At 66.7% G+C, this 45559-nt stretch carries 42 protein-coding genes and 1 pseudogene; 21 read left to right on the plus strand and 22 right to left on the minus strand.

The features are described 5' to 3' along the window. Nucleotides 1-56: 56 nt before the first annotated feature. From CWS39_RS22695 to mca, 4 genes are read right to left on the minus strand one after another with little or no spacing between them, the layout of a single operon-like run. Nucleotides 57-455 carry an SgcJ/EcaC family oxidoreductase gene (locus tag CWS39_RS22695; RefSeq protein ID WP_102145160.1) on the minus strand — a complete coding sequence of 133 codons (399 nt, stop codon included), beginning with the start codon at nt 453-455 and terminating at the stop codon, nt 57-59. 10 nt (nt 456-465) lie between these two features. Further along, nucleotides 466-2457, minus strand: a complete 1992-nt coding sequence (locus CWS39_RS22700) for a thioredoxin domain-containing protein (RefSeq protein ID WP_102145161.1) — start codon at nt 2455-2457, stop codon at nt 466-468. Continuing rightward, on the minus strand, nt 2441-2704 hold the full coding sequence (locus tag CWS39_RS22705; RefSeq protein WP_102145162.1) for a hypothetical protein: 264 nt from the start codon (nt 2702-2704) through the stop codon (nt 2441-2443). Before CWS39_RS22705 ends, CWS39_RS22700 begins: the two co-directional genes overlap by 17 nt. Continuing rightward, nucleotides 2701-3567 carry a mycothiol conjugate amidase Mca gene (gene mca / locus CWS39_RS22710; protein WP_102145163.1) on the minus strand — a complete coding sequence of 289 codons (867 nt, stop codon included), beginning with the start codon at nt 3565-3567 and terminating at the stop codon, nt 2701-2703. The genes CWS39_RS22705 and mca overlap by 4 nt, the downstream gene beginning before the upstream one ends. A gap of 75 nt (nt 3568-3642) precedes the next feature. Between mca and CWS39_RS22715 the strand changes: the two genes are divergently transcribed. The 3 genes from CWS39_RS22715 (at nt 3643) to CWS39_RS22725 (ending at nt 5475) form a co-directional block, all read left to right on the plus strand. Further along, nucleotides 3643-4065: a DUF4307 domain-containing protein gene (locus CWS39_RS22715; protein WP_102145164.1), complete on the plus strand. Its 423-nt coding sequence runs from the start codon at nt 3643-3645 to the stop codon at nt 4063-4065. Between the two features lie 216 nt (nt 4066-4281). Then, complete coding sequence (greA, locus tag CWS39_RS22720) at nt 4282-4776, plus strand: transcription elongation factor GreA (protein WP_102145165.1); 495 nt, start codon at nt 4282-4284, stop codon at nt 4774-4776. A 36-nt stretch (nt 4777-4812) separates the two neighbouring features. Beyond that, nucleotides 4813-5475, plus strand: a complete 663-nt coding sequence (locus CWS39_RS22725; protein ID WP_102145166.1) for a GOLPH3/VPS74 family protein — start codon at nt 4813-4815, stop codon at nt 5473-5475. A gap of 25 nt (nt 5476-5500) precedes the next feature. Here the strand turns inward: CWS39_RS22725 and CWS39_RS22730 are convergent, their stop codons facing one another. Then, complete coding sequence (locus CWS39_RS22730; RefSeq protein ID WP_102145167.1) at nt 5501-6649, minus strand: cystathionine gamma-synthase; 1149 nt, start codon at nt 6647-6649, stop codon at nt 5501-5503. Between the two features lie 33 nt (nt 6650-6682). Between CWS39_RS22730 and CWS39_RS22735 the strand changes: the two genes are divergently transcribed. Beyond that, complete coding sequence (locus CWS39_RS22735) at nt 6683-7849, plus strand: acyl-CoA dehydrogenase family protein (protein ID WP_102145168.1); 1167 nt, start codon at nt 6683-6685, stop codon at nt 7847-7849. A gap of 6 nt (nt 7850-7855) precedes the next feature. Here the strand turns inward: CWS39_RS22735 and CWS39_RS22740 are convergent, their stop codons facing one another. The 4 genes from CWS39_RS22740 to CWS39_RS22755 form a co-directional block, all read right to left on the minus strand. Beyond that, nucleotides 7856-8455, minus strand: coding sequence for an RDD family protein (locus CWS39_RS22740; protein WP_102145169.1), 600 nt, complete (start codon nt 8453-8455; stop codon nt 7856-7858). Between the two features lie 10 nt (nt 8456-8465). Further along, nucleotides 8466-9083: an RDD family protein gene (locus CWS39_RS22745; RefSeq protein ID WP_102145170.1), complete on the minus strand. Its 618-nt coding sequence runs from the start codon at nt 9081-9083 to the stop codon at nt 8466-8468. A gap of 123 nt (nt 9084-9206) precedes the next feature. Then, on the minus strand, nt 9207-10601 hold the full coding sequence (locus CWS39_RS22750; protein WP_102145171.1) for a cystathionine beta-synthase: 1395 nt from the start codon (nt 10599-10601) through the stop codon (nt 9207-9209). Between the two features lie 29 nt (nt 10602-10630). Continuing rightward, complete coding sequence (locus CWS39_RS22755) at nt 10631-11692, minus strand: alpha/beta hydrolase (RefSeq protein ID WP_102145197.1); 1062 nt, start codon at nt 11690-11692, stop codon at nt 10631-10633. Between the two features lie 216 nt (nt 11693-11908). Between CWS39_RS22755 and CWS39_RS22760 the strand changes: the two genes are divergently transcribed. Beyond that, entirely contained in the window at nt 11909-12865 is a 957-nt protein-coding gene (locus tag CWS39_RS22760; protein ID WP_102145172.1) for an SGNH/GDSL hydrolase family protein, read from the plus strand. 77 nt (nt 12866-12942) lie between these two features. Further along, nucleotides 12943-14160 (plus strand): acetyl-CoA C-acetyltransferase, encoded by a 1218-nt coding sequence (locus tag CWS39_RS22765; RefSeq protein ID WP_102145173.1) that lies wholly within the window; start codon nt 12943-12945, stop codon nt 14158-14160. A 67-nt stretch (nt 14161-14227) separates the two neighbouring features. Here CWS39_RS22765 and CWS39_RS22770 read toward each other — a convergent pair whose 3' ends face one another. Further along, nucleotides 14228-15076 carry a hypothetical protein gene (locus tag CWS39_RS22770; RefSeq protein WP_102145174.1) on the minus strand — a complete coding sequence of 283 codons (849 nt, stop codon included), beginning with the start codon at nt 15074-15076 and terminating at the stop codon, nt 14228-14230. 140 nt (nt 15077-15216) lie between these two features. Next, complete coding sequence (locus CWS39_RS22775) at nt 15217-16056, minus strand: Bax inhibitor-1/YccA family protein (protein WP_102145198.1); 840 nt, start codon at nt 16054-16056, stop codon at nt 15217-15219. A gap of 150 nt (nt 16057-16206) precedes the next feature. Between CWS39_RS22775 and CWS39_RS22780 the strand changes: the two genes are divergently transcribed. The 3 genes from CWS39_RS22780 to CWS39_RS22790 are packed head-to-tail and all read left to right on the plus strand — an operon-like array spanning nt 16207 to nt 19721. Continuing rightward, a complete protein-coding gene (locus CWS39_RS22780; RefSeq protein WP_102145175.1) occupies nt 16207-17247 on the plus strand; it encodes an enoyl-CoA hydratase/isomerase family protein in 1041 nt (346 codons plus the stop codon). Continuing rightward, nucleotides 17244-18023: an enoyl-CoA hydratase gene (locus CWS39_RS22785; RefSeq protein WP_102145176.1), complete on the plus strand. Its 780-nt coding sequence runs from the start codon at nt 17244-17246 to the stop codon at nt 18021-18023. Before CWS39_RS22780 ends, CWS39_RS22785 begins: the two co-directional genes overlap by 4 nt. A 9-nt stretch (nt 18024-18032) precedes the next feature. Then, nucleotides 18033-19721, plus strand: a complete 1689-nt coding sequence (locus CWS39_RS22790) for an alpha/beta hydrolase (RefSeq protein WP_102145177.1) — start codon at nt 18033-18035, stop codon at nt 19719-19721. Here the strand turns inward: CWS39_RS22790 and CWS39_RS22795 are convergent. Next, entirely contained in the window at nt 19718-20107 is a 390-nt protein-coding gene (locus CWS39_RS22795) for a rhodanese-like domain-containing protein (RefSeq protein WP_102145178.1), read from the minus strand. The two genes, CWS39_RS22790 and CWS39_RS22795, sit on opposite strands and share 4 nt — an antisense overlap. A gap of 1 nt (nt 20108) precedes the next feature. Then, the gene (locus tag CWS39_RS22800; protein ID WP_102145179.1) at nt 20109-20642 is read right to left on the minus strand and encodes a cysteine dioxygenase; all 534 of its coding nucleotides are present in this window, start codon (nt 20640-20642) and stop codon (nt 20109-20111) included. A 110-nt stretch (nt 20643-20752) separates the two neighbouring features. Here CWS39_RS22800 and lpqV point away from each other — a divergent pair, with 110 nt between their 5' ends. Next, nucleotides 20753-21172 carry a lipoprotein LpqV gene (lpqV, locus tag CWS39_RS22805; protein ID WP_102145180.1) on the plus strand — a complete coding sequence of 140 codons (420 nt, stop codon included), beginning with the start codon at nt 20753-20755 and terminating at the stop codon, nt 21170-21172. A 142-nt stretch (nt 21173-21314) separates the two neighbouring features. On the opposite strand, the gene CWS39_RS22810 is transcribed toward lpqV, so the two are convergent. Next, the gene (locus tag CWS39_RS22810) at nt 21315-23012 is read right to left on the minus strand and encodes a SulP family inorganic anion transporter (protein ID WP_233213638.1); all 1698 of its coding nucleotides are present in this window, start codon (nt 23010-23012) and stop codon (nt 21315-21317) included. Nucleotides 23013-23061: 49 nt separating this feature from the next. On the opposite strand from CWS39_RS22810, the gene CWS39_RS22815 reads away from it, so the two are divergent. Beyond that, nucleotides 23062-24693, plus strand: coding sequence for a SulP family inorganic anion transporter (locus tag CWS39_RS22815; RefSeq protein WP_233213639.1), 1632 nt, complete (start codon nt 23062-23064; stop codon nt 24691-24693). Nucleotides 24694-24697: 4 nt separating this feature from the next. Beyond that, the gene (locus CWS39_RS22820) at nt 24698-25708 is read left to right on the plus strand and encodes a patatin-like phospholipase family protein (protein ID WP_102145183.1); all 1011 of its coding nucleotides are present in this window, start codon (nt 24698-24700) and stop codon (nt 25706-25708) included. Between the two features lies 1 nt (nt 25709). Here CWS39_RS22820 and CWS39_RS22825 read toward each other — a convergent pair whose 3' ends face one another. The 3 genes from CWS39_RS22825 to CWS39_RS22835 form a co-directional block, all read right to left on the minus strand. Beyond that, nucleotides 25710-26567 (minus strand): patatin-like phospholipase family protein, encoded by an 858-nt coding sequence (locus CWS39_RS22825; RefSeq protein WP_102145199.1) that lies wholly within the window; start codon nt 26565-26567, stop codon nt 25710-25712. Nucleotides 26568-26590: 23 nt separating this feature from the next. Continuing rightward, entirely contained in the window at nt 26591-27442 is an 852-nt protein-coding gene (locus CWS39_RS22830) for a class II glutamine amidotransferase (RefSeq protein ID WP_102145184.1), read from the minus strand. A 106-nt stretch (nt 27443-27548) separates the two neighbouring features. Next, nucleotides 27549-28613, minus strand: a complete 1065-nt coding sequence (locus CWS39_RS22835; RefSeq protein ID WP_199178264.1) for an NAD(P)H-dependent amine dehydrogenase family protein — start codon at nt 28611-28613, stop codon at nt 27549-27551. 98 nt (nt 28614-28711) lie between these two features. Between CWS39_RS22835 and CWS39_RS22840 the strand changes: the two genes are divergently transcribed. Together CWS39_RS22840 and CWS39_RS22845 are read left to right on the plus strand one after the other, a co-directional pair. Then, a complete protein-coding gene (locus CWS39_RS22840) occupies nt 28712-30211 on the plus strand; it encodes a serine/threonine-protein kinase (RefSeq protein ID WP_102145185.1) in 1500 nt (499 codons plus the stop codon). Between the two features lie 74 nt (nt 30212-30285). Beyond that, entirely contained in the window at nt 30286-31476 is a 1191-nt protein-coding gene (locus tag CWS39_RS22845; protein WP_102145186.1) for a lipid-transfer protein, read from the plus strand. Between the two features lie 71 nt (nt 31477-31547). Here the strand turns inward: CWS39_RS22845 and CWS39_RS22850 are convergent, their stop codons facing one another. Beyond that, complete coding sequence (locus CWS39_RS22850) at nt 31548-33179, minus strand: fatty acid--CoA ligase (protein ID WP_199178265.1); 1632 nt, start codon at nt 33177-33179, stop codon at nt 31548-31550. Between the two features lie 103 nt (nt 33180-33282). Here CWS39_RS22850 and CWS39_RS22855 point away from each other — a divergent pair, with 103 nt between their 5' ends. Next, entirely contained in the window at nt 33283-33591 is a 309-nt protein-coding gene (locus CWS39_RS22855; protein ID WP_102145187.1) for a hypothetical protein, read from the plus strand. Between the two features lie 41 nt (nt 33592-33632). Here the strand turns inward: CWS39_RS22855 and CWS39_RS22860 are convergent, their stop codons facing one another. After that, the gene (locus tag CWS39_RS22860; protein ID WP_233213640.1) at nt 33633-34616 is read right to left on the minus strand and encodes a YncE family protein; all 984 of its coding nucleotides are present in this window, start codon (nt 34614-34616) and stop codon (nt 33633-33635) included. 518 nt (nt 34617-35134) lie between these two features. On the opposite strand from CWS39_RS22860, the gene CWS39_RS29770 reads away from it, so the two are divergent. The 4 genes from CWS39_RS29770 to CWS39_RS22880 all read left to right on the plus strand — a co-directional run bounded on the left by CWS39_RS29770 (nt 35135) and on the right by CWS39_RS22880 (nt 39048). Then, the gene (locus CWS39_RS29770; RefSeq protein WP_233213641.1) at nt 35135-35401 is read left to right on the plus strand and encodes a PucR family transcriptional regulator; all 267 of its coding nucleotides are present in this window, start codon (nt 35135-35137) and stop codon (nt 35399-35401) included. A 109-nt stretch (nt 35402-35510) separates the two neighbouring features. Then, a complete protein-coding gene (locus tag CWS39_RS22870) occupies nt 35511-37331 on the plus strand; it encodes an amino acid permease (protein ID WP_102145189.1) in 1821 nt (606 codons plus the stop codon). Then, nucleotides 37328-38215, plus strand: coding sequence for a universal stress protein (locus CWS39_RS22875; protein WP_102145190.1), 888 nt, complete (start codon nt 37328-37330; stop codon nt 38213-38215). The genes CWS39_RS22870 and CWS39_RS22875 overlap by 4 nt, the downstream gene beginning before the upstream one ends. A gap of 131 nt (nt 38216-38346) precedes the next feature. Continuing rightward, nucleotides 38347-39048, plus strand: a complete 702-nt coding sequence (locus CWS39_RS22880; protein WP_102145191.1) for a cutinase family protein — start codon at nt 38347-38349, stop codon at nt 39046-39048. A 37-nt stretch (nt 39049-39085) separates the two neighbouring features. Here the strand turns inward: CWS39_RS22880 and CWS39_RS22885 are convergent, their stop codons facing one another. Then, complete coding sequence (locus CWS39_RS22885) at nt 39086-39964, minus strand: peptidoglycan recognition protein family protein (protein ID WP_102145192.1); 879 nt, start codon at nt 39962-39964, stop codon at nt 39086-39088. A 266-nt stretch (nt 39965-40230) separates the two neighbouring features. Here CWS39_RS22885 and CWS39_RS22890 point away from each other — a divergent pair, with 266 nt between their 5' ends. Together CWS39_RS22890 and CWS39_RS22895 are read left to right on the plus strand one after the other, a co-directional pair. Beyond that, on the plus strand, nt 40231-40794 hold the full coding sequence (locus CWS39_RS22890) for a DUF3060 domain-containing protein (protein ID WP_102145193.1): 564 nt from the start codon (nt 40231-40233) through the stop codon (nt 40792-40794). A 347-nt stretch (nt 40795-41141) separates the two neighbouring features. Further along, nucleotides 41142-41603, plus strand: a pseudogene (locus tag CWS39_RS22895) (RDD family protein); the annotation flags it as partial. Here the strand turns inward: CWS39_RS22895 and CWS39_RS22900 are convergent. Together CWS39_RS22900 and CWS39_RS22905 are read right to left on the minus strand one after the other, a co-directional pair. Further along, nucleotides 41493-43412: a hypothetical protein gene (locus CWS39_RS22900; protein WP_142386910.1), complete on the minus strand. Its 1920-nt coding sequence runs from the start codon at nt 43410-43412 to the stop codon at nt 41493-41495. The pseudogene CWS39_RS22895 and the gene CWS39_RS22900 overlap by 111 nt on opposite strands. A gap of 302 nt (nt 43413-43714) precedes the next feature. Beyond that, nucleotides 43715-44470, minus strand: coding sequence for a GIY-YIG nuclease family protein (locus CWS39_RS22905; RefSeq protein ID WP_102145195.1), 756 nt, complete (start codon nt 44468-44470; stop codon nt 43715-43717). Nucleotides 44471-45559 lie beyond the last annotated feature (1089 nt).

The following is a 45559-nucleotide window of genomic DNA, read 5'->3' on the forward strand; positions in this document are numbered from 1 at the left end:
TCAAGCCCCACATTTCGCAACAGCCCGCTCAGCGCGACTCAGCGCGCCCAAATCGTCTAGAGCTGGGTGACGTTCTCCGGGCCCCAGTAGGCCTTCATCGACGCGATCTTGCCCTCGTCGTCGAACGTCATCACGCTGATGATCTCGATGCGCATCCGGCCCGCGTCGCCGAGGTCGATGGTGAGCGCCCAGAAGTAGGCCGCTTCGTTGCCGAGCGCCCGCAACGTCACGACTTCGGTTTGGGCCTTGGCGTTTTCGATCGCGTTGTAGAAACCGCGTATCGCCGTGCGGCCGATGTGCACCTCTCCCCCGACGGGATCCTCGACGGTGGCGTCGTCGGCGTAGAGGTCGGCGACGCCGTCCGCGTCGCCCTTGGCGACCAGCTCGAGGTAGCGGTTGACGGTCTGGGTGATCTGCTCAGCCACGGGCCTCCGTGGCTGATCGAACGAATGCATGGCCGCGAGGCTACACGGCCGCGCCCAGCGCGTCGGCGAGTTCCCCGACGGTGGTGACGGGCAGATCGCACACCTTGCCACGGCAGACGTAGGCCGCGTCGGCACCGCCGACGCGGTCACGGTCGGCCAGCAGCGGCGACGAGTTCACCGCGCCGCCGACGACGATGGCGCCGCCGGGCGCCAATCGGCGCGCGGCGGCCAGCAGCTGCGAGTCGGCGGGATCGCAGGCCACCGCGATCTGAAGGGGTCCGCGCACCGCGGCCTCGGCGACGGCCAGCCAATGTCCGCCCGAGCGTGGCACCTTGGCGAGGATCGGCGTCGCAGTCGCCAGCGTGGCGTCGGCGGTAGCGGCGTAGCGTTCGCTGCCGGTCAGGTGCGCGGCAATCTGCAGGGCCTCCGCGATCAGCGATGCCCCCGACGGGGTGGCGCCGTCGAGCGGATCGGCGGGCCGCATCATCAGCCGCTCGGCGTCGTCGGCGGTGTCGAACCACCTGCCGGGGCGGTCGGGGTCGGCGAAGTGATCCAGCGCGATGTCGATCAGCCCGGTGGTCGGCGACAGCCAGGACGCCTCGCCGGTGAGCTGGTACAGCGTCAACAGGCCGGTGGCCAACGCCGCGTGGTCCTCCAGGATGGCGGCGCTGTCGCCGACGCGACCGCCGAGGCTGGCGCGGCGCAACCGCCCGTCGACGAGATGAAGATCCAGAAGCCGGCGGGCGCAACCCGTTGCGGCAGCCAGCAATTCGGGCGCATCCAACGCGACGCTGGCCTCGGCCAACGCCGTGATGGCCAAGCCGTTCCAGGCGGTGATGACCTTGTCGTCACGGCCCGGCTGGGGCCGTCTCAGCCGGGCGGCCAGCAGCGTCGTGCGCACCCGCTCGAACCGCTCAGCATCGGAAGGATCGGCCAGGAGTTGGAGCACCGAGCTGCCGTGCTCGAAGGTGCCGCTATCGGTGACATTGAAAACCGAAGCGGCCCAACGCCCGTCGTCGTCGCCCAGCACCTCACGCAGCTGCGCGGGCGTCCAGACGTAGGTCAGGCCCTCGCGGCCGTCGGCGTCGGCGTCCAGCGAGGACGTGAACATGCCGTCGGCGCCCAAGTCAGAGATGAGGAACCGGGCCGTCTCCCCAGCCACCTTGCGCGCCAACGGGTTCGACGTCCGTCGCGCCCAGTGCGCGTACACCCGCAGCAGCAGCGCATTGTCGTAGAGCATCTTCTCGAAGTGCGGCACCACCCACGACGCGTCGACGCTGTAGCGGGCGAATCCGCCGGCCAGCTGGTCGTAGATCCCGCCGCGGGCCATCGCCGTGCAGGTGCGCTCCACCGCTTCCAACGGAAGCACGTCGCCGGTGCGTTCGTGAGCGCGCAGCAGTGCCTCGAGCAACGCCGACGGCGGGAATTTCGGTGCACCGCCGAACCCGCCGCGTTCGACGTCCTCGTCGCGCAGCACGGTTGCCACGGCGTGATCGCATAACGCCGCCACCACCGGCGGCCCGCCGCCGGGCAGGCCCGAGGCCATCGACTGCAGTTCGGCGGCGATCTTGTCGGACGCCGCCTCGACTTCGGAACGGCGGCTACGCCAGGTCTCGGAGACGGCCTCGAGCAGCTGCAGGAAGTTCGATTTCGGGTAGTACGTGCCGCAGAAGAACGGCCGCCCGTCGGGAGTCAGGAAGCAGGTCATCGGCCAACCGCCCTGCCCGGTCAGCGCGACGGTGGCGGTCATGTAGACGGCGTCGATGTCGGGCCGCTCCTCGCGGTCGACCTTGATGCAGACGAAGCGGTCGTTCATCAACGCGGCGACGTCGTCGTCCTCGAACGACTCGTGGGCCATCACGTGGCACCAGTGGCAGGCGGCGTATCCGATCGACAACAGAATCGGCACGTCGCGCTGCGCCGCCTCGGCCAGCGCCTCGGGCGTCCACTGCCGCCAGTGCACCGGATTGTCGGCGTGCTGGCGCAGATACGGGCTGGTGGCCCCGCCGAGGGTGTTACCCGCCGGGCTCATTCTTGGGTCTCGTGTCATCGGGCTCGACCGTGCCCTCGTCGACGGCCTGATCGGGCTCGGGATGGTCGCGGTCGAAGGATTCCGGCAGGTTGCGCAGATGCCGGTTCATCGACCAGACCAGCAGGAACGTGCCGATGAGCAGCAGCACCACGATGACCAGCCCGAACGGGCTGGCCTTGCCGAAGTCCGGCCCGCGGCGTTGGTCCTCGGCCAGCAGGGTGACGGCGAGCATCAGAGCATCGGTCATGGCTCGATCCCCGCGAACAGGTCGGTTTCGGGTAGGGACACCGGAACCCGCGAACGGGCCAGTTCGAATTCCTCGGTGGGCCACAACCGTTGCTGCCACTCGATCGGCGCGTGGAAGAAATCGCCCGTCGGGTCGATCTGGGTGGCGTGGGCACGCAGCGCATCGTCACGCTGGGCGAAGTACTTGGCGCATTCGATGCGGGTGGTCACCCGTTTGGCGAACACGTCGTGCTCGGGATCCCAATGCTTGAGCCACTTTTCGAACGGACCCTGCTGGCCGTGCTTGGCGAACTCGTCCTGCAGCAGTTGCATCCGCTGGCGCAGGAAGCCGTGGTTGTAGTACAGCTTCGAGACCGCCCACGGCTCGCCGGCGTCGGGGAACATCCGGTAATCAGCGGCGGCTTCGTAGGCCGCGACCGACACCTGATGGCAGCGGATGTGGTCGGGGTGCGGGTAGCCGCCGTTCTCGTCGTAGGTGGTCATCACGTGCGGTTTGAATTCGCGGACCACCTTCACCAGCGCCTCGGTCGGCTGCTCCAGCGGCACCACCGCGAAGCAGCCCTCGGGCAGCGGCGGCGGCGGATCGCCCTCCGGCAGCCCGGAGTCCACGAAGCCCAGCCAGTGATGCTCGACGCCGAGGATCTCGGCGGCCTTGGCCATCTCGTCGCGGCGGATCTCGGCCATCCGGCCGTGGACCTCGGGCAGGTCCATGGCCGGATTGAGGATGTCGCCGCGTTCGCCGCCGGTCAGCGTCACGACCAGCACCCGCACGCCTTCGTCGGCGTAACGGGCCATAGTGGCGGCGCCCTTGCTGGACTCGTCGTCCGGGTGGGCATGCACCGCCATCAACCGCAGTTCACTCATTTCGTCTTATCCAACTACGGGGTCGCCTTACCTATGCCTTGCCGGGTGTTGTCCCGCTCTATAGTTCCAGTCCTGATGATCGAGCGCCCCGCCGCCCGCTACGGGCAACAACGACTGTCGCGGCGAACCCGCCGCTGGATCGTCGTCGGGCTGGCCGTCCTGGCGGCCGCGGCGGGCCTGACCATCGCGATCGTCGGCGCGCAGAGGCTGGGCAGCAGCGAAGTCGAGGGCGAACTCGGCGCGTACCGGCTCATCGACGACGAAACCGTAGAGGTGACGATCAGCGTCACGCGCGACGACCCGTCGCGGCCCGCGGTGTGCATCGTGCGGGCCCGCTCCATCGACGGCGGCGAAACCGGGCGTCGGGAGGTGCTGGTGCCGCCGTCGTCGCAGGCCACGGTGCAGGTGACGACGATCGTCAAATCCACCCGCCCGCCGGTTGTCGGCGACGTCTACGGCTGCGGCACCGACGTGCCGTCGTACCTGGTGGCGCCCTAACGCACAGCAAACGGCGGGCTGCCGTCGCGTAAAAACCCGCTGGCTGCGCGGTGGTAGCATGGTGCGATACACGGTTCCTGCTGGGACCGTGTATTGCTGCATTAGCGCGCGAATAGGCGCCTCGTTTGCGGCAATACATGCAACCCAGTTCCCCAGCAGCGACGGCATGAGACTTCTTACGCGAAAAGCGCGAGACGACGACAGGAGCGCGACGACATGACCGACACACAGGTCACCTGGCTGACCCAGGAGGCATACGACCGGCTGAAGGCAGAACTCGATCAGCTGATCGCCAACCGACCGGTCATCGCCGCCGAGATCAACGACCGCCGCGAAGAGGGCGACCTGCGCGAGAACGGCGGCTACCACGCCGCCCGCGAGGAGCAGGGCCAGCAGGAGGCCCGCATCCGCCAGCTGCAGGAGCTGCTGAACAACGCCAAGGTGGGCGAGGCGCCCAAGCAGTCCGGCGTCGCGCTGCCCGGCTCGGTCGTCACGGTCTACTACAACGACAACAAGAAGGACACCGAGACGTTCCTGATCGCCACCCGCCAGGAGGGCGTGTCCGACGGCAAGCTCGAGGTGTACTCGCCGAACTCCCCGCTGGGCGGCGCGCTGATCGACGCCAAGGAAGGCGAGACCCGCACGTACACGGTGCCCAACGGCAACACCGTCAAGGTGACGCTGGTCAAGGCCGAGCCCTACCACTCCTGACGCGGGCGGGTTTTGGCGCGGGTTACAGTCCCGCGTATGGCGCAGATCGCCGAGGACCTGTTTCTGCTGTTGCTGGACAACGCATCCGCACAGCCCGGTCTGGATCGACCACGCCGCGAGCGGGTGCTGACCGCGGCCGTGCTGCTGGACCTCGCGCACGCATGCCGGATTCGGCCCGCGATGGCGGGGGAACCGATTGAGGCGGGGATGCTGGTGGCGCTGGCGGCGCCCGGACCGATGGATCCCGTCGTCGAGCCGGCGTTTCAACTGCTGCTGCGACGTCCGCTGAAGCCGGAGACGGCCCTGGCCAAGCTGCGCAAGCACACCCAGGACAATTTGATCTCCTACCTCGAGGCGACGGGTCAGATTCGACGTGTTCGCTTGCAGTCCAAGCGTTTCAGCCGTCCATATGCCTGGCCGCTGACCAACCGGGACCGGGTGAGTGCGGCCCGCTCGGCGTTGCTGTCGGCGTTGTTCGACGGGCAGTCCCCGACGCCACCGACAGCGGCGATCATCTCGCTGCTGCATGCCGTCGACGGGCTGGGTGCGCTGCTGAGCCTCAACGATCGCGGCTGGCGATATGTGCACGCCCGCGCGACCGAAATCTCCACCGGCAGTTGGGTTGACGAGGAATCGATGGCGCTGCCGGAGATGAACCTTGCGATGACGACGGCGGTGGTGCGGTCAGCGCTGATGTGACCTTTGACCGCCAAGCAGTGAGACGTCAAGAGCCTAGCGCTTGGTCAAGGTCGGCCAGCAGGTCGGCGACGTCTTCGATGCCCACCGACAGCCGCACCAGATCATCGGGCACCTCCAGCTGCGAGCCCGCCGTCGACGCGTGCGTCATCGCACCGGGATGCTCGATCAACGACTCGACCCCGCCCAGCGACTCGGCGAGAATGAAAACCTTTGTGCGGGCGCATAAATCGCGTGCGGCTTGGATCCCGCCCCGCAGCCGCACCGAGACCATCCCACCGAACCCGCTCATCTGCTTGGCGGCGACGTCATGGCCGGGATGGCTGGGCAGCCCGGGGTAGAGCACCTTCTCGATCGCCGGATGCCCGTCGAGAAACTCCGCGACCAGCGCGGCGTTCTCGCTGTGCCGCTGCATGCGCAGCACCAGCGTCTTGAGCCCACGCATGGTCAGATACGCGTCGAACGGCCCCGGCACCGCGCCGGCGCCGTTCTGCAGGAAGCCGAACTTGGCGTCGAGTTCCTCGTCGTTGGTCAGCAGCGCGCCGCCCACCACATCGGAATGCCCGCCGATGTACTTCGTCGTCGAATGCAGCACGATGTCGGCACCCAACAGGAGCGGCTGCTGCAACGCCGGGGAAGCAAACGTGTTGTCCACCAACACCTTCGAGTTCGACGTCGCCGCGATCTGGGCGATCGCACCGATATCGGCGATTGACAGCAGCGGGTTGGTCGGCGTCTCCACCCAGATCAGCCTGGTGCGCGACGTGATCGCCACCCGCACAGCGTCGAGGTCCGACAGCGCCACGGGCGTGTAGCTGATCCCCCACTGCGTGAAGACCTTGTCGACGAGCCGGAAGGTGCCGCCGTAGGCGTCGTCGGGGATCACCACGTGGTCGCCGGGCCGCAGTATCGCGCGCAGCGCGCAGTCGGTGGCCGCCATTCCGGAGGAGAACGCCCGCCCGAACGCCGCCTCCTCCACCGCGGCCAGCGACGCCTCCAGCGCGGCGCGCGTGGGGTTGCCGGTGCGGGCGTACTCGTAGCCGCCCCGCAATCCGCCGACGCCGTCCTGGGCGAACGTCGAGCTGGCATAGATGGGGGCGTTGACGGCGCCGGTGCCCGGATCCGGCCGGAAACCGGCGTGGATGGCCTTGGTCGCCAGGCCTTTGTAGTCACTCATCCGGATCAGCGTAGCCAGGTGTAGACATAGGGCATGTCCACGCGTATCGAAGACCTGCTCGACCTCGACACCCTGCTGACGCCGGAGGACATTGAACTGCGCCAGACGGTGCGGCGATTCGGTGAGCAGCGGCTGCGCCCGCATGTCGCGGACTGGTTCGAGGCCGGCGAAGTTCCGGTTCGCGAGCTGGCGTCCGATCTCGGCAAGCTGGGGCTTTTGGGCATGCATCTGAAGGGGTACGGCTGCGGCGGCTCGACCGCCACCGCCTACGGGCTGGTGTGCCAGGAGCTCGAGGCCGTGGACAGCGGGCTGCGCAGCCTGGTGTCGGTGCAGGGCTCGCTGGCGATGTTCGCGATCTACAAGCACGGCAGCGAGGAGCAGCGCACGCAGTGGCTACCGGCGATGGCCACCGGCGACGTGATCGGCTGCTTCGGGCTGACCGAACCGGATTTCGGGTCGAACCCGGCGGGGATGCGCACGACGGCACGCCGCGACGGCTCCGACTGGAGTCTCAACGGCTCCAAGATGTGGATCACCAACGGCTCGGTCGCCGACATCGCCATCGTGTGGGCGCGGGCCGAAGAAGGGATTCTCGGCTTCGTAGTGCCTACCGACACGACGGGCTTCACCGGCCGGGAGATGAAGCACAAACTGTCGCTGCGGGCGTCGAACACCTCCGAATTGCACCTCGACGACGTCCGCCTGCCCGCCGACGCACAGCTGCCCGGCGCGCGGGGGTTGTCCGGACCGCTGAGCTGCTTGTCCGAAGCGCGGTTCGGGATTGTGTTCGGCGCTGTCGGCGCGGCCCGCGACTGCCTGCAGACCACACTGGACTATGTCGGGGTGCGCGAGGTGTTCGACAAGCCGCTGGCCGGATATCAGCTGACGCAAGCCAAGATCGCCGACATGGCCGTCGAACTGAGTAAGGCGCAGTTGCTGGCTTTGCATCTGGGCCGGCTCAAGGACGACGGACGCATCCGCCCCGAACAGGTCAGCGTCGGCAAGCTCAACAACGTGCGAGAGTCGCTCAAGATCGCCCGGGAGTGCCGAACGCTATTGGGCGCCAACGGGATCACGCTGGAGTACCCGGTGCTGCGGCACGCCAACAACCTGGAGTCGGTGCTGACCTACGAGGGCACCTCCGAGGTGCACCAGTTGGTGATCGGTGAAGCGCTGACGGGCGTCAGCGCTTTCCGCTGAGCCTCGTCACTGCTGCGGCGGCGGCGCCAGCGGCACACAGACCGTCGACATGATCTTGTCGGCCAGCGTCTGGCGCTTGGCGTCCCACAGCGGGAACAGGAAGCCGATGTAGCAGATGATCGCGTCGATGATGTGAGCCAGCTGCCGCACAATCGACAACCCGAAACCAATTGGTTGCCAGGTTCTTTCACTGACCACCTGGAACTTCATCACGGACTTGCCGATGCTCTGCCCGGTGGTGCCCTGCCGATAGCCCCAGTTCCACACCCAGTAGGCCAGCACCAGCAGGTAGGACAACACGTAGGCGATGATGCCGATGGCCGAGAAGTTCGACGTGCAATAGACGCCGTAGTCGTACTCCCCGCCGTTGGTCAGGCATTGATTGTCGGCGGTGCCGAACGCGATGCCCATGCCGATACCGGCGATGACCGCCGCGGGCAGGATGTCGACGATGTATCCGCCGACGCGGGTAATCCACGGCGTGTACGCCTCTTTCGGCAGCACCGGCGCGGGCGGTGGATAGCCCGGGAAACCCGGCGGCGGTGGTGGGTACCCGCCCGGTGGAGGCGGCGGCGGGTACCCGCCCTGCGGGGGTTGATCGGTCACGACGACCTCCCTACAGCGGCACGCAGACGGTGGTCACGATCTTGTCCACCAGAGTCTGACGCTTGGCATCCCACAGCGGGAACAGCACGGCGATGAGCCAGACGATGCCGAAGAACAGGCCAGCCACCATGTAGAGCAGCTGACGCACTACCGACGGGCCGAATCCAATTGGCTGCCCGGTCTTTTCGCTAATGATCTTGCACTTCATGACCGACTTGCCGATGCTCGAGCCGGTGGTGCCCTGTCGGTAGCCGTAGTTCCAGATCAGGTAGGCCAGCGCGATCGCCATACAGATGTAGAACGACACCAGGCCCAGAGTGGACGCGCCTTCGGCGCAGAACTCACCGAGGTCGTAGCCCGATGTGTCTGCGACGCAGACCGTTTCACGTGTGCCGGCGAGCATCCCCCAGCCGATGGCCTCGAGAATGAACACCGGGATCATGTCGATGAGGAACGCCAACACGCGGGTGAGCCACGGGGTGTAGGCCTCTGTCGGCAGCGCCTGGGGCGCCTGAGCGGGCGGGAATCCCGCGGCCTGCCCTGACGGCGGAGGTGGATACGCACCGCCCTGCGGCGGTGGTGGCGGCGGATAACCGCCGGGAGGAGGCGGGGGCGGTTGATCGGTCATGGACGCCTTCCAGTGATGAAGTTAGCTGGGAACGAGCGTGCTTACCCTACCTGAGAAGTCGCTGTCAGCAGGGGATCTCGCCCGAAGTCGTCCGCCGCCAGGCGCCAGGAATTCCGCCGCCGATTACCGGCGGGTGTTGCCCTCCGACAGGAATCCGAGCAGATCATGGCGGGTGATCACGCCGATCGGCTTACCGTCCTCGACGACCATCACCGCGTCGGATTCGCGCAACGCCTTCGCCGCGGTGCTCACCAGCTCGCCGGCGCCGATCAGCGGAAGCGGCGGGCTCATGTGCTGCGCGACGGCGTCGGCCAGCTTTGCCCTGCCCTCGAATACGGCTGAGAGCAACTCGCGTTCGGACACGCTGCCGGCCACCTCACCGGCCATCACCGGCGGCTCGGCACCGACCACCGGCATCTGCGATACGCCGTACTCACGCAGGATGCCGATCGCGTCGCGCACGGTCTCCGACGGATGGGTGTGCACCAGGTCCGGAAGCGCACCGGACTTGCCGCGCAACACATCCCCGACCGTCGACTCCTCGACGGAGCCGTCCAGCCTGCTGCGCAGGAAGCCGTACGACGACATCCACGCGTCGTTGAAAACCTTTGAGAGATAACCGCGTCCGCCGTCGGGCAGCAGCACCACCACCAACGCGTCGGGGCCGGCTTCGAGGGCCACCTTGTTCGCCGCCACCACGGCCATCCCGCATGATCCGCCGACCAGCAGCGCCTCCTCGCGGGCCAGCCGCCGGGTCATCTCGAACGAGTCGGCATCGGAGACCGCGATGATTTCATCGGGCACGGTCGGGTCGTACGCGGACGGCCAGAAGTCTTCGCCGACGCCCTCGACCAGATACGGCCGTCCGGTGCCGCCGGAGTACACCGATCCTTCGGGGTCGGCGCCGATGACGCGGACACGCCCGCCGGAGACCTCTTTGAGGTAGCGGCCCGCGCCGGTGATGGTGCCGCCGGTGCCGACGCCGGCCACGAAATGCGTCACCTTGCCGTCGGTGTCGTTCCAGATCTCCGGGCCGGTCGTCTCGTAGTGGCTGGCCGGTCCCATCGGGTTGGAGTACTGGTCGGGCTTCCATGCGCCGTCGATCTCGGTGACCAGCCGGTTGGAGACGCTGTAGTAGCTGTCCGGGTGGTCGGGGGGCACCGCCGTCGGGCACACCACGACGTCAGCGCCGTAGGCGCGCAACACATTTTGCTTGTCCTCGCTGACCTTGTCCGGGCAGACGAAGATGCATTTGTAGCCGCGCTGCTGCGCCACCAGGGCCAGCCCGACGCCGGTGTTGCCGGAGGTGGGTTCGACGATGGTGCCGCCGGGGCGCAGCTCACCGCTGGCTTCTGCGGCGTCGATCATCTTGACCGCGATGCGGTCCTTGGCGCTGCCGCCCGGGTTGAGGTATTCGATCTTGGCGGCGACGGTGCCCGCGCCGTCGGGAACAACCGAGTTCAGCTGCACCAGAGGGGTGTTGCCGATGAGCTCACTGACGTGCCGGGCGATCCGCATGTATCCATGGTCTCAGGCCCACAAAACGCCTACCAGGTGGCCTCGCGGATGTACTCGCCGATCTGCCGCAGCGAGCGCGTCGCCTCGGGCACCGCGGCGCCGGCGATCTGGAAGACGTGCATCTGACCCGGCCACACCCGCAGCTCGACGGGCACGCCCGCGGCGGCGAGCATGTGGGCTGCCTTGCGGGCGTCGCTCACCAGCGCCTCGGAGCCGGAGACGTGGATCAGAGTCCGCGGCAACCCAGGCTCGACGTGGTCCAGCGGCTCGTAGACCTCTTCGGCTTCGCCGTTGACGGTGGTGCGCTCGGCCGCCTCCTGCACCAGCTCCACCAGGGCGTCGAAGGCCTTGGGCGGGAACATCGCGTCGGTGCGGATGTTCGGGTGGTTCGCCCGGGTCTCGTTGTCGATTTCGAACAGCGGGGACATGGTGACGACGGCCGCGGGCGTCTCACCCGCGTAGCCCTCGTACTGCAGCCGCTGGGCCAACGCGAGCGCCAAGTATCCGCCCGCCGAATCGCCGGCCAGCACGATCTGGTCGGGGTCGTAGCCCTTCAGCCGCAGCCACTGGTAGGCGTCGTAGCAGTCGTCGAGCGCGGTACCGACCGAGTGCTTGGGGATCATCCGGTAGTTGACGACGAGCACGGGGCTGTCGGCGAACTTCGACAGGGTGTCGACGAGCCGGCCGTGGGTGTGAACACCACACGTGAGGAACGCCCCGCCGTGCATGTAGAGCACAACGCTGCGCTTGCCATCCGCAGGCAACACGCCAGCGGCGCGGACCAGCTGCGCAGTGCAGTTCGGCAACGCGATGGTGGCCCGGACACTTCCCGGAGTGGGCCGTAAAAGGCGGGCCGCAAAGTCCACCAGACCCCACGGCCAGGGCAGCCGGGGAGCGTAGCTGCCAATAGCCAGAGTTGGCCGAATTGTCAATAGCGCAGCTAATGAGGCAACCCTGGCCGCGACGCTGGGACCGTCCTCGACGACCTCTACGGGCGCGCCGTCACTGACCGGAAATCTGCGTGATTTATGCCCTCTAGCTGCGCTGATACCAGCACGAGGTGATCTTGACACCTTGCTCGGTGCGGTCATCGCCACCACTTCCTACGCCGTTGTAGTACCTGGGTGTGCCGGGTCGTTCAGCCAACCCGGGTAACTTAGCTTGACACTCTTAGCTCGTACAACAATCAATGAATCTGATTCGATACCGGACTGCCTCTCAGAGATACCGGAGTTGATACCGCACCGTGACCGCTGAATCGGCTTCGCCACGCTGAGAGGCCCCAAACTCGCACATAAAATGGCGGCGTGGGCTCACGCAGTCGCGCTCCCCGCGTCCGCACCATCGCTTTGGCGGCCGCGGCCACGCTCGCCTCGACAGGCTCCGCCTACGTCGGGGCCCGCAACCTGCTGAGCGGCCAAGCCGACCAGGCCCGTCGCGTCATCCCGAAAGCCTGGGACATCCCACCTCGCGCCGACGGCGTCTACAGCCCAGGTGGTGGCCCAGTGGAGCGGTGGTATCGCGGCGTGCCGTTCGACCTGCATCTGATGATCTTCGGCGACTCGACCGCCACGGGCTACGGCTGCCGAACTGCCGACGAGGTGCCCGGGGTGTTGATCGCGCGCGGGCTGGCCGAGCACTCCGGTAAGCGAATTCGGTTGAGCACCAAGGCCATTGTCGGCGCGACGTCGAAAGGTTTGTCGGGCCAGGTCGACGCGATGTTCGTCGCGGGCCCGCCGCCGGATGCAGCGGTGATCATGGTCGGCGCCAACGACATCACCAAACCCAACGGCATCGGGCCGTCGGCGCGCCGGCTGGGCCGAGCGGTGCGACGGCTTCGGGACGCCGGCGCCGTCGTCGTCGTCGGGACGTGCCCCGATTTCGGCGTGATCACCGCAATCCCGCAGCCCTTGCGCTGGGTGGCGCGCAGCCGAGGTCTGCGGCTGGCGCGCGCCCAGGCGGCGGCCGTGCGTGCGGCGGGCGGGGTGCCGGTGCCGCTGGCGGATCTGGTGTCGCGGGAATTCCTCAAGGCGCCGGAGATCCTGTTCTCCGACGACATGTTTCACCCGTCGGCGGCCGGATACGCATTGGCGGCCGAGCAGCTGCTGCCCGCGTTGTGCAATGCGCTGGGCGAGTGCCACGGCGACGACGAGACCGAGTCGCCGTTCACATCGCGCATCCCCGACACGTCGTCGCTGCTGGACCGGGTCGGCTTGAGCCGGCTGTGGCGGCGCTCGACTGGGGTCCCCGCACCTGTGGTGTAGGGGAGGGTCCCCGCGCCCGTCGTCGCGCCCGCCAGCTAGGTTCGTTCCTAGATTTTTCGCAAGCCCTAGGAGCCGTCATGCCTGAAGCCGTCATCGTCTCGACCGCGCGTTCGCCTATCGGCCGCGCCGCCAAGGGGTCGCTGGTCGACATGCGGCCCGACGACCTGGCCGCGCAGATGGTGCGCGCCGCGCTGGACAAGGTGCCCGCGCTGGATCCCCGCGAGATCGACGACCTGATGATGGGTTGCGGGCAGCCCGGCGGCGAGGCGGGTTTCAACATCGGCCGGGCCGTGGCAGTCGAGCTGGGTTACGACTTCTTGCCCGGCACCACCGTCAACCGGTACTGCTCGTCGTCGCTGCAGACCACCCGGATGGCGTTCCACGCGATCAAGGCCGGCGAAGGCAGCGCGTTCATTTCCGCTGGCGTGGAGACGGTTTCGCGGTTCGGCAAGGGCACCTCAGATGGCATGCCCGACACCAAGAATCCGAAGTTCGCCGACGCGATGGCGCGCTCGGATCAGGCGGCGGCCGGCGCCGACGAATGGCACGACCCGCGCGAGGACGGCCTGCTGCCCGATGTGTACATCGCGATGGGCCAGACCGCCGAGAACGTCGCACTGCTCACCGGCATCAGCCGTGAGGACCAGGACCACTGGGGGGTGCGGTCGCAGAACCGTGCCGAGGAGGCCATCAACAGCGGCTTCTTCGAGCGGGAGATCTCGCCGGTGACCCTGCCCGACGGGTCGGTGGTGTCGAAGGACGACGGCCCGCGGCCGGGGACCACCTACGAGAAGATCAGCCAGCTCAAGCCGGTGTTCCGGCCGAACGGCACGGTGACGGCGGGCAATGCCTGCCCGCTGAACGACGGCGCCGCGGCGGTGATCGTGATGAGCGATGAGAAGGCCAAGGCGCTGGGGCTGACGCCGTTGGCGCGCATTGTCGCGACAGGCGTTTCCGGGCTGTCGCCGGAGATCATGGGCCTGGGGCCGATCGAGGCGACGCGCAAGGCGCTGGCCAATGCCGGCATGTCGATCGGCGATATCGACCTGTTCGAGATCAACGAGGCGTTCGCGGTGCAGGTGCTGGGCTCGGCGCGCGAGCTGGGCATCGACGAGGATCGGTTGAATGTGTCCGGCGGCGCGATCGCGCTGGGTCACCCGTTCGGCATGACGGGTGCGCGGATCACGGCCACGCTGCTGAACAATCTGCAGACCCACGACAAGACGTTCGGGCTCGAGACCATGTGTGTGGGCGGCGGCCAGGGCATGGCGATGATCGTGGAACGACTGGCGTAGCCAGCGTTCCACAATCATCAGTCGCCGAGACTGCGTACAGATCGCGAATTTTCGAAAAATCGCGATCTCACCGCAGTCTCGAGGCCCATGCGCGTTCCACGCGGGCAAGAATTGCAGGTTCTCGGTCGCGGCCGACGACTCGAATCATCTTCCATCGGAGAAAGTTCAGGTCCTCGTATCGAGTGATGTCGTAGTCGTATCGGGGCTTGTCGACCCGATGGTGATCTCCCTCGTACTCGACGCCCACTTTTATGTCCGCCCAACCCATATCAATGCGGTACTTGCGCCGTCCGTCGGGACTCCACACCGGGATTTGCGTTTGCGGGCGTGGATAACCTGCGCGAATTAGCAAGAGCCGCAACCATGTTTCCTTCGGAGACTCCGCGCCGGCGTCGTAGAGGTCAAGCCCAGCCCGCAATTGGCGCAAACCGCGCGCGCCGGGATGACGCTCCGCGACCGCCAAAACATCATCGATCTTGAAGCCGGTGGCATTGCCCAACGCGTCGAGGCGAGCGACCGCCTCGTCGAGACGACCCCGGCGACCAATGTCGAATGCCGTGCGCTCGACGGTAGTGACCGGCAGGCTAGCGACCAAGCAACGCTCTTCTGTGTAAAGCGTCCAGTCGTGAGTCCGCAATCCGCGCGGGGCCCGGGCGTTTGACCACACCAGTTCGATCGGCAGCAGGTCGTCCACCCATTGCGCGCCGTGCATCGCCGACGCTGTCAATCCCGCGATCACGCCTTGTCTGCGCGACCATAGCCAGCCTGCGTGGGCGCGGGTCCCGAGCGTCAGTGCTACGTCTTCGGCTATGTAGACGTCAGGAAACAATGCCCGGAAATGGGCCCGCAGTTGATGTTTCTTCAGCAGTCCGTTCGCGATCGCTACACTGCCGATGAACGGTTGGTGATCCCCCACCGATCCAGCATCGCCGACCCCAGCCCCCCGACACTGCACTGAGATCGCGAGCTGTGGATAAATCGCGATCTGTACGCAGTCTCGGCGAAAAAGTCAACGAAAAAGCCCGGGCCGTGGCCCGGGCTTTTTCGTTGCTGCGGCTATTCGCTCTGGAAGTAACTGAGCAGTCGCAGGATTTCGATGTACAGCCAGACCAGCGTCACGGTCAGGCCCAGGGCAACGCCCCACGCGGCCTTCTCCGGAGCGCCGGCGCGGATCATCTGGTCGGCGGCGTCGAAGTCGATCAGGAACGAGAACGCCGCCAGGCCGATGCACACCAGCGAGAAGATGATCGCCAGCGCGCCACCGCTACGCAGGCCCAGGCCCTCACCGCCGCCGACGCCGAACATCGCCAGCACGAAGTTGCCGAGCATCAGCACGAGCACGCCGAACAGGCCCGCGACGATCATGCGGGTGAACTTCGGCGTCACGCGGATGGCGCCGGTCTTGTAGACGACGAGCATGCCGAAGAACACGCCGATCGTGCCGAGCACCGCCTGGCTGATCAACGCTCCGGCGTTGGCGCCCGACACCACGACGTTGGCCAGGATGAACGAGAACGCTCCGAGGAACAGGCCCTCGAGCGCGGCGTAGCTGAGCACAATCGCCGGGTTGTCCTGCTTCCGGCCGAACGTGGCGATCAACACCAAAGCCAAGCCACCGAGCGCGCCCACCAGGGTGAACGGCATCGCCAGCGACAGGTTTTGAGCGACCAGGAAGTACGACGCCACCGCAACGGCAGACAGCACGGCCAGCGTGATGCCGGTCTTGGTGACGACGTCGTCGATCGTCATCGGCCGGGCGACGCCGGTCTGCTCGGGAGTTACATATGGCTGAGCATGAACTTGCTGGGCACCGTAGCCGGCGGCTCCGGTACCAAATGTTGCGTATCCGCCCTGCTTTGGCAGGGAGCGAAATACCGGGTTGCTGGTCTCGCGCACCGTCGGATCCTCTCCATGTGCTGTTGCTCGCCCACTGACGAACAATTTCTCAACGAACAGCATCGCTGACGTAGTTCCCGCCAGCGCATATCGAGGCAAAACATTACCTGGCGAGCACCGCAGACGGGCGACGTTCTACATTGCATACCCGTGACCGAAAAAAACGAGGACATCCTAGTAACTGTCGAGAACGGCGTCGGCCTCGTGACCCTGAACAGGCCGAAGGCGATCAATTCGCTGACCCACGGCATGGTCACCGCGCTGGCGGAGGCACTCACCGAGTGGGAGCGCGACGAGCGCGTCCACACCGTCTTGCTGCGCGGCGCGGGTGAGCGCGGCCTGTGCGCGGGCGGTGACATCGTCGCGATCTACCACAGCGCGCAGGCCGACGGGTCCGAAGCGCGCCAGTTCTGGTACGACGAGTACCTGCTCAACGCCGAGATCGCCCGCTACCCCAAGCCGTATGTGGCATTGATGGACGGCATCGTGATGGGCGGCGGCGTCGGCGTCGGCGCGCACGCCCGCGAGCGCATCGTCACCGACACCACCAAGATGGCCATGCCCGAAGTCGGTATCGGATTTATCCCCGACGTCGGCGGCACCTATCTGCTCGCACGCGCGCCCGGCTTGCTCGGCCTGCACGCCGCGCTGACCGGCGCCCCGTTCGACGGCGCCGACGCCATCGCCATGGGATTCGCCGACCACTACGTCCCCCACGAGAAGCTGGGCGAGCTCACCGACGCCATTGTCGCCGACGGGCTCGACGCGGCGCTGGCCAAGTACGCCGTCGAGCCGCCCGCCAGTCAGCTTGCGGCGCAACGAGATTGGATCGACGAATGTTACGCCGGCGACACCGTCGCCGACATCGTCGCCGCCCTGCGCGGACGCGACCAAAAGCCGGCCAACGAGGCCGCCGACCTCATCGCCACCCGCTCGCCCATCGCGGTGTGCGTCGCATTGGAGGCCGTGCGCCGCGCCGCCAAGCTCGACACGCTGGAAGACGCACTGCGCCAGGAGTATCGGACGTCGTGCGCGGCGCTGCGCTCCCCTGACCTCGTCGAGGGCATCCGGGCGCAGGTGATCGACAAGGACCGCAACCCGAAATGGTCGCCGGCATCGCTGGCGGACGTCACCCCCGCCGACGTGGATGCCTACTTCGCGCCGGCCGACCGCGAATTGGAGCTGCCATGACCCAGAACTACGAGACCATCCTCGTCACGCGCGACGAGCGCGTCGCCACCATCACCCTGAACCGGCCCAAGGCGCTCAACGCGCTTAACAGCCAGGTGATGAACGAAGTCACCACCGCCGCAGCCGAATTCGACGCGGACCCAGGTGTCGGCGCGATCATCATCACCGGCAACGAGAAGGCGTTCGCCGCGGGCGCCGACATCAAGGAGATGGCGAGCCTGCGCTTCGCCGACGTCTTCGCGGCCGATTTCTTCGCCCAGTGGTCGAAATTCGCCGCCACCCGCACCCCCACGATCGCCGCGGTCGCCGGATATGCCCTCGGTGGTGGCTGCGAGCTGGCGATGATGTGCGATCTGCTGATCGCCGCCGACACCGCGAAATTCGGCCAGCCCGAGATCAAGCTCGGCGTGCTGCCCGGCATGGGCGGTTCCCAGCGGCTGACCCGCGCCATCGGCAAGGCGAAGGCGATGGATCTGATCCTGACCGGACGCAACATGGACGCCGAGGAAGCCGAACGCGCCGGCCTGGTGTCCCGCGTCGTACCCGCCGACAAGCTGCTCGACGAGGCCAACGCGGTCGCCAAGACCATTGCCGGCATGTCGCTGTCGGCGTCGCGGATGGCCAAGGAGGCCGTCAACCGTGCGTTCGAAACCACGCTCGCCGAGGGTCTGCTCTACGAGCGCAGGCTGTTCCACTCGGCGTTCGCCACCGACGACCAGACCGAGGGCATGAACGCCTTCACTGAGAAACGGCCACCGAACTTCACCCACCGCTAAAGTTCTTCCGTGACCGGCGCCCTCGAAACAACCGAAGAAGTACCGCCCGAAACAACGCCCGCCGCCGAAGCGTGGTGGGTGCGGCATTACACCTTCTTCGGCACCGCCGTCGGTCTGGTGTTCCTCTGGTTCTCGCTGACGCCGTCGCTGCTGCCGCGCGGGCCGCTGTTCCAGGGACTGGTCAGCGGGGCAGCCGGCGCGATCGGCTACGGCCTCGGCGTCTTCGGCGTCTGGCTGGTGCGTTACATGCGGTCCAAGGACACCAGCCCGCCCGCGCCGCGGTGGGCGTGGCTCGCGCTCGTCGTGGTGGGCATTCTCGGCACCATCGGCATGATCGTCTGGTTCCACGTCTGGCAGGACGACGTCCGCGACCTCATGGGCGTGCCGCGGCTGGGGTTCTGGGACCATCCGCTCACCGCGGTGCTGTCGATCGTCGTGCTGTTCGTGCTCGTCGAAATCGGACAGGCGGTCGGCAAGCTGGTGCGATATTTGACCCGTCAGCTCAATCGCTTTGCCCCGCCGCGGGTTTCGGCGGTCGTCGTGGTGGTGCTGCTGGTCGCATTGAGCATTGCTTTGCTCAACGGTGTGGTGGTCCGGTTCGCAATGAGCACCCTGAACAACACCTTCGAGACGGTGAACGACGAGACCGACCCGGACTTCCCGGCGCCGACGTCACGGCTGCGCTCGGGCGGCCCGGAATCCCTTGTCAGTTGGGAGTCGCTCGGTCATCAGGGCCGCATCTTCGTCGCGGCCGGCCCGACGGTCGAGGAGCTGTCCGCATTCAACGGAGCGCCCGCGGTGGAGCCCATCCGCGCCTACGCCGGACTGAATTCCGCCGACGGCATCAAGGCCACCGCCGAATTGGCGGCCAGGGAGCTGGTGCGCACCGGTGGGCTGGACCGCGACGTGGTCGCCGTCGCGACCACCACCGGCACCGGCTGGATCAACGAGGCCGAAGCGTCGGCGTTGGAGTACATGTACAACGGCGACACCGCGATCGTGTCGATGCAGTACTCGTTCCTGCCGAGCTGGCTGTCGTTCTTGGTGGACAAGGAGAATGCGCGCCAGGCCGGGCAGGCGTTGTTCGAAGCGGTCGACGCGCTGGTGCGCGAAATGCCCGAGGCGCAGCGGCCCAAGGTCGTGGTGTTCGGCGAGAGCCTGGGTTCGTTCGGCGGCGAGGCGCCGTTCCTGGCGCTCAACAACCTGGTGGCCCGCACCGACGGCGCATTGTTCAGCGGGCCGACGTTCAACAACACCATCTGGACCGAACTGACCCGCACCCGCGACGCCGGGTCACCCATGTGGCTGCCGATCTACGACAAAGGTGAGAACGTCCGGTTTGTCGCACGGCCGGAGAACCTCGGCCGGCCCGAGGAACCGTGGGCCACACCGCGGGCGGTGTATTTACAACACGCCTCCGATCCGATCGCGTGGTGGAACCCGGATCTGCTGTTCGCCGAACCGGATTGGCTGAAGGAGCCACGCGGTTACGACGTATCGCCGCGCATGCAGTGGATCCCGGTGGTGACGTTCCTGCAGGTCTCCGCCGACATGGCGGTGGCGGTCGACGTACCCGACGGCCACGGCCACGTCTACGTCAAAGACGTGGCCAACGGGTGGGCGGCGGTGTTGCAGCCGCCGGGCTGGACACCGGCGAAGACGGAGAAGCTGCGGCCCATCCTGCATCCCGACGACTAACGGGTTAGCGAATTCACCTGCGCCAGCACAGCTTTCAGTGCGTGATACCCGCCGATGACGTCGGTGGCCCGGTGCAGCCCGAGATCGAGCAGCGAGGCCGCGGCCAGGCTCGAGGTGTAGCCCTGCGAGCACAGCAGCACCCACTCGACGTCGTCGTCGACGGCCTGCCGCAGCCGGGCATCCGACGTCGGATCGCAGCGCCACTCCAGCACATTGCGTTCGATCACCAGCGCGTCGGGGACGACGCCCTCCCGTGCGCGCTGCGCGGCAGGGCGGATGTCGACGAGCACCGCGCCACGGGCCAGCGCCGCGGGAACCTCCTGCGCATCCAGGCGACGCAGGCGGGTGCGGGCGGCTTCGAGTAGGGCATCGATGCGGCTGGGCATTTCAGTTTCCCTCCGGTGCGTCAGTCAGCTCGGTGCGCTTGCGGCGCAGCGTGTTTCGCTCTGTCACCTGGTAGTAGGACATCGCCGTCAACGGCGGCGAATAGGCGTGCACGCTGAGCGTCGGCCACGGCGCCGGGTCGGGCGCCCAGACCACATCGTGCACCCACCCGAGCGGAAAGCCGGCCTGATCGCCGGCCACCAGCCGTCGGCGTCGCAACGCCGCACCGTCCCAACGGGTTTCGGCCAGCGCACCGGAAACCACCGTCAGCGCGCCGAGCGAGCCGCCGTGGTCGTGCAGTTCGGTCGCGCGCTCGGGCACCCAACTGATCAACCAGACGTCGAGTTCGTCGTCACCGTAAAGCCTTGTGAACCAGCGATCGTCGGTGGGCAGGCCGCCGGCGGGCAGCAGCCGGTCATAGCGGCCGGACAGCACGTCGTCGGCACCGCGGTCGGTCGCCTGCATCAGATCGGGCAGCCGCAGCCGGGTGGGCGCCGAAACAGCAGCGGGCAACGCGGCAGAAAGAGTGGAAACCATGGACGGACTCCAGAGAACGGACGGATAGGGGCGGGCACTCTCAGGCCCGACAACACTCCCTAAACCCGGTCCGCTGCGTCACGGCCGCCAGTGTTGCATAGATTGTCGGCATGCGCAGGTACCTCCTCGGCACCCTCACTGCGGCTTGTGCGGTCCTCGCGGCCTGCTCTACGGGGACTGACAGCGAGCCGACACCGGCCCCGGCCACCACCACCCAGACGTCCGAGACGCACAAGCCGGCACCTGGCGCGGTCGAGGTCTCCCCCGGCGGTGTGACGACGGCCATCGGCGCGGACGCCGACTCCACCGAAGACGAGTACTTCCAGGCCTGCAAGGCCGCCAAGGACTGGATGGACCAGCAGGGCGGTGACCGCAAATCGCAGATCGAGCCGTATCTGCAGACGCTGCAGGCGCCCGACGCGACCCCTGGGCCCGCGACCTTCAACGAGCCGTGGGCGCAGTTGTCGCCGGCCCGGCAGGCCGCGGTGATCGTCGCGGTGCAGGCGGCCGCCGACGAGCTCTGCGGCTAAGAATCACGCTGGGCGCAATGTCGGCGATGCCCATGCGAGTGGGCCTTGGCTGCGTCGAATGTGCGCTGGCTGCGGGATTTCTCGCGGCGCGACGCGGTGGGCGCACACTGGACGCTGTGGGCGCACACTCGAGGCGTCGAGGCTATGAGGCGTCCGAGCCACCCTGCGCGGCGATCCACTCCCGGCCGCGGGCTGCGGCGGTGTCGACGGCTTCGAAAGCCACATCGGTCCCCGGCACGATGCCGTCCTCGCCGACGATGTCGGTGATGCCGCCCCGTTGGAAGATCTCGGCGGTGGCCGAGTCCACCCCCGCGATGTACAGCCGGCCGTTGTGGGATTTCAGGCCGTCGGCCCACCGGCGCAATGCCTTGATCGCCACCGACGACGGCACGTCGGGCAGGGCACGCAGACTGAGTACGACGACGGCGTTGCGCGAGCCGTCCACTTTGGGCCATTCCTCGTCGATACGGGCCACCTCGGCGAACAGCCCGACGCCCTGGTAGTGCAGCACGGTCACATCGTTGTCTGCGACGCGGTCCGGCACCGGCGCGATCCGCCATCCGCCGTCGCTAGGCTGCAGCGCCACCAATTGAGCCGCCTGCGAGGCCTTGACGCAGTAGAGCACCAGCGACGTGACGACACCGATGAAGATCGCGATGTGCAGCGGCAGTTGGGTGGTCGCCAGGAAGGTGATCACCATCGCGATGGCGGACAGCGGCGCAACCCGGAACACCATCTTGATGTCCGCCCATCGCCCGGTCACCAGCTCGATCCCGATCACCAGAATCAGCCCGCCGATCACCGGCATCGGAATGATCTCGGCCACCGAGCCGACCAGCAGCACCAGCAGCAGAAGCCAGATGCCGGCGAAGATGCCCGCCCAGCGGGTCTGCGCCCCCGCAGAAGTGGCGACGCCGGTTCGCGACAACGACCCGCCGGTGGGCAGCGCCCCGAAGAGCCCGCCGGTGACGTTGGCCGCGCCCTGCGCCATGAAGTCCCCGTTCATGTTGCTGCGGCTGCCGTCGGGGTTGGGCACCGCCGCTGAGATGCCGGCGGCCTGAGCGAGCGCGACCAGGGCGACCGCCACACCGCCGATCACCAACTCCGGCATGGCGCCGACGTTCGGAAGGGTCAGCGGGGGAAGCGAATTCGCGATGGACGCGATATTGCCGACGGTCTCGACCTCGATCCTCGCGATCGCCACCACCGCGGTGACCACCACGAGTGCGATCAGAATGGCGAAAGATTCCAGCGGTTTGATGAAGTGGAACACCGCCCACACCGCAACGGTGCCCAGCGCGACAGCCACCGCGGCGACTTCCCACTGCCCGACATGCGCGAACGCGTCGATGAACTTGCCGATGGTGTTGCCGCTCTCGGGCCGATAGCCGGTGGCGTCGTGCAGCACCCCGGCGATGATCTGCAGGGCGATGCCGGTCGAAAAGCCGGTCATCACCGCATTGGAGACGAAGTTCATGATCGCGCCGAACCGCAGCAGCCCGAAGAGCAGCATCACCGCGCCGACGACGATGGCCAGCGCGGCGATATTGGCCGGGTCAGTCGGATCGAGGCCGGCGTCGTCCAGCACGCTGCGCGAGGTCAGCGCGATGGCGCTGGTCAACGTTGTCACCATCAACACGGTGCGCGCGAACAGCGAGCCGATGATGCCGGGCACCATGCCCGCATAAAGCCCCGCAACGGGATTAAACCCGCCGATGCTCGCGTAGGCCATGCCCTCGGGTATGGAGAACAGTCCGGTCACCAGGCCGGAAACCGCGTCACGGGGTCGCGGGCGCCCGAGACCCTTCATTGCGCTTCGCAGCTTCGATGGTGCGGTCACGCTGAACAACCTTGCCATTGTGGGGCGCGCGCCGGGCGATACTTGCGCAGTGAAGGTCCTGAGCCCGGCGATTTCTCCCTATCGACGCCCGTGGTTGCGCACCGACGTGCTGGCCGGACTCGCTACCGGTGCTGTCGTGATTCCGCAGGCAATGGCCTACGCGACGGTGGCGAAAATGCCCGTGCAGATTGGGCTTTACACCTGCATGGTGCCGCTGGTGGTGTACGCGTTCATCGGATGTTCACGCACCGCGAGCGTCACCACCACGTCGACGATCGCCACGCTGACCGCCTCGACGATGATCGGCGCGGGCATCGCGGCGGGCTCGCCCGACGCGCAATCGCACCTGATCACGCTGACCCTGCTGGTCGGTGTTTTCCTGTTGATCGCCCGGTTGCTGCGGCTCGGCTCGGTCATCGAGAATGTCAGCGAAGCAACGCTGACCGGGATCAAGGTCGGCGTCGGGCTCACCGTCGCGGTGGCGCAGTTGCCCAAACTGCTGGGCGTTACCGAGAATCCGTCGGCCACCGGGTTCTTCGGGATGCTGTGGTCGGCGGTGCGTCAAATCGGCGACGCCAACCTGGTGACCGTGGCCGTATCGATCGTCAGCGTCACGCTGCTGTTGCTGATCGGTAGGTTTGCCCCGCTGGTGCCCGGCCCGCTGGTCGTGGTGGTGCTGGGTATTGGGTTGGCGGCCTTCGGCGGGCTGCCGTCGATGGGCGTTGCGCTGATACCTGAAGTGCCGCAGGGTATTCCGCTGCCCGGTTTACCGGCCCTCGATCATATCGGCCAGCTTGTTCCGGGCGCGCTGGCCATTGCGTTGATGGCGTTTCTGGAGACTGCGGCGGTGGCTCGCGGTGTTCGGCGTGCCGACGAACCACCGATCGACGCCGACAGGGAGCTGTCCGCCAATGGCCTTGCGGCAGTTCTCGGTTCGTTCTTCCACAGCCTGCCTCCGGCGGGCGGCTTCTCGCAAACCGGGATGAATTTGCGTGCCGGTGCGCGGACCCAGGTGTCCGGGCTGGTGACCGCCCTGCTGGCGGTCTTCGTGGCACTGTTTTTGGCGCCGGTGCTCAGCAACCTGCCGCAGGCCACGCTCGGCGCGATGGTGGTGGTGGCGGTGCTGGGTCTGGTCGATATCGGGGCGCTGGCCCGGCTGTACCGGTTCGACAAGGTGGAGTTCACGCTCGCAGTGATCGTCGCGGTGTTCGGGCTGACGGTCGGGCTGTTGCCTGCCGTCGCCGTGGGCGTGTTGCTGACGCTCTATCTGGTGTTGCGGGAACTCAACCAATCGCACGTCGTAGCGCTGATCGATGGCCGGGCCGCCGATCCGGACGCAGCGGTGGTGCCGGCCGACCCGCTGGTGCTGCGGTTCCAAATCGGTTTGTACGCCGCGAATCTGCGGACCAACACCGCGGCGGTGCAGCGTCTGGCCACTGAGCAGGATCCTCGGCCGACGGCCGTGGTGCTGGATCTGTCCCGGTTGCCGCGGGTGAGCACGACGGTGCTGGACGGGTGGCGAGACATGGAATCCGCCTTGGCCGACGCCGGTATCGAGGTGCGCTACGCCGCGATGCGCCCCGGCGTGCATGACATGGCCCGACGCTGGCCGTGGTGGGCAGAAGTGGAGGCGCAGGGCCGCTACTTCGACACCGTCGCGGCGGCCGTCGCGCGAGAATAGGCCCATGGCTGGCACTCGCGTCGCGCTTGCCCTGGGCAGCGGTGGCGCGCGCGGCTACGCCCACATCGGGGTGATCAACGAGCTGCGAGCCCGCGGCTACGACATCGTCGGGATCGCGGGGTCGTCGATGGGCGCGCTCGTCGGCGGGTTGCAGGCGGCGGGCAAACTCGACGAATTCGCCGACTGGGCAAAGTCATTGACCCAACGCGCGGTGCTGCGGCTGCTCGACCCGTCGATCACCGCGGCCGGGGTGCTGCGGGCGGAGAAGATCCTCGACGCCGTCCGCGAGATCGTCGGCGACGTCACCATCGAGCAGCTGCCGATCCCCTACACCGCCGTGTCGACGGACCTGATCGCCGGCAAGTCGGTGTGGCTGCAGCGCGGTCCGCTCGACGCGGCGATCCGCGCGTCGATCGCGATCCCGGGCGTCATCGCCCCGCATGTGCTCGACGGCCGATTGCTGGCCGACGGAGGCATCCTCGATCCGTTGCCGATGGCGCCGATCGCCGCCGTCAACGCCGACCTCACCATCGCGGTCAGCCTGGCCGGGAGCGAGGCGGGCGGCCGCGAGGAGCCCGTCGACGCCGAGCCTCGGGCGAGGGCCGAGTGGCTCAGCCGGATGTGGCGCAGCACCGCGTCAATGCTCGACAACCTGGACAGCCCCGCCGCCCGCGCCGTGCTGGACACGCCGACTGCGCGGTCCATGTTGAGCCGGTTCGGCGGCAACCCCGACGGGGACAGCGACGAGGAGCTCGTCGACGCCGCCAAGGAGATGCCGCTGCCGAAGCTGCGCAGCTTCGACGTGATGAACCGCACCATCGATATCGCGCAGGCCGCGCTGGCGCGCCACACGCTGGCCGGCTACCCGCCCGACGTGCTGATCGAAGTGCCCCGCACCGTCTGCCGCAGCCTGGATTTCCACCGCGCCGCCGAGGTCATCGACGTCGGCCATGATTTGGCGGCTGCGGTGCTCGATGCCAGGGACACCACCGAGACGCCCGCTCCGGAAGGCTGACTCAGCCGGCAAGAAATTGCGCGACGGCGGCGGCCTCGCGTCGGCCCTGCTCCCGACCGGCCAGCGCCGACGGCACCCGGCACGCCGGATCGAGCGGATTGGCGCCGAATGCGTCCAGCGACTCGTCGTCGGCGAACACCCCGAAGGCCCGGCCGCCGCAGGCTTCGATTTCCTTGGCCACACCCGCGCCGAACGGTGACGGCGCCGAGCGGCCCGACGGCACCAGCGCCACCGCGGTGCCGCAGTCGCCGGCCAGCACCATGTTGACGCTGCTGCCGATGCCGCCGTCCATGTAGCGGCGGCCGTCGATGGTCACCGGCGGCCAGACGCCGGGCACCGCGCAGCTGGCGGCGACCGCGTCGACCAGGCCGACGCCGGAGTCCGCATCGAAGACGACGAGTTCGCCGGTGGCGGTGTCGATCGCCGAGATGCGAAGGACCCGGTCCGGCCAGTCGTGCGACGGCAGTCGGCGCGCGATCACGTCGCGGCGCACGGACTCGTCGACGGTCGGGGTGGACAGCGCGATCTCGCCGATGCGCTGCAGCTTCTGGGCGGTGGACGTGTTCGGCTCCATCATCGCGGCGACGAACATCTCGGTGATCTCGTCGACGCCGATGCGGGGGTTGATCTCGACCGAGGACGCCGCGATCTGTCGCTCGTAGAGCGCGTCGAGGTCCAGCCCGCTACTCAGCTGGGCGGCCACCGTGGAGCCGGCTGACGTGCCCACCAGCACGTCGGATTCCAACAGGGCTTTCGCCGTCTCCGGCGATTCGTCGGCGATTCCCCGCAGAATGCCGGTCTCCCAGGCGATTCCCGCGATGCCGCCGCCCGCGAGCACCAGTGCATGTTTGGTAGTCACGGGCTTCGAGTGTGCCAGCGCGCTCACGGGTGCTGCGATGCGGCGGCTTCGGGCGTCAGATCTTGTACGCGTAACTGATGGCGAGGTGGCTGTACGAACGCGAGCTTTTTCGTGACCTGCAGGTCCGCGTTGACGTGGACCAGCTCACCGGATCGCACGAGCTGCCAACGGTCGTCGTCCATCGGCTCGCTGGCGAAAACCACCGAAGGCTCGGTCGTCAGGTCGTCGGAATGCGCGCTGATACCAGGGGTGCGCATCCGCAGCCGCGTGTGCGCGACGTCACGGCGGTCGAGCATGTACAGCGCATGGGTGTCGGGGTAGCGCAGCGCCCATACGTCGGTGGCCGTGCTCAACACCAGGTTGACGGCATAGATCGGAACGTGGTCGGCCAGCCAGCCGACCGCCTCGACAATGCCTGCGCCGACATCGTCGGTAGCGCGGATCGTGGCGGTGATCAGCGCGAAGACCCGCTCGGAGTCGGTTTGGCCGGCCACCAGGCCGTCGACGCCCAGTTCATGCAGTCGGGCGTCGAGCACGTCGAGGCCCTCGACCACACCGTTGTGCGCGAAGATCCGCCCGTCCTGCAGGAAGGGGTGAGTGTTCACGGCGTCGAGGGCACCGGTCGATGCGTACCGCACGTGCGCGACGAACGTCGTCCCGGTCATGTCGTGGGCCTCAGTGGCGAAAGCAGCGTCATGCCACGCGGCGATCGGCTGTTTGCGTACTACCGGCTGACCGTCGCTGTCGAACACCCCCAGCCCGGTGCCATCCGGGTTGCGCCGGCTCTGCTCGGCGAGATTGTCCGGTGCCTCCAACAGCCAGAAGGTGGCGGTCACCACCCGCCGACCGGCATGCAGTGCGAACAATCGGCACATGAACCCGATCCTCCTCGTTGAGATTGCACCCACGGTTGCGGTTTCGCGGAAATCACAGCCATCAGCGCAATTTCGTCGAACAAGGAGTAGAGGACCTGCAGTAGCCCTAGGCCGAGCGAAGCGCTGGCGCGGACTTACCGCTGAACAGCGGCAGGTCGAAGTAGGTGGCGATACCGGGCTCGGCCGCGCACACCGCCGGAACGGAGTTCACGCAGTGCGCCGCTGTCGCGACGATTCCCGGGTTGCTCTTCAAACCGGCTTCGACGCTTTCGGGTTGGAAGCCCTTCACGGTGACGGTGAAGTCAGGGTTACCGCGAACCTCCATTTCGTAGCGCTCGCCTGCCGGACCGAAAGTCCATGCGGGATCGAGGTTTTCCTGACCCATCAGCCAGTTGACGGTGACTCGCACAACGACCTCGTCGCCCACCAGCGCCTCCCAGTGGAAGCGCCTGCCGGCGACCTGTCCCGGCTGGATCGCGCCCATCGGCGAATCGATTGGCGCGGTAGCGACTGCAATCTCTTGGGAGGTGCGGATTTTCGGATCGGCATTGAATCCGACTTTGTCGACGACCATCTTCACGGCCTGAATGAAGCCACCGTCCAGCAGCTTCTGCATCGGACCGGACAACGCCTTTTCGGGCGTGTCGCCGAAACCCATCACGTAGCGCAACACGTCTGGGGCGTTGTAGGTGCGCAGATCGGAAAACTCCTCGGCGCGAACGAAAGTCACGCCGGTCGTCATCACCGACAGCAGCAGCGGAAATTTCTCACTGATGCCGCCGGGGGCGATGCCGGTGCCGTGCAGCGTGGCATTGCCCTCCAGGGCCGCAGCGCGCAGTGGCGCGTCCTTCTCGCCGGGATAGAACCAGCCGAGCGGCGTCACGACGTTCTTGCCGGACCGTAGCAGTGCGGCCACCTCGTCGGGGTTGGGCAGCAGCGGGGCGTAGATCACCGCGTCGGCATCCAGCGCCAGGATGTCGTCGACGCTGTTGGTCGCGGTGACACCGAGAGCGTCGGTTCCGATGATCTCGCCGACGTCCTTGCCTGCCTTGTCCGGCGAGTGCACCCAGCAGCCGGCCAGCTCGAGGTCGGGGTGTTCGAGCACGCCCTTGATCGCGGCGACACCGACGCCGCCGGTGGCCCACTGCACGACACGCAACACCATGCCCATACCTTTCGAACTAGAACACGTTCTATGTAGGTCTACACCACTGATCCAGCCGACGGCGCCGCTTTAAGCGTTACGGTGTTAGCTGGAGGCGACGGCGTATGAGCGGCACCGACGAGGATTCACGGGCAGGCTCGGACTTCGGACCATATCGCTTGCGGCGGTTGATCGGCCGCGGTGGGATGGGCGAAGTCTACGAAGCGGAGGACACCGTCAAGGACCGCATCGTCGCGCTGAAACTCTTGCCGGAGAAGATGTCTCACGACCCGGTGTTCCGCACCCGGCTGCAACGCGAGGCGCACTCCGCGGGTCGTCTGCAGGAGCCGCACGTGGTGCCGATCCACGACTACGGCGAGATCGACGGACTGCTCTACGTCGACATGCGACTGATCGACGGCATTGATCTGCGCAGCTTGCTCAAACAGTACGGACCCATGAAACCCGCGCGGGCGGTGACGATCATCCGCCAGATCGCCTCCGCGCTGGACGCCGCGCACGAAAGCGGCGTGATGCATCGCGACGTCAAACCCGAGAACATCCTGATCACCCGAGACGACTTCGCCTACCTGGTCGACTTCGGCATCGCCAACGCCGCCACCGACCAACACATCACCGAACTGGGCACCGCCGTCGGCACGTACGCGTACATGGCGCCGGAACGGTTCACCAAGGACGAGGTGACCTATCGCGCCGACCTCTACGCGCTGACCTGCGTGCTGCATGAATGCCTCACCGGCTCGCAGCCCTTCCCCGGCGACAGTGTCAGCGTCGTCATCACGTCGCATCTGATGGAACCTCCGCCTCGGCCGAGCCAGGTGCGGCCGGGCGTCCCCACGGCCTTCGATGCGGTGATCGCGCGCGGGATGGCCAAGAAGCCTGCCGATCGCTACGCCAGCGCCGGTGAGATGGCGGCGGCGGCCGAGGCCGCATTGGCCGATCGAGCGACGACGGTCCTGCCGCGCCCCGCGGTACCGGCCGCGCCGGTGTTTGCGCCACAGTATGTGGCGCCCACGCCGCCGCCGGTTCGCCGCAATCGCACCCCGTGGGTGGCGATCCTGGCCGCGGGGGCGGTCGTCGTCGCGCTGTTCGGCGCGTTCGGCATCTGGTGGCTGGCCGGGCGCGACGCGTCCGACGCGGGCTCGCCGGTGACCGCCACCGAGGCCGCCGAGGTGCCCGCGGACAGCCCCGATTCGCGGCTACTTGCGTTGTTGCCCAAGAGCTATGCAGACGACGCGTGCAAATCGATCCGCCCGCCGGCACCCGGCGCGCTGGCCACCGTCGACTGCGGCAAGAGCTCGGCGCCGGGTGGGCCGGCCGCCGCGCGCTACTCGCTGTTCCCCGACCTCGCGACGCTGGCCAACCACTTCAACGAGGCCATCAAGGAGAACTCGCAGCTGCAGCGCTGCCCGGGCAGCGCGGTCGACTCTCCGACCAGCTGGCACTACAACGCGACGCCGACCAAGGCGGAGGGCTCGATCGCGTGCGGCACATACCAGGGCCGCCCAGACCTCATCTGGACCAAAGATTCGGCGCTGCTGCTGGCCGACGCGCAGGGCCCCAGCATCGACGACCTGCACAAATGGTGGCTGAAATACGCCTGAAGAATGACCCCGCTCTAGACACCCGCCCGCGCGTATGTTTCTGTCGATCGCAGGACAGCGAAGGGATGTGCGTTATGCCGAACAAGGTTTTCGTCGTGGGCGTGGGGATGACGAAGTTCGAGAAGCCGGGCCGCCGCGAGGGCTGGGACTATCCACAGATGGCCAAGGAGTCCGGCACCAAAGCGCTTGAGGATGCGGGCATCGAGTACTCGCAGGTGCAGCAGGGCTACGTCGGCTACTGCACGGGCGACTCGACGTCGGGGCAGCGGGCGCTCTACGAGCTGGGCATGACCGGCATTCCGATCGTCAACGTGAACAACAACTGCTCCACTGGTTCGACGGCGTTGTACCTTGCGGCGCAGTCAATCCGCGGCGGGCTGGCCGACTGTGCGATCGCGTTGGGTTTCGAGAAAATGCAGCCCGGCTCGCTGCAGGGCGGCGCCAGCGACCGTGAATCGCCGATGGGCCGCCACGTCAAGGCGATGGCCGAGATCGACGAGTTCGCGATGCCCGTCGCGCCGTGGATGTTCGCCGCCGCGGGACGCGAGCACATGCGCCAACACGGCTCCACCGCAGAGCATTTCGCGAAGATCGGGTACAAGAACCACAAGCATTCGGTGAACAACCCGTACGCCCAGTTCCAGGAGTCTTACACGCTCGAGGACATCATGGCGGCGAAGATGATCTCCGATCCGGTGACCAAGCTGCAGTGCTCACCGACGTCCGACGGCTCGGGCGCCGCGATCCTGGCCAGCGAGGCATTCGTCGACAAGCACGGATTGGCCGGGCAGGCAGTCGAAATCGTCGGTCAGGCGATGACGACCGACTTCGAGTCGACGTTCGACGGCAGTGCCAAGAACCTGATCGGCTACGACATGAATGTCCAAGCGGCGCGCCAGGTTTACGACCAGTGCGGACTGGGGCCGTCCGATTTCCAGGTCATCGAGCTGCACGACTGCTTCTCGGCCAATGAGTTGCTGCTGTACGAAGCGCTGGGGCTGTGCGGTGAGGGCGAGGCGCCGAAGCTGATCGACAACAACGACACCACTTACGGCGGTCGCTGGGTGGTCAACCCGTCCGGCGGGCTGATCTCGAAGGGGCATCCTTTGGGCGCAACGGGTTTGGCGCAGTGCGCGGAGTTGACGTGGCAGCTGCGTGGCACCGCCGACAAGCGGCAGGTGCCCGACGTCAACGCCGCGCTGCAGCACAACATCGGCCTCGGCGGCGCGGCCGTCGTCACCGCCTACCAGCGCGCCGAGCGGTAGATCTCCCATCGCGAGCAGACGCAGAATCGCACGATTCAGGCGCCCGCAGTGCGATTCTGCGTCTGCTCGCGCTAGTCGAGGGTGATTACCTCGTAGGCGCCTTCGGCGTGGCGGGCGCGGATGGTCTTCTTGTCGTACTTGCCGACGCTGGTGCGCGGCACCTGGTCGACGAACGCCCACCGTTCGGGTAGCCACCAGCGAACCACCTTGTCCGCCAGGAACTCTCGCAACTCGTCCGGCGTTGCCGAGGCGCCTTCGTGCAGCACCACCACCGCCAGCGGGCGCTCCTGCCAACGGTCGTCGGGCACGCCCACGACGGCGGCCTCCAGCACCGCCGGGTGGGCGATGAGGTGGTTTTCCAGCTCGACCGACGAGATCCATTCCCCGCCGGACTTGATGACGTCCTTGGCGCGGTCGGTCAACGTGACGTAGCCGAGCTCGTCGATGCGGCCCACGTCGCCGGTGCGCAACCAGCCGTTGTCGAACTTGGAGTCGTCCTTGCCGCGGTAATAGCCGCCGGTGATCCACGGGCCGCGTACCTCGAGTTCGCCGACGGCCTTGCCGTCGTGCGGCAGCGGGTTGCCCTCGTCGTCGACGATGCGCGTCTGGACCCCGCACATCGGTCGGCCCTGGGTAGCGCGCAGCGCCCAATACTGATCGCCGGTGATGCCCGGCGCGGGCCACGCCACGGTGGCCAGCGGCGAGGTCTCCGTCATCCCCCACGCCTGCTGGATCCGCACGCCGTGGCGCTCCTCGAACTCCTTCATCAGCGACAGCGGCACCGCCGATCCGCCGCAGGCGACCAATCGCAGCGACGAAATGTCATGTCCCGGATTCTTTTCCAGACAATGCAGGACGTCGTTCCAGATCGTCGGCACCGCACCGGCGATCGTCGGGCGCTGCGTTTCGATCAGGTCGATCAGCGACGGCGCGTCCATGAACCGGTCGGGCAGCACCAGGGCGGCACCGGCCATCATCGCGCCGTAGGGCAACCCCCACGCGTTCGCGTGAAACATCGGCACGATCGGCAGCACCGAGTCGGTGAATCCCACGTCCAGCGCATTGGCGGTGCACACCGTCAACGAATGCAGATAGCTCGAACGATGACTGTAGACAACACCTTTCGGGTTTCCTGTGGTGCCGCTGGTGTAACACATTGCGGCCGCGGAGTTCTCATCCAGCTCAGGCCAGTCGAACGTCGGCGATTCGGCGGCCAGCACCTCGTCGTAGCGCAGCACCGTTTTACCCGACGAGCTCAATGGCTCCAGATCGCCCTCCCCCACGGCGATCACCGTGTGCACGGTGTCCAGCAGCGGCAACACCGGCGCCAACGCAGCGGTCAACGACAGATCCGCGACGATCACTTGATCCTCCGCCTCGTTGGCGATGTAGGCGATCTGATCGGGCGACAGCCGGATGTTGAGGGTGTGCAGCACCGCGCCCATCGCGGGGGCGGCGAGGTAGGCGGCCATGTGTTCGGCGTTGTTCCACATGAAGGTGCCGACACGCTGGTCGCCGGTGATGCCGAGGCGGCGCAGCCCGTTGGCCAGCCGCGCCGCCTGCTCCCCGAGCTCGCGGTAGGTGATACTGCGATAGCCGCCCTGACCCGTCGCGGTGGTGACGGTGCGATCGCCGTTGACGGTGCAGGCGTGACGCAGGATGGCCGTGATGGTCAGCGGGACGTTCTGCATGGTGCTTTGCATCGGCCCGATGCTAGTGAACGGTCGGGACGCCGGGAACGAAATGAGTCGCCACGACGATGTATCTGGAGGATCATTGACGGTGCAAACGACGGGAGGCGCGGTTATGCGTACTACATGGGCGCTGGCCGCTGCGGCCGCAGTGGCGGGCGGGGTGATCGCCGCGCCTGCGGGCCTCGCGTCGGCGGAGACACCGCAGGAGCTGATCAATCGGCTGCAGGGCGAGGGCTACACGGTCAACATCGACCGGATCGGCACCGCGCCGATCAATGAGTGCGTCGTGACCAATGTCCGCAATCCGAAGACCATCACGCAGCTGGTGCCCTACATCGGGCCGGGCGATCGCGACAATTCGGTGCTGATCCCGAGGATCGTCAGTCAGTCGATCTCGGTGACGCTGGACTGCACCCGCTAGCGTGCGATTTCGGCGCGTAGGGTCGCGCTCACCGCGACCAGCTACGCCGAAGTCACCAGTTCGGGCACCGCGATGGGATCCGTCGCGAGGAACTGCGAGTAGAGCATCGGCGACTCGGTCGAGACGGAGAACACGCTGATCCCACCGGAGTAGTCGGCAACATACAGGCGGTCCCGCGTGGCCGCGACGCACGACGGCCGGGCGCCGACCTGGACGGTCTCGAGAAGCTCATTTGTCAACGCGCACAACACCACAACGCGGTCGTAGTCGACGACGTACACGCGCGCACCATCGGTGCTGAGAACCAGCTGCGTGGGCGCACCGCCGAGCGTGACGGTGTCGGTGATCCGCTTGGCGGCCAGGTCGACGACGTCGACGATGCCGCCATGCGCCCGATCCGAGCTCAGCACGTATGCGGTGGCGTCCGCGCCGAGCGCGAGGTCGCGGATCGGCGACCCGATCCACACGCTGCCCTCGACCTGGGCCGTTTCGATGTCGACGATGACCAGCTGGCTGCCGCGCGCATCGGTGGTCGCGACGTACAGGCGCCGGCCGAGCGGATCCACCCGCACGGCGTCGGCGCTGATGCCCGGCCCGTGGGCGATGTCGATGGTGCCGACCCGCTCCGCGGTGGTGTCGATGACCGCGATGTCGACGCGGTCCGTGCCGGTCCGGCCGGCATAGACCCGCTTGCCGTCGGGGCTGATCGCCAGCGCGGTGATGCTGAACGCCAGCGGGTAGGTCGCGATCACGCTCATCGTGTTGGTGTCGAGGACCGCGACGCCGTCGGTGCCCTCGGTCGCGGCGGTGACGTAGGCGCGATCGTCGGCGACGAGTGCGGCGAACGGCTGCGGCACCGCGATGGATCCCTCGACGGCCAGGGTGTCGCGGTTGAGCACCAAAACACTGTGGTCGGCGGGGTTGGTCACGACGATCTTGCCGCCGTCGGCATCGACGCCGAAGTCGCCGACGGGTCCGCACTCGACCGCGACGGCACATTCGGTGGGCAGGGCGGCATTTGCCATGTTCATGGGGTACCTCCGCCGGCCTGGCTCGTGCCGGCACTTGAGTTCAGCTCTATTCGCGCCCGTCTGGCGCGATCCGGGTCGAGTCTAGCGACGAAAATTCGGGCTCCGCGACGGCGCAATGACGAATCGCGAACCAGCCGCGAGAAGCTCTCAGAGTGCGCTTAGGAAACTCTTGGCTATTGCGCTAGCAACTCATCTCAGCAAGCATGAGCATGCTGTCTAGCTGCATATATGACTGTCTCGCTATCGAATTTCGTTCACCACGGAACGTGTCACAAATGCGCGATTCTTAGCATTGCCGCGAAAAATGAGCGGTAAATCACATCCAGACACGCCAGCAAACTCCACATGTTGCACAAGCCGGTCCCGGCGCCCCGCCCGACGCATCGTCATGTCCACCGCCTCGGCCCCGGTTCGCATTCGCTGGCCACCGCGCGTTCACGGCCCGTTCCCGTTGCCGCCAAACCGATCCCGCGCTACTGGCCGAGAGTTACCCCGATGATCTGGCCGCATTGGTGCACCCCGGCATCGTCGGCCTGCTCGAGCACGACCGGGGCGATCTGGTCCACACGCTCGACGTGTATCTCACCAACGGCGGCGACGCCCGCAAGACCGCTCGCGAGCTGCACCTGCATCGGTCGACGCTGTACTACCGGCTGGACAAGCTCGCCGAGGCGATCGGCAGCCACCTCAGTGACGGTGAGACCCGCTTCGAGCTGACGCTCAGCCTGCGGCTGGCCGTCCTCGCCGGGTTGTATACGCCCCGTCCGACTGTTGTCTGAACCGCACGACCAACTTTCGGGACAAATTCGCCGCTCATTCGGCCACCCCGCCACGCCACGGGGGCATACGTTCAAATGTGACGCAGATCACTTCGGGCAGGAGCCGGCGATGGCTGGAACACCAACACTGAAAAAGGCGCTGAGCCAGCGGCAGCTGCGCATGATCGCCATCGGCGGCGTCATCGGCGCCGGCCTGTTCGTCGGCTCCGGCGTCGTCATCGGCGACACCGGCCCTGGCGCATTCCTCACGTACGCGCTTGCCGGCGTGCTGATCATCATGGTGATGCGGATGCTGGCCGAGATGGCCGTCGCGAACCCGTCGACCGGATCGTTCGCGGACTACTCGCGCGCCGCGATGGGCAACTGGGCGGGTTTCTCGGTCGGCTGGTTGTACTGGTACTTCTGGGTGATCGTCGTGGGCTTCGAGGCGATCGCGGGCGCGAAGATCATCCAGTACTGGATCGACATCCCGCTGTGGTTCTGCTCCCTGATCCTGATGATCTTGATGACCGCGACGAACTTGTTCTCGGTGTCGTCCTTCGGTGAGTTCGAGTTCTGGTTCGCCGGCATCAAGGTGGCCGCGATCGTGGTGTTCATAGCCCTCGGTGGGCTGTTCGTGCTCGGGCTGTGGCCCGACAAGGCGATGGACTTCTCCAACCTGTGGAGCCACGGCGGGTTCTTCCCGATGGGTGTCATGGCGGTCACGGTGGGTGTGGTCACGGTGATCTTCTCGATGGTCGGCGCGGAGATCGCGACAATCGCCGCCGCGGAATCGGCGGACCCGGAGCGAGCGGTGGCCAAGGCGGCCAACTCGGTGATCACCCGCATCGCGGTGTTCTTCGTCGGGTCCACGTTCCTGCTGGCCGTCATCCTGCCGTGGAACGACGAGGAAGCCGGCGCATCCCCCTTTGTCTCCGCATTCACGGAGATGGGCATTCCGTACGCCGACCACATCATGAACGCGGTGGTGTTGACGGCGGTGCTGAGCTGTCTGAACTCGGGTATGTACACCGCGTCGCGGATGTTGTTCGTCCTCGCCGCTCGGCGGGAAGCGCCCGCGCAGCTGGTCCAGGTGACCCGGCGCGGGGTGCCGGCGATCGCGATACTCGCGTCCTCGGTCGTCGGCTTCTTGTGCGTCATTGCCGCAGCGATCTCGCCGGACACCATCTTTGCGTTCCTGCTGAACTCCAGCGGCGCGGTGATCCTGTTCGTCTACCTGCTCATCGCGGTCTCGCAAATCATATTGCGCCGGCGCACCCCGGATTCCGAGCTGAAGGTGAAGATGTGGCTGTTCCCGGTCCTGTCGATCATCACCGCGGGCGGGATCGTGGCGATCCTGATTCAGATGGGCCTTCAGGCGAATGTCCGTTCGCAACTGGTGCTGAGCCTGCTGTCGTGGGCCGTCGTCGTCGGGCTGTACTTCTTGAACCGGTGGTACGTCAATCGCCGGCCCGTCGTCGAGGGCGCCGCGCCGACGGGCCGCCCCCATCGCGTGCTGGTGCTGGCCAATCAGACGGTCGGCTCGGCCGAGCTGCTCGACGAGCTCCGCCGGATCGGCGCGGACCAGGAGACCACCTACCGTGTGGTGGTGCCGGCCAGCCCGATCGACACCGGCGTCGCGTCCACCCACGGACCGCTGGATATCGCAGAGGCAACCCAGGAGGCCGCGCAGCGACGGCTGGACCACACGCTGAGCATCCTGCGCTCCGAAAACCTCGACGCGAACGGCGAATTGGGCGACTATCGACCGCTGCGGGCATTGGCGTCGGCCGTCGAATCGTTCCATCCCGATCAGATCGTGATCTCGACGCTGCCGCCCGAAGAATCGGTGTGGCACCGATTCGATGTGGTGGACCGCGCCCGTGAACGGTACGACGTGCCGGTCACCCATGTGGTGTCGCGGCTACAAACGGAGGAACCCGTGCCATGACGATCCTCGCCGGATTCAGCGCGAGCCGGCACGGCAGCGCACCGATCAACCTGGCGGCCCAGATCGCGCGTGGCACAGGCGAAAAGGTCGTCGCGGCAGCGATAGTCGAGCGGCCGTGGCCGCCGCGCGGCGATCCGGTCGAGGACGAATATCTGCGGTATGTGACATCGCAGGCGGCAGAAGCATTGGACCGCGCGGCGGGTCAGTTGCCCGAAGACCTCGAGATATCGACCGTGGTGCACCAATCGACTTCTATCCCAACGGGTTTGATCGAGTTGGCGACGGCGCATGCGGTCTCTTTGGTGGCGGTCGGATCGTCGTCGTCAGGTCTGCTGGGCCGGGTGGCATTGGGCAGCGTCACCGAACGACTGGTGCACACCGTGGAGGTGCCGGTGGCGATCGCGCCGCGTGGGTACGCGCTGCAGCAGGGTCCACTGCGCCGGCTGACGGCCGCGTACGGCGGCGACGCCGACATCAACGGGCTGGTCCCCGCGGTCGCGGAGTTGGCGAAGGAATGGTCGGTGTCGTTGCGGATGGTGTCGTTCACCGTGCGGCCGGTGACGATGTTCGGCGGCTCGATCGAACGCTCCGCGGAGGATCTGGTCGTCGAACAGTGGTCGCGGCGAATGTACGACGATATCGTCAAGCAGCTCAACGCTGTTCGTGAGCGCATGGCCGTTCCCGACGTCGACGTGGTGGTCGGCAGCGGTCACGATTGGCGCGAGGCCGTCGAAAGTGTGCCCTGGGCAGCCGGCGACATGCTGGTGCTCGGATCTGGCGCCGCCGCGCAGACCGCGCAGGTGTTCCTCGGTTCGGCCGCGTCGAAGATCCTGCGGCATTCGCCGGTGCCGGTGATGATCGTGCCGCGGCGAACTCGGGCGTAGCTCGCGCATTTTGACGATGCCGCTGATTTGACCGCAGATCAGCCCCATAACGTCGGGGGATTTTGATTTGCCGAGTTTTGGGTACTCCCTGCCCGTCGATAGGTCGGGGTTGCGAATCGGTGGGAGTTGAGATGCGTTTGGTCAAATTGATCCTCGGTGTTGCGGTCGCGGTGAGCTGGGCGTTGTTCGGCGTACCCATACCCACCGCGTCTGCGCAACCGTGCCCTGACGTCGAACTGGTCTTCGCTCGGGGTACCTACGAGCCGCCGGGGGTCGGTGCGACGGGACAGGCGTTCGTCGACGCGCTGCGTGCACAGGCCGCGCCGAGAACGGTCTCGGTGTATCCGGTGAACTACCCGGCCAGCGGCGACTTCGGCGATCGCATCCAATTCGCGCGGACCGTCGTCGACGGAATCCGAGATGCGGCCAGCCATGTCGAGGCCACGGCCGCGAACTGCCCGGACACCAGGATCGTGATCGGCGGGTACTCGCAGGGCGCGGTTGTCGCCGGCTATGTCACCGCCGCCGACGTACCGGAGGAAGTGCCGCCCGAGTACATGCAGTACATCCCCGATCCCATGCCGGATGAGGTGAGCCGGCACGTCGCCGCGGTGGTGCTGTTCGGGTTGCCGTCCGATCAGTTCATGCGCGACATCGGCGCGCCGCCCATCGTGATCGGGCCGTCGTACACCGACAAGACGCTGAAGCTGTGCGTTCCGGAGGACACCATCTGCAACGGTGCGCCTGCGGGCGGACCGAGCTTTGCGCACGGGCTGTACACCGTGAATGGAATGGCCGGGGAGGCAGCGGCATTCGCGGTCGGGCGGCTTTAGTTGGACTCGCGTGTAGCGCGCGGATGAACCGCGCTGTTCAACTTTCTGCGGCAACCAATAGCTGGGGTTGCACGACATTCAGCCGCAGCGCAGCGGCGGTCGCCGGGCCGACGATGCCGTCCACTTTCAGACCCCGGGTGCGGCGCTGGAATTCCCTGACGGCGGCCTCGGTTTGGGGCCCGAAGATCCCGTCGACCACCAGATGCCCGGCGTATGCCGCATAGCCGTACTTGAGCCGCCGCTGTAGTTCGGCGACCTGCGGGCCCTCCGATCCGCGGAACAGCAGGATGTCGGCGTACTGGCCGACGGGGACCGGCGGGCGGGGCGTCGGGGCAGGATGCGGGATGATGCCGATCCTGGCCTGAATGTCAGCACGCAGGATGTCCATGTCGATGGCGCCGGGATCCCATTTGCCTTGCGCCCGACCGGCATACTCCTTGTGACCGATGGTGCGGCTGGAGTTCTGCGCGAGTCGGCGATTGATCGCCGCGCAGCAGCGGACGAGCGCAAAGTACTGTGCGTCAGGCCAATTCGTGCGATGGGGTGCGGTGGGACTGGTTCCGCTGTTGGCGCACTCGATGCCGATCAGGTGCCAATTGCCCATGTTGGCGGGCAGCCACGGGTACATGCCGACGCCCGCGTGCCACGCGACGCCGAGCGCGACGACGGTGACGGTGCCGTCGCGGGCGATGTGCAGCTGCGAAAGTGGCCCGGCGAGATCGGGTCGGCCATTGGCGATCGATGCGGCGCTGGCGTGGTCAGACCCGGTGTGGTGCACCATGACACCGCGGATGTCCTTGAAATCGCCGTGGCCACGGTTACGCCAGCCGGGGTACTCGACGAGGTCGACGCCCTCGGCGCGCAGCACGTCGGCGAGCCAGATCGGGTCGCCGATCCATGGCCGTGTCTGGGGCAACGAAAATCCCTTCCTCTCGCGGTAAGTCGGGCCGCATCGCCAGCGGTGCGGCGCGACCCGAAGCGCCCCCAACTACCATCCATGTTACGTGTGTTTCGAGGCCGGTGATCGGTGGCGGGATGCGCTATGCGCCAACTCTTTTGCCCGATACCGTGCCGGTGAATATTGACGTTTACCAAGGTTGAGCGCCAGCCGTACCGACCGTGCGATCTGCGTCGTTCTGGACACGATCGGCCGGTTAGCCGCGGCCGTGCGAGTATCGGTGCATGGACTCTCACGACGACCCCGAGGCCCGCGTCCGGGAATTGGAGCGCCCTCTTGTCGACGTTGCGCGCGCATCCGAATTGGGGACGGGTCACGCCGACGCGGCGTCCCGGGACTTTCGCGGTTGGTGGCTGGTGTTCGCGTTGGTCGCGGCCGGCTCAATCGCGGTGGCCGGCACCGTCTACATGGTGTCGGCGGGGAGTTCGGAGGGCGGTTCGCCCGTAACCCGAGAGGCGGACTCTGGCAGCCCGAGCACGTGGACGAGGGAAGTGCCGGTGCCGACGGTCGAGAGTGCGCCGCCGGGCGGATCGGTGATCGTCACGGGCGTCGGCGCACGCAAGAGGATCGCGTGCGACGGCGGCTCGGTGATCATCAGCGGTCTCTCCCACACGCTCGAGATCACGGGGCACTGCGCGAGCGTCGCGGTGTCGGGTTTTGACCATGCGATCAGCGTCGACTCGGCCGATACGATCGCCGTGTCCGGGACGGGTAATCGGGTCACATACCACTCGGGGACGCCACGGGTGGCCAACGCCGGTGACTCGAACGTCGTACAACAGGGCTAAAGTTGTGTCACGAAACGATTCTCGCGCATTCGGCGGCTGATCCGGGCGCTCCGCAGGTCAGGAATGTGACGTCGGGCAGGGTCGCTTCCTCTGCCGGCGGGAACATGGGCGGATCCGGCGGCAGCAACGGGAAGATGCTGGCGCCCTCCACTCCGATGGACCGTCGACCTCATAGCGATAGCTGCCGTTGAAATCGTCTGCGGCAGCGGGGCTCGCGAAACCGATAGCCGCCACGGCAAGAACCGCTGCCGGAATGATGCCCGCACTAACCTCATGATCGCCCTTCGTGGATTGACCCGACCCGCACCGAACGAGCAGCGTGCACAATGAGATTGACGTTGGCGCTCGGCGTCGGCGGAGTGATCGGCCAAATCGCCACCAACTCGTCGAACGGGGAGAGCCTGCTCGCGATTGCCCTCATCCTTGCGCTGGCGTGCTATCCCTTGGCGTTGGCTTTCTGCGTCTGGAACTGGGGATACCGACAGGGCAGGACCGGCTCAAGCGTCGGCAAGTCGGTGCTGAAATTCAAAGTTGTCGGCGAAAAGACCTGGGAGCCGATCGGATTCGAAAACTCTCTGGTTCGCCAGGTCGTCCACTTCTTCATCGACACCGCGTTCTATATCGGCTTCTTGTGGCCGCTGTGGGATAGCAAGCGGCAAACGTTCGCCGATAAGATCATGGACACAGTGTGCGTACCGTCAGACCGAGCATTTGCCTCCGGTGAACAGGTCGCAGGTGGTCTGCAGGCCGTTGAGCACGCCGGCCGGGATCGCGGAGATGAAGTCGGTGACGCTGATGGCTCGCAATGAGGTGAGGTCCTTGGCCCGTTGGGAGCCGATGAGCACCGCCACCGCGTCACCCTCGGGCGTGGTGATGGTGAACGAGTCGTCGCCGTCGCCGTACTGTCCCGCGCAGTCGCTGGTGCAGGCCCCGGTGGCGGGATCGATCTTCTCGTCGAACATGTCGTTGATCCATCCGGCCGACAGCTCGCGGACGGCCAGCGGGTTCTGCGGCTGCGGGAATCCGGCGATGACGTACGCAGCGACCTGGATCAGCGGGTTGCCGCCCTGCATCGGGTCCATGTGCACGCCGTCTTCGAGCACCACCCCGGTGAACTGCCCCGGCCTGGCCTCGGTCAGCTGGTCGTTGACGTCGCTGAACACGTTGAGGTAATTCAGCGGGGCGCCGATCTCGTAGATCGGGATGTAGTCGTTCGGGTCGTCGTCGCTGGGGTCGGCGGTCCCGTTCGTCTCCAATTCGTCCAGCCGCTCCATGGCATCGGGGATGATCGACCCCATCGGCACCGCATCGTAAATCACCACGCCGGCAAGGTGATTGGGCGCGTCCAGACCCTGCTCGCGCCGGCGGGTGAGCCCCTCGGCGTAGTAGCCGGCGACTCCGGGCGCGAAGCCACCGCCCAACGAGTGCCCGACGAGGACGAACTGCAGTGGCACATCGACGTTCTCGGCCCGGCCGGCCTTGAGTTCCGCGGTGTCCATGCTGGCATTCAGGGCCGTACGCTCAGGATCGAGGAACAGCTGCGCGACCGCCTCGTGCAGGTTGTCGCCGCCCAGCCACATGCCGTCGGCCTCGAACGGGTTCGACGTGTAGGTGGTGGTGACGACGATGCTGTTGGTCTGGTCGGCTAGATAGGACGCGGTGTAGCTGTAGAGCGGCCCATTCGCCAGGAAGCCGTGCTGCAGATAGATCAGCCGGGTGGGCGCGGGTTCACCCTCCTCGGTGTTGGGGAAGTACCAGTTGGATTCGACTTCGTGGCCCTCGGAGATGACGAGAGTGGACGTGCTGACCTCCACCTTGTCGCGCAGTTCCGGCGGGACGACGGGGTCGCCGCCAACGGCCCGTTCCAGCGTGGCGAGGGTGTCGAACACGACATCGCCGACGAGCGACAGCGGTTTCGGATAGTCCTGCGGCTCGGGATTGAGGACGATTGCTCCGAGGGTCCGCAGCACGTCGTGGATGGCCTCGACGGGATCGTCCTGGGCCGGGGTCGGCGGCGTCAGGGCTTCGCGGAGTGTCTTGCCCACAGTGGCGCGCTGTTCGGTAGCCGGTTCCGGTTGCGACGCAAGTGAATCCACGGGCTCACTTGGCTTGGTCAGCGCGGATCGGATGCTGATCGGCGGGCGAACCCGGACTTCGGCGATGCGCGGTGCGCTCTCGGTGACATTGCGTGTTGCGCTCTCGGCGACATCGCTGACAGCACTGCGAGCGGCGTCGCCCATCTCGCGTACCGCGTTTCGGACGTCGCGGCGGGAATCCTCAATCGCTTTGCGCGCCTTTACCCGAACGGAATCGGCGACCTCGCGCGCTGGCCGGTTGGATTCCGCGGACTTCGCTGTCCGTTGTTGGGCGTTGTCGGTCTTCTCGGCCGACTTTTCTGCGGTTGTGGTGTCGGCGGCTTCGGCTTTCGCCCGCTGTTGCTTCGCCGGACCCCTGTTCCGGTTGGGCCGTTGAGTGTCGTTCTGCGACGACGACGCCTTCGCCTCCTGCTTCGATGAGCCGTCCTCATCGGCGTTGGCGGTTCCCGCTCCCGCGAGCACGGCCGCCGATAGCCCGGCCGTGAATACTCCGGCACCAACCCACACTGCAACTCGCGTCATGCTCCCCCGCCCCCTTGTGCGTCGAACTTAGGGAGGCTAACGGATGCGCTCGGGGTTGCGGGCCAATTTCGGGGAGATCAATTGATGCCCAGTGGCGTCAATGCGGGTGGGAATGCCAGTGCCTGCGGTCGCACTCGACCGACATGGTGCGGATTTTAGGACGCCGCACTTGGCGTTTTGACTACTCGCTGCTTTTGATGACATATGACCAATCGGGGCGTTGAACTGCAAGGATGTGTCCTGGCGTTGGGATGGCCTTTGATGGCGCAACCCTGGTTCCTGCGGGCCGCCGGCGTGATCATCTAGTTCTTGTTGAGGCCGAACTGTCGGGTCAGAAGAACGTCCTTCCAATACGATTCCCGGTCCAGGACTTCATTGTCGGGGGTGCGCATAGACCAAAACTCCAGCAGCGCAAATCGGAGGTTGGACCGAGCGTATTCAGGCCCCTTCTGCCCCACTAGCTCCTTGAGTGCGACGTTGTTGCCGTGCAGGCCATCGACATACTGGCGCAGCCGGGCCCAGATCCCGGTGTCACCGTAGGCCGCACCTACGTAGGCCCGACCAGTCGAGATGTCATGGATCACGTACACGCCCTTCATGTATTGCAGGGCGCCGCGCCAGTCATTCCACTCTTGCGTAACTGCAGTCTCTAATGCACCAAACGTGTGATTGATCCGGTCGTGCCCAGGAAATGGCTCACCCGTGTACGGAAGCTTGGAAACGGACACCACCTCGATGTCGTCGAGATAGGTGTCCATGTTGAGTCGGATGGCTCGACCGGTCGGGCGAAACCTCACCCACAGGCGCTGGATCAACGGACCCATGAGGTCGTCACGCAACGCGATCTTGTACGAGTGGGCGTTCGGCTTGTCTCCACGAGCCTTAACTTCGAAAACGCCGCCAAATAGCCAGAGAGACGGGTCGTTGCGGTCCCGGGCCAGCGTGAAGATGAACTGTCGGTTGAACTCATTTCGGGCGGGTCGCCACCGGCTCCACTTCACCCACTCGTCCCATGAGCGCGTCAGGACGTCGATTGGGTGGTCGGTGCCGTTGAACACGGCGCAGTGTAGCTTGCACTCGGCTGGATCGAGATCACCGAGAAGACTCCTGAGTGCTATTGGCCCCACGTCAAAGATGGTAGCTGCATTGCGGCCACCCCTTGCGCGACCGGTCTTCCAGATCCAATTTTGGCCCCTACTTAGCTTAAGTTCGTGCGCACCGTCTTCGCGGATCTTGATGAGTCGTTGCACAGGTCGTCGGGTAGTGGGTCGGCGGCGGTGAGGTTGTGGTCTCCGGCCTTGCGAATCGTCGGGCACATCGAGCCGATCCATCTGTGACCCAAGTCAGGTGTTGCGGGATTGCCACGGCAGCACGTATGTGGGCACCAGCGAGGGCGCTGGCGTCACGGTCCATGTGCTCCAAGTAGAAATTTGCTCCACGTGGATGGCCCCGGCACGTCATAGCGACAGCTGCCGCTTAGGTCGTTTACGGCGGCCCGGCTCGTGAAACCGACCGCGGCCCGACAAGAACTCCTGCCGTCGTGCGCCAATGTGTCGGGCGTGATTTCGGCTCCGATCAATTGGCCGTCTGCGACGGGCAGGGCTGGCGGGTCAGGCAGGCCGCGTACGGCACGTGTGAGGCCGCGCGCAATGCCTTGAATCACTTGCTCGTACAGCTTCACCCCAACTTCGACTTCGACGGCCTGCTTTGTGCCGAAGGCACGTTGCGGTCAAGAATGCTGTTGGCCGCAGCCAGGCCGACGTTCGGCGGTACTTCGTCATCAAACGCCAAGTGCCCCAACCGACCTGCTGCCGCAACGGCCATCGCCTCAAGCCGCCGCTTGGCAGCGGCAATCACCTGACGGGGCTGCGCCGCAGTGCTTGACGCACGTTGTACCACCGTGGGTTGCGTAGGCGCGGCAGGGCTGGCCGTTCGTCCGTCGCGCTGAACACCCCACTGCAGGGTGTAGCGCACGTGTCATTGGTCAGCAGTCTTAGGCGAAGGGTTTCTGTCGTCATAGGTCGACCCCATGCTCCTAGTCTCCTTCGTCATCGCGTCGGGCGCAGGTCGCTCGAATTGCTCATGGCCAAACGGATGCCGTTGCGAGGGGTGAAGCATCCCGGGTTTGGTGCACACCTCGTTTTGTG

The sequence above is a fragment of the Mycobacterium hubeiense genome (genome assembly GCF_002838065.1).
GTDB classification, from domain to species: Bacteria; Actinomycetota; Actinomycetes; order Mycobacteriales; family Mycobacteriaceae; genus Mycobacterium; species Mycobacterium hubeiense.

What these genes read in the sequence shown, in the direction of transcription:
- CWS39_RS22840 (WP_102145185.1), top strand. Translation starts at nt 28,712, where the DNA reads ATGAGCGGCACCGACGAGGATTCACGGGCAGGCTCGGACTTCGGACCA.
- CWS39_RS22765 (WP_102145173.1), top strand. Translation starts at nt 12,943, where the DNA reads ATGCCTGAAGCCGTCATCGTCTCGACCGCGCGTTCGCCTATCGGCCGC.
- CWS39_RS22830 (WP_102145184.1), bottom strand. Translation starts at nt 27,442, where the DNA reads ATGTGCCGATTGTTCGCACTGCATGCCGGTCGGCGGGTGGTGACCGCC.
- CWS39_RS22850 (WP_199178265.1), bottom strand. Translation starts at nt 33,179, where the DNA reads ATGCAAAGCACCATGCAGAACGTCCCGCTGACCATCACGGCCATCCTG.
- CWS39_RS22750 (WP_102145171.1), bottom strand. Translation starts at nt 10,601, where the DNA reads ATGCGGATCGCCCGGCACGTCAGTGAGCTCATCGGCAACACCCCTCTG.
- CWS39_RS22835 (WP_199178264.1), bottom strand. Translation starts at nt 28,613, where the DNA reads ATGGGCATGGTGTTGCGTGTCGTGCAGTGGGCCACCGGCGGCGTCGGT.
- CWS39_RS22705 (WP_102145162.1), bottom strand. Translation starts at nt 2,704, where the DNA reads ATGACCGATGCTCTGATGCTCGCCGTCACCCTGCTGGCCGAGGACCAA.
- CWS39_RS22735 (WP_102145168.1), top strand. Translation starts at nt 6,683, where the DNA reads ATGTCCACGCGTATCGAAGACCTGCTCGACCTCGACACCCTGCTGACG.
- CWS39_RS22900 (WP_142386910.1), bottom strand. Translation starts at nt 43,412, where the DNA reads ATGACGCGAGTTGCAGTGTGGGTTGGTGCCGGAGTATTCACGGCCGGG.
- CWS39_RS22715 (WP_102145164.1), top strand. Translation starts at nt 3,643, where the DNA reads ATGATCGAGCGCCCCGCCGCCCGCTACGGGCAACAACGACTGTCGCGG.
- greA (WP_102145165.1), top strand. Translation starts at nt 4,282, where the DNA reads ATGACCGACACACAGGTCACCTGGCTGACCCAGGAGGCATACGACCGG.
- CWS39_RS22695 (WP_102145160.1), bottom strand. Translation starts at nt 455, where the DNA reads ATGCATTCGTTCGATCAGCCACGGAGGCCCGTGGCTGAGCAGATCACC.
- CWS39_RS22870 (WP_102145189.1), top strand. Translation starts at nt 35,511, where the DNA reads ATGGCTGGAACACCAACACTGAAAAAGGCGCTGAGCCAGCGGCAGCTG.
- CWS39_RS22800 (WP_102145179.1), bottom strand. Translation starts at nt 20,642, where the DNA reads ATGGTTTCCACTCTTTCTGCCGCGTTGCCCGCTGCTGTTTCGGCGCCC.
- CWS39_RS22730 (WP_102145167.1), bottom strand. Translation starts at nt 6,649, where the DNA reads ATGAGTGACTACAAAGGCCTGGCGACCAAGGCCATCCACGCCGGTTTC.
- CWS39_RS22860 (WP_233213640.1), bottom strand. Translation starts at nt 34,616, where the DNA reads ATGGCAAATGCCGCCCTGCCCACCGAATGTGCCGTCGCGGTCGAGTGC.
- CWS39_RS22795 (WP_102145178.1), bottom strand. Translation starts at nt 20,107, where the DNA reads ATGCCCAGCCGCATCGATGCCCTACTCGAAGCCGCCCGCACCCGCCTG.
- CWS39_RS22875 (WP_102145190.1), top strand. Translation starts at nt 37,328, where the DNA reads ATGACGATCCTCGCCGGATTCAGCGCGAGCCGGCACGGCAGCGCACCG.
- CWS39_RS22755 (WP_102145197.1), bottom strand. Translation starts at nt 11,692, where the DNA reads ATGACCGCACCGAGCAAGGTGTCAAGATCACCTCGTGCTGGTATCAGC.
- lpqV (WP_102145180.1), top strand. Translation starts at nt 20,753, where the DNA reads ATGCGCAGGTACCTCCTCGGCACCCTCACTGCGGCTTGTGCGGTCCTC.
- CWS39_RS22890 (WP_102145193.1), top strand. Translation starts at nt 40,231, where the DNA reads ATGGACTCTCACGACGACCCCGAGGCCCGCGTCCGGGAATTGGAGCGC.
- CWS39_RS22845 (WP_102145186.1), top strand. Translation starts at nt 30,286, where the DNA reads ATGCCGAACAAGGTTTTCGTCGTGGGCGTGGGGATGACGAAGTTCGAG.
- CWS39_RS22820 (WP_102145183.1), top strand. Translation starts at nt 24,698, where the DNA reads ATGGCTGGCACTCGCGTCGCGCTTGCCCTGGGCAGCGGTGGCGCGCGC.
- mca (WP_102145163.1), bottom strand. Translation starts at nt 3,567, where the DNA reads ATGAGTGAACTGCGGTTGATGGCGGTGCATGCCCACCCGGACGACGAG.
- CWS39_RS22880 (WP_102145191.1), top strand. Translation starts at nt 38,347, where the DNA reads ATGCGTTTGGTCAAATTGATCCTCGGTGTTGCGGTCGCGGTGAGCTGG.
- CWS39_RS22745 (WP_102145170.1), bottom strand. Translation starts at nt 9,083, where the DNA reads ATGACCGATCAACCGCCCCCGCCTCCTCCCGGCGGTTATCCGCCGCCA.
- CWS39_RS22855 (WP_102145187.1), top strand. Translation starts at nt 33,283, where the DNA reads ATGCGTACTACATGGGCGCTGGCCGCTGCGGCCGCAGTGGCGGGCGGG.
- CWS39_RS22785 (WP_102145176.1), top strand. Translation starts at nt 17,244, where the DNA reads ATGACCCAGAACTACGAGACCATCCTCGTCACGCGCGACGAGCGCGTC.
- CWS39_RS22725 (WP_102145166.1), top strand. Translation starts at nt 4,813, where the DNA reads ATGGCGCAGATCGCCGAGGACCTGTTTCTGCTGTTGCTGGACAACGCA.
- CWS39_RS22700 (WP_102145161.1), bottom strand. Translation starts at nt 2,457, where the DNA reads ATGAGCCCGGCGGGTAACACCCTCGGCGGGGCCACCAGCCCGTATCTG.